The sequence below is a fragment of the Nocardiopsis deserti genome, from assembly GCF_008638355.1.
In the GTDB taxonomy this organism is placed as follows: Bacteria; Actinomycetota; Actinomycetes; order Streptosporangiales; family Streptosporangiaceae; genus Nocardiopsis; species Nocardiopsis alborubida.
Genome location: NZ_ML703350.1, coordinates 1 through 57,063 on the forward strand (window position 1 = coordinate 1; position 57,063 = coordinate 57,063).

The window sequence follows — 57,063 nt, forward strand, 5'->3', positions numbered from 1 at the left end:
CGCACCGTGATGCTCACCGGCGACAACGAGCGCACCGCCCGTGCCCTGGCGGCCCGGGTCGGCGTCGACGAGGTCCATGCCGACCTGCGCCCCGAGGACAAGTCGGCCCTGGTCACCGGTCTGCGTCGCCACGGGCCGGTGGCGATGGTCGGCGACGGTGTCAACGACGCCCCCGCCCTGGCCACCGCTGACACCGGGGTGGCCATGGGCGCCATGGGCACCGACGTCGCGATCGAGACCGCCGACGTCGCCCTCATGGGCGAGGACCTGCGGGCGCTGCCCCGGGCCCTGGCCCACGCCCGGCGGACTCGGCGGATCATGCTCCAGAGCCTGCTGCTGTCGGGGGCCATTCTGCTGGTCCTCATCCCGCTGTCCGCGTTCGGCGTGCTGGGCCTGGCGGCGGTCATCCTCACCCACGAGCTGGCCGAGGTCCTGGTCATCGCCAACGGGGTGCGCGCCGGCCGCCGCGCTCCGGCCACAGCGGCCACGTCCTCGCGGGGGTAGGCCGACAGGTCGGTGCCTCTGGTGAAGCCCGTCGTGCGGCCCTCCAGGGCTCGGCGGGGGTGACTTTCGTGGGGGGTGGGTTGGTCCTCGCGTCCGCTGTCATCGGCGGGACCGACGCCACCGAGGAGTACCCGTTCGTGACCGCCCTGTTCGACGACAGGGAACCCCGTCGCGCAGCACGGGCCCCGGACCCGACGGACGTTGCGCCACAATCGTCGGGTGACCAACGACCGCTTCATGCTGATCCACGACCCGGAGCTCCAGGCCAGGGGCGAACGTGTTCTGGGCCCGGAGTTCAAGGCGATGAGCGAGAGGGTGCTGCGGGCCACGGAGCTGACCTCCCGCCTCAACGTCCTCCCCTTCGACGACGAGGAGGGGAGGACGGCACTGTTCGAGCAGATCCTGGGCCGCCCCCTCCCGGCGGGGGTGACGATCTATCCGCCCTTCTACACCGACCACGGCCTTCGCCTGGACCTGGCCGAGCGCGTCTTCGTCAACCAGGGCTGCACGTTCCTCGACTACGCGGGCATCCGGCTGGGCGAGGGTGTGATGGTCGGCCCGAAGGCCACGTTCATCACGGTGGGCCACCCGGTGGACCCCGGCGAGCGGCGCCGGTTCCTCAGCGGTGCGCCCATCGACGTGGCGGAGAACGTGTGGATCGGTGCCGGTGCGACGATCCTGCCCGGCGTCAGCATCGGCCGCGACGCCGTCGTCGCGGCCGGGACGGTCGTGGCCGACGACGTTCCGGCCGCGAGCCTGGTGGCCGGGCCCAAGGGCACGGTGCGCCGACGCTGGTAGCGCAGGACCGCGCTGACACCGGTTCCGGAGGCCTCGGCGCCCTCAGCCCCGGAAACCGCCCCCGGCGGTGTCTTCGAGGGGCACGCCATGACCCCGCCGCCCCTCAGCCCGGACGCACGTTGCCCAGGAACCGCTCGACGGCGATCTCGATGACCACCCGGCCCGGGTTCTCCCGCGGCGCCTTGTACCGCTCGCCGTAGCGACGCACCGCCTCCGCCACCCGCTCGGGGTCGTCGGAGACCGTCGCGGAGCCCTCCAGCGTGCACCAGGAGCGCCCCTCCACCTGCGACACCGACACCCTGGCGCCGGGGTGCGCCGCGAGGTTGCGCGCCTTGTAGCTGCTGCCCGAGGAGATCACCCGCACCAGGCGCGCGTCGGCGTCGTAGGTCGCCCCCACGGGGACCTGGTGGATGGACCCGTCCGGGCGCGGTGAGGCCAGCATGCACAGTCGCCGCTGCGCCCAGAACCGTGTGAACTCGTCCTCGTCCATCCTGTCCCTCCTGGTCCGGTCGGCCCCAGCATCCCACCGCCCCGCCCCGGCCCTCCACCGGGGCGGGGCCACCGGTGTGACCTGAGCGGCGCTGACGGCCGGTTCCCGCCGGCCGAAGTCCGGGAAGCAGGGCGCTCCGGTCCCTATGATCGGTGGCATGACGATCCAGAGGATGGACCACGTCGGCGTCGTCGTCGACGACCTTGAGGCCGCCGTCGCGTTCTTCACCGAACTCGGCATGGAGGTGGAGGGCCGGGCGTCGGTCGAGGGAGGCGGGGTGGACCGTGTTGCCGGACTCCACGGCGTCCGGGCCGACATCGCGATGATGCGGACCCCTGACGGCCACGGCAGGCTTGAGCTGACCAGGTTCCACACGCCGACGGCGATCAGCCCCGAGCCGGGGAACGCGGTGGCGAACGCGCTGGGCCTGCGCAGCGTCATGTTCGCCGTCGACGACGTGGAGGACGTCCTCGCCCGCCTGCGCGCCCACGGCGCCGAACTCGTCGGCGAGCTGGAGCGGTACGAGGACGCCTATCTGCTCTGCTACGTGCGCGGCCCCGGGGGCGTCATCGTCGCCCTGGCCGAGCGGATCGGCTGAGGGCCGTCACGGGAGCCGTTTCCCCGACGCCTCATCCGGGCGCGTCGGCCGTCCCGGTTCCCGGCTGCTCCGCCGTCCGGTGCGGGGTGCCATGGGGGCTCCGTTCCTGTGCCGGGTACGGGGGAGAGGCTGAGGGGATTGAGGGGGCAGGAGGGGAGGGCGGAACCGGTGACTTCGCTGGCGGGACGTAGCAGGGCGGTGCACCCGCTCTCCGGGCCGATGCGGAGCCGGTGGCCGCGCGCCTCAGGCCTTGACCTCGCGGAACTGGGGGACGCCGGTGAGGAGCACGACCGCCTCCCACAGCCGCAGGGTCTCATCCGGGTCCGGCAGCTCGGCGACGACGGGGCCGAAGAGCGCCCGCGAAGCGCCGTCGGCGCCGGTCAGGGCCAGGATCGGCGTTCCGACCTCGCCGTGGACCCGGCGCACGGCGTCGTGGTGGGAGGCGCGCAGGAAGGGGTCGTGCTCCTCGGAGGAACCAGCGTCGGCCAGCTCCTCGGGCAGCCCCGACCGGCGCAGGGCGTCGGCGAGGCCGCTGATCCACTCGCCCTCCGCGGCCTCCTCCCCGGTCCACAGCGCCTCGTGGAACCGGCCGAGCGCCTCGTGCCCGTGGCCGCTCTGCACCGCCGCGCACACGCGGGCGGGGATCCACAGGTAGCCCTCCGTGTCGCCCTCGGGGTCCTCGTCCCTGCCCTCGTTGAGCACCGACAGGCTCATGATCCGCCACCGGATCGTGACCGGGCGCTCCTCGGCGACCCCGCGCAGCCAGCGCGCGGTGATCCAGCTGAGCGGGCAGGCCGGGTCGAACCAGAAGTCGACCGTCCAGGGGGCGTGGGTCACGGCGGGCTCCCGTCGTCGTCGTGTCACGGCCGCCCGAGCGTACTCTCCCTGGGCACGAGCGCGAACCCCGGGCGCACGCGGCGCGACTCGGACGCGCCCTCCGCGCCGTCCTCCAGCCGGGCCAGCAGCGCGTCCACCGCGGCCCGCGCGATGGCCTGCTTGTGCGGCGCGACGGTGGTGAGGGTCACCGTGCAGTAGCGGCCCTCCTCTATGTCGTCGAAGCCCACGACCGCGACGTCCTCGGGCACCCGCAGGCCGCGCTCGGTGAGCGTGCGCATGGCGCCGATCGCGATGAGGTCGTTGTAGCAGAAGACGGCGTCGGGCGCGGTCCCCGAGTCCAGGAGGCGGGCCATCGCCTGGGCGCCGTCCTGGCGCGTGTAGCCGTCGGTGGTGGCCACCAGGGCGTCGTCCGCCGCAGCCCCCGCGGCGGTGACCGTCTCGCGCCATCCGCGCAGGCGCAGGTGGGCGGGCTGGCGGGAGCGGCCGTGGCGGGCGCCGATGAAGGCGATGCGGCGGCGGCCCAGGTCGAGCAGGTGCTGGGTGGCGGTGCGGGCGGCGGCCACGTTGTCGATGGCGATGTGGTCGTAGGGCGCCTCGTACTCGCGCTCGCCCAGCAGCACCAGGGGGGCGTCGTGCCCGCGCGCGAGCAGGTCCTCGTTCTCCAGCTCGATCGGGCTCAGGATCAGCCCGTCGATCAGCCGCGCGCGGAAGCCCTGCGCGAACAGCACCTCCTGGTCCCTGCGGCCGTAGGTGTGGTCGAGCAGGACGATGCGGTCGAGCCCGGCGGCGTAGTTGATCACGGCGTCGGCGAGTTCGGCGAAGTAGGGGTTGCCCAGCTCGGGCAGGGCCAGCGCGATGATGCCGGTGCGGCCCTTGCGCAGGTGCCGCGCGGTCAGGTTGGGCCGGTAGCCGAGTTCGTCGATGACCTGCTGCACGCGCTGGCGGGTGGTGGGTGTGACGTGGCGGTAGCCGTTGACCACATTGGACACCGTCTTGACCGAGACGCCCGCGCGCTCCGCGACGTCCTTCAGGCTGATGACCACAGCGCCTCCTCCGCACATGGTGCACGCGTGCACGACCGTGTGCGTCCCGCCGACCCGCGGCCCGGTCGGCGGCGTTCCCGCGCCGTGCGGCCCGCGCCGCCCGTCGTCCTCCCACCGCCGCACCCGCCCCGCCGACCGTCCGCTTACGCGTGAACCCGTGCGTTTTCCGGCGATTTTTCTATCGTTATACAGCACTCGGCTACTCCCCGTGCAACGCTCCTGTCCAGGAGATCTCCCGTTCATGTGCTGGGGAGCCGTTCTGGCCAGGATTTTTCCGGACGTGCTTCCGGGCTCGGGCGGGCCGATGTGACTGTGCTCTCATCATGGGGAAGCTGATTTTCTCACGTTGTAAAAGACACGCCAACGATGCTCGCGGTCTCGGCCGAGGGCACGCGGACCTACCCGGTGCCCCACGGGCCGGCGCTGACCCCGCTCGCGGGTGGACGGATCGCCGGTGCCGGCTCCCCGGCGCTGCCGGTGGCCGAACCAAGGCCGCGGTCTACACGTTGTCGGGCCTGACCGCCGGGGCTACGGGTTCGCCTCCGGCTCGCTCGTGGGCGTGTTGCTGCTCGCCGTCATCCAGAACATCATCAACGCCCTCAGAGGCACCAGCGGGAGTGACCCGGGCCGCGCCCGCGGTCCAGTGCCGCGTCCGGGGCCGTCCAGCGGGACGTCCAGAGGCGTGTCGAGTCCGATCCCCCATCCTCACGGTGACGGCCGCATCCGTGCGGAATCTGCTGGGAGGGAGCTTCGGATGGGGAACTCGGAATGGGCCCGCGCCCCGATCGGGATGGACGCGGGGCGGTGGACCACCTGGGACGGGTGCCGCCGGGTGCTGGCCGTGGCGTGCACGGTCGCCGACGCGCAACGGCTGATGGACCCGGTGGCGACCGTGGCCTCCGACCCGCGCGTACAGGTGGTCTTCACGGTCGCGCCCGACCAGGTGTTCGGCACCGGGCTCGCCGCCTGGCTGGCGCGGGCCGGAGTGGTGGTGGTGCCCTGGCAGCAGGCGGTCAACACCCGCTTCGATCTCGCCCTGGCGGCCAGCACCAGCCGGGCCCTGGACCGGATCCACGCGCCCGTGGTGCTGTTCGCGCACGGCGTCGGGTTCAACAAGCTCACCCCCGCCCACCTCGGACGACAGGGCGCGCTCGTCCGCGCCACCTACGGTCTGGGGCGCGAGGGCCTGGTCCGGGACGGCCGCCTGGTCGCGGAGCGGATCGCGCTCGCCCACGACGACGAGGCCCTGCGCCTGGCCTCCGCGTGCCCCGAGGCGGTCGGCGGCGCCCGTGTCGTGGGGGACGCCGCCGCGGACCGGATCCTGGCCTCGTTGGAGCGGCGCCCGTGGTGCCGTTCCCAGCTCGGGCTGGGCCCCGGCGACGTGTGGGTGGTGGCGGCCTCCACGTGGGGGCGCTCGTCGCTGCTGGGGGCCGGGCGGCCCCTGCTCGAACGCCTGGTCGTGGAGGCGGTGTCCGTGTCCTGCCGGGTCGGTCTGCTGGTGCACCCGAACGTGTGGGCGGCCCACGGGGACTGGCAGGTGCACCAGTGGCTGGGCCCGCTCATCGCCCAGGGGCTGGAGGTGGTGCCGGTCGAGGCCGAATGGGCCAGCGCCCTGGCGGCCGCCGACGCGGTGGTGGGTGACCACGGTTCCACCACCGTCTACGCCACCCTGACCGGGCGCCCCGTGCTGGTGGCCGACGGCGGGCGGGCGGACGTGGACACGGCCTCGCCCATGGGTCAGGCCCTGCGCACCCTTCCGGCCGTGCGTGGGGACGCCCCGCTCATGGGCCGGGCCCTGCACTCGGTGGAAGCGGCCGAACGGAAGGCGCTGCGCGCCGTGGCCGCGCGGATCACCTCCCACCCCGGCCGCTTCGCCCAGCGCACGCGCACGGTGCTCTACGAGGTCCTGGAGCTGGACGAACCCGACCTCCTGCCCGCCGCGCGCCCGCTGCGTCCGCTGGGCTGGGACATGCGCGGGTGGGCGGCGTGACCGGGGCGGCCTTCTCCGCGCGGGTCCGGCACGCGGTGGCCGTCGCGCCAGTGGAGTACGCGTTCACCGCCGAGCCGTCCCGGGGACGTCTTCCCGCGGGGTCGGGCGCCCACGACCCGTCCCGGGGGTGCCTGTTCGCGGTGCCGGACACTCCCGGCCCGCTTGGGGAACGCCACCTCGCGGGACCGCACGCCGACGACCCGCACGGGGGATGCCTGCCCGCGGTTCCGGACATCCCACTCGCCGCCGACCCGTGCCGCCCGGCCGAGCGGCCCTGGGCGGGCGTCGCCGACATCCTCCTGTGCTGCTGCGGGCACGCGGCCCCCTCGCCGCGGGAGGCGGGGCGCGCACTGCTGCGCGCCTATCCGGGGTGCCTGGTGGCCGGGGTGCACGGCCCGGACGGCCGGAGCGTCCTGGTCAGCCCGAGGGGGCTCGTCCTCGTCACGCCGGTCACCTCCGCCGGACGCGCCGAGCGCGGCGCGCACCGGTGGGGGACGGTCGCCGCCGCGGTCCTCGTGTACGCGTGGCTGGTCGGCGGTCGCGACCTGACGACGCTGCCCGACACCGTGCTCAGGTCCGCGCGGAACCCGCCCGTCCTCCCACAGCCCGAGACCGGCGGAGACGGCGACCCCGCTCCCGAACGCGCCCCCGTCCCGGGACGGCCGCCCGTCCACGAGGTGTACGTGCGCGCCGAACCCCGGTGACGGGGTCATCCCAACGCCTCCAGGCGTTCCTCCACACGCCGTCTGGCCGGGTCCGTGGGCAGCAGCAGCTCCACCGCCCCCTCGTAGGCCTCGCGGGCCCGGCCCGGCTCCCCGCGGCGTTCGGCGAGTCCTCCGATCGCCTCCAGGGCCTTGCCCTGGCCGGAGGCCGAGCCGCGCTCGCGCATCACCTCCAGCGCCCGCTCCAGTTCCCCCGCGGCGGACGCGAACTCCTCCATGGCGGCGAGGACGGTGCCCAGGACGATCCGGGTCCGGGCCTGGTTGTAGGCGTCCCCGTCCAGGAGGGGGAGGGCGCGCTCCAGGGCCTGGCGGGCCGGACCGGGGTCGCCGAGGGCCTGACGGGCCCGGCCGAGCATGAACAGGCTGATGGCCAGGTTGTGGGTGACCCCGGTGCGCTCGTCCGTCGCCACCGCCCGGGCGAGGTGGTCGGCGGCCTGCCCGGGAAGGTGGTTCTGGAAGGCCACGATGCCGCGCCGCTGCTGGGTCTGGGCCAGGCGTTCCAGGTCCTGGCGGCGCCGCCAGACCCGTTCGGCGGCGTCCAGGTCGGCCATCGCCTCCCCCACACCGGCGAGGTGGCTGTGCACGAGCGCGCGGTTGTTCAGCAGCCGAGCGACCGTCGTCTCCTCCAGACCGGCCGAGTGCGCCCCGAGCGCGGGCGCCGCGGCACGCAGCCACAGCCGTGCCTGGCCGTGGTGCAGGAACAGCGACCACAGGCCGTCCAGCAGGCGCGGCGCGTGCTCGTGCGCTCCCAGCTCCGGCGCCAGCTCGGCCAGGGCGGCGAGGTTGCCGCGCTCCCGGTTGAGCCAGGCCGTGGCCTGCGCGGCGTCGGCGAAGGGGGAGCCCGGCACCGCCCGGTTGCCCGCGTAGGGCCGCAGCACGGCGTCGGCCGACACCGCCAGGTCGGCGTACCCGGACACCAGGCGCGTCAGCGACCGGCGGCGGGCACCGGGTTCCTCCACGGCCTCGGCCTTCTCCGCGGCGTGCAGGCGCAGCAGGTCGTGGAAGGAGAAGCGTTCGGCGCCGTGCTCGGTCAGCAGGTGGTGGCGGGCGAGGGCGGCCAGCCCAGCCTCGCACTCGGCCACCGGGCGGCCGGTGAGGCGGGCGGCCAGCTCACCGGTGACGTCGGGACCCGGGTGCCAGGCCAGACGCCGGTAGAGCAGGGCGGGAAAGTCCGGGAGGGAGGCGTAGGACAGGTCGAAGGCGTTGCGCACGGACACGTCCATACCCATTTCCCTGCTCGCGGTGTCCAGGTGGTCGAGCCGACGGGGAGCGGAGCGCAGGCGCCGTTCGGTGTCCCGCCAGGTCCGGCTGCGGGTGCCGTGGTCGACGGCGACCGTGCACACCGCCACCGGCAGCGCCGAACACAGGGAGACGACGCGGTGCATGGCCTCCCGGTCGGCCTCGCCGGTGGGGGATCGGCCGCTGAGTTCGGAGAGCAGGGCCACGCCCTCGGACCCCGTCATCGGCGGCAGGTCGACGAACTGTCCGCCGTCCAGGCGCAGCCCGGCCAGTCGCAGGCGCGTGGTGACCACGACCGTGCCGCGCTCGCCCCCGGGCAGCAGGGTGCGGACCTGGGCCGCGGAGAGGGCGTTGTCCAGCAGCAGCGCCACGGGTGCGTGCGCGGTGGCCGACCTCCACCAGGCCGCGCGTGTGGCGAGGTCCGCCGGTGCCGTCCCGATCTGCACGCCCACGGCGCGGAGCAGCACGTCCAGCACGTCGTGGGGGTCGGCGGGCGGCCCGGGGGAGAAGCCGTGCAGGTCCACGAACAGCTGCCCGCCGCCGCCCAGCTCCGGGTGCGCGCGCAGGAACTCCGCCGCCAGGGCGGACTTGCCCACCCCGGCGGAACCCGTGATCACCACCAGCGCGTGGCGGCCCCGGGCGTGCGCGCGCGACACGGCCGCCTCCAGCGCCCGCATCGGGCGGGGCCGGTCCACGAAGACGGCGGGCGCGGCGGGAAGTTGGCGGGGGACGCGGTCGGCCGCGGGTGCCAGGTGCAGGTTCACGTCCCCGTGGAGCGAGCCGACCTGGACGGCGGTTCCGCTGATGTCGCCGCGCACGGTGTTGGTCCGGGTGCTGGTGTCGGTGGTCGGGGAGGGGTGACCGGGGGAGTCCACGTGGTCTCCTAAGCACCTGTGACGAATGGTGCGTAAGGGGCGCCTGGTGAGCCGGGTTTCGGCCTTGTCCAACCAGTGTCGAATTCCTTTCTTCGAAGGGCAACTTGCTGGTCGCTCGGGGAAGTTCCGGTCGGGGTTTGTGTCTTGCATGTGCACGTGCTAATGCGTGCGCTTATGCAAGAATGCGAGGTCATGGCCAGTCAGGACACGGTTTGACGCAGTATGAAAGGCCCGCCGCTTTGAGCGGCGGGCCTCGTGTTTGCTGTGGCTAGGGGGTTAGGCAGGTGTCGCTGCGGGGATAAGGGGAGTGCTCCAAATCACCAGCCAGGCCCCTGCAAGCCAGACCGAAAATGCGAGTACAGTAAGAGACTTCATTGCATACTTCCTTTGTGGCTCTTGCTTCGTCCAGACAGCGCTGCTATGGGTCCATTGGTCATGCAGTGAAGGGCGGGACGTTCCAGTGGCGACTGGGCGTCCCGCCGCTTGCCGTGCTATAAGCACACAGAACGGTGAACAGCTACCGAGCTGGCGCCGAGCATGCTAAATCCTACCGATAACGGCAGTGGCGCGTGTTCGAAAAAGCCAGTCCGTTACCTGGCGGGCAGGGTGCCGAGCAAAGACCGGGTGATCTGGGCCTCCGGGGCCTGGAGCGCCTCGAATATCTCCGTCGCCTGGCGCAGGCATGTACGCGCTTCGCTCACCTCGCCTCGGACCCCGAGGTGCTGGCCCAGGGCGAGCAGAGCCGCTGCGTATTCCTTACGCAGACCGTGCTGCTGCGCCGTTGAGGAAGCCTGCCGCAGATAGGTTCCCGCATCGGTGTGCCGTCCGGCCTTTTCCTCGATCCGGGCAAGGCCGAGCAACGCCTCGGTCTTCACCGTGGGCGTGACGAACCCATGTGCTGCCAGGCTGCGGTGAAAGCAGAGGCTTGCCTGGTCCGTTTGGTCGGCTGCGGCGTGTGCCGCGCCCAGATTCGTGAGGATCGTGCTCTTGGCCCAGGGGTCTCCGAAGGGTTCGAAAGTCTCCAACGCTTCTCGAAGGCACGATGCGGCTCGCTCCGGCTGTCCCCGGTGCAGTGACACCTCGCCCATGTTTGTCAGGGCGACTGCGGCCCTGCGCCTGTCACCGCGTCGACGGGCGGTCACCAGGACCTTTTCGCACAGAGACCAGGACTGGTGGTGGTACCCCAGTTGTTGGAAGGCGCCCGCCAGGTTCAGTTGCATCTCCATGAGCAACTGCTGGTCCTGTGAACGTTCCAGCAAGGCCGCCGCGTCACTGAAGTCCGCTATAGCTTCGTGGGAAGCGCTCACCGCGAAGTGGCACAGCCCGCGCACACGCAGGCAGAACACTATGCCGGGGCGGTGCCCGCGCGCCTCGAAGGTCTCCAGTGCCCGTTCGGCGAGGGCCCGGCTGCCCGCGTAGTCGTTGGCGACGTAGGAGACCATCGCCCGCTGGGCCACGGCCCACGCCTGTCCCAGAGGGTCCCCGGCCTCGGACCACCGTTCATGGGCCGCGCGACTGTGCTCCCCGGCGCGGTCCAGTTCTCCCACGCGCAGGAGAGCACGCGCCAGGTCGAAGTGGGCCCTGGCCCGCTCACGGTCCTTCCCGTGATCGCGCGCCCACTCCACCATGGCGGTGTGCAGGGTGACCGCGTCGCTCCAGGGGCCGTGCGCGTCCATGTGGTCGCACACCACGCGCGCCAGTCGCAGGGCGGTACGGCCCGCGCCGTGCTGGTCCGCCTCCGCCATCACGGTGAGCACGGTCGCCAGCTCGCGCCGAAACCACGCCATGGCCCTCTCCTCCGACCACGGCTCCCCGGTCGGGGTCGGCTCGTGGCCGTCGCGCCCGGGCCGGTGCGGGTACAGGGCATGGTCGGCCCGGCCCGTCAGTGACAGGTAGGCCGCGTACATCCGCTGCTTCGCCGCGCGGACCCGTTCCGGGGACAGGCTGTCGTGGGCGCGGTGGCGGGCATGCGCACGGAGCAGGGAGTGCACCTCGAAGCGATCGGGCTCCGGCTCGTTCAGCAGGTGGGCGCTCACCAGGTCCACGAGGGCCTGCCGCGAGTCGTGCTCGTCGGGACCGGCCAGCGCCGCGGCCACCCGTCCGTCCATGCCGCGGGTGGGGTGCAGCCCCAACAGGAGGAAGGCCTCCCGGGCCTTCGGTCCCACGCCACGCAGGGACACGTCGAAGATGCGGGAGAGGTCCCGGCCGCCCACCCGAAAGGCGTTCAGCCCCGGGAAGGAGGGCGAGGGCAGTCGGTGCAGCAGGTCGCGCGGCGACCACGACGGATGGATCTGGGCCAGGTTCGCCATCAGCCCCACGGCTATCGGCAGCCTGTCGCACCGGTCGATGATCTCGGCGAGGGTGTCGGCCCCCTCCTCGCCCCACGGCCGGTCGAGGGCGGCGGTGAACATCTCGGCGCACTCGTCGTCGGAGGGAAGCCCGAGCGGCAGGTGGTCGGCGCCGTCGATCTCCGGCAGGTGGAAGCGGCTGGTGATCAGCACCGCGCACCGGGTCCCGCTGGGGAGCAGGGGAAGGACCTGTTCGGCGCTGGCGGCGTCTTCGAGGAGGAGCAGCAGGCGCATCGACCGCGTGTGCTCGCGCCACAGCGCGACGCGTTCGGCCAGGCTCAGCACGGTGGGCGGCACCGGCACGCGCAGCAGGCGCATGAGTTCGGTGAGGGCCTCCTCCGCGGTCAGGGGGGCGAGTCGCTCGTCGTGCCCGCGCAGTTCCACCGACAGCCGGGCGTCGGGGTAGAAATCCTTGATCCGGTGGGCCACGTGCAGGCTCAACTGGCTCTTGCCCACCCCCGCCATCCCGCAGACGACCCACAGGTGCGCGAAGCCGGACTCCGTCTCCCGCAGCCGCGAGCAGAGCAGTCGCGTCTGCGCGGTGCGTCCCCGGAAGCGCCGGGGCTCGCGCGCCAGGTTGTCGACGATCGGCCGGGGCTTCCCACCCGGGGGAGGTGCGGCCTCCTTCGGCTCACCGTCCCCATCCGGGCCAGCGGTCGCCCGCAGCAGCAGTTCGAACCGCCGCCGCAGCGCCGGTGAGGGGTCCACGCCCAGTTCCTCGGACAGCCGCTCCCGCAGCCGCTGGTAGGCCGCGAGGGCGTCGGCGGTCCGGCCCAGGGCGTGGAGTCCGTGCAGGAGGTGGCCGTGCAGGGGTTCGTTGACGGGGTAGGCGACCAGGGCCGAGCCCAGGACCTCCACCGCCTCCGCGTGGTCGCCCTCGGCGATGGCCAGCGAGGCCCACACCGCCAGTGCGTCCTGGTGGGAGCGTTCCATGGCCACACGCAGCTGCTCGACCCAGCGCCCGCCCACACCGGGCAGGGGAGGCCCCTTCCACAGGGCCAGCGCCTCCTCCAGTGCCGCGCGCGCCTCGGCGGACCGGCCCGCCTGGTGCAGGGCGCGGGCGCGTGAGCGCAGGCTCCGGAAGCGCTCCCAGTCCAGCGCCTGAGCGGGGAGGCGCAGCAGGTAGCCCTCGGCGGTGTGGGTCAGGATGCCGCGGTCCAGTCCCGCTGCCTCGATCTTGCCCCGCAGGCGCGTGACATAGGTGTGCAGCGTGCCGCGGTACCCCTCCGGGGGCGAGCCGTTCCAGAGCCGGTCGGCCAACTCCCGGAGGGGAAGCCGCGCCGGGCTGGTCAGTGCCAGCGAGGCAAGGAGCGCGCGTTCCTTGCCGGTGGTCAGGGTGACGTGGCGTCCGTCGCTGCTCAGATGGATGGAACCCAGAACGCAGAGTCTCACCGGCGGATCCTTGCTGGGAAGTGCCCCCGTTTATCGTTCTTGCATATATGTGTGCCCTGTTGGGATTGTTGAAACTTCCTTTTCCCTCTTTGTATTGGTGCTCGATATTCTGCACGTGCACTTTCTGGTGAAGGTGGCCCTGGGAAAACTGAAATGTTTCTTGGGGCGGCTTGTGTGGTTCTTGTTTGTTCGGATGGAAACGGGAGCTCCTGTCTCTTTTTCGGATGAACGTGCTGGTGGAGGTGTTCGCTGCGGGGTGTGGAATCACCTCGCGCAAACCCTTTTCTGGGCTTCGTGTGTGGCGGGGGCGCGGACTCGGGGCCGACCGGACACGCGCATCCGGCGCGTGTTCCGCCGAACCACTGACCACCCGTGAGGCTTTCCCTGCCCCACCCTCCCCGTGCGGCACGGTGACGTTCCTGATATTCCGGGGGACACGGGTTCCACGGCCGGACGTGTTCTCCGCTCTCCCCTCACCGGTGCCGTTTCCGTTCGGCGGGCAGGACGTCGGCGCGGTGAGGAGCCCACGGCGGTGTTCCGGCGGTCCGGTCCACCTCCGCGAGAGGCCGGTGTGGCAGTCCCCACTCCGGCCGGAGCGGGGGGCGTTCCGGGGCGGGTCCGGCGGCGGCTACGGTGCTGTTGGGCACAGGAAGAGCGCCGCGCCGCTCGCGTGTGGCCCTTTTCTTTGTCGGTAGCTTCTTGCGGCCCCGCTCCGGGGCATCCTCCGGGAGGAACTGGTGAACAGCGGCAACCCCCCTGCACGGGACATGCGCCTGATCGTGACCGGAGGAGGGACGGGCGGGCACACCTATCCGGCCCTCACCGCCGTCCGCGCGCTGCGTGACCGGCTGGCGGCGGCCGGGATCGCCCTGCACGTACTGTGGGTGGGCACGGCGGACAGCCTGGAGTCCCGGGTCGCGGCCGCCAACGGGATCGCCTTCGAGTCGGTCGCGACCGGCAAGATCCGGCGCTCGAAGAACCCCCTCAAGCTCGCCTCACGGGCCAACATCAAGGACATGAGCAACGTCCCCCGGGGCGTCGCGCAGGCCCGCGCGCTGGTCTCGGACTTCGCCCCCGACGTGGTGCTGGCCACCGGCGGCTACGTGGCGGTCCCCGTGGGCCTGGCCGCGAAGATGTGCCGCCGCCCCCTCGTGGTGCACGAACAGACGGTCCGGCTGGGCCTGGCCAACAAGGTCCTCGCCCGCGTCGCGGCCCGTGTGGCGGTGTCCTCCCCGTCCACGACCGAGCTGCTGCCCGACTCCGCGCGCGACAACGCGGTCATCACCGGCAACCCGGTGCGCCCCGAGGTGCTGACCGGGCAGGCCGACCGTGCGCCCAAGGAACTCGGATTCACCGGCTACGACTCCTCGCTGCCCACCGTCTACGTCACGGGCGGGGCGCAGGGGGCCGTGCAGATCAACGGCATGATCCGCGACATCCTGCCCTGGCTGCTCGCGCGCGCCAACATCGTGCACCAGTGCGGGCCGGCGAACCTGGAGGAGGCGCGCCGCAGCGCGGCGCAGCTCCCGCCCGGCCTCGCCGAGAGATACCACCTGACGGACTTCGTGGGCCCCGAACTCCCCGACGTGCTGGCGCTGGCCGACGTGGTGGTCTCCCGCAGCGGCGCGGGGACGATCGCGGAGCTGACCGCGCTGGGCAAGGCCGCCGTGTTCGTTCCGCTGGCCTCGTCCGCGGGCGACGAGCAGCGCCACAACGCCCGCCACCTCCAGGAGTCGGGCGCGGCGGTGGCCCTGCTGGACCAGGTCAGCGCCCAGGGGCTCCAGGCGGCGGTGGAACCACTGCTGGCCGACCCGCGGCGGCGCGCGCAGATCGCGGAACGGGCCCGCGAGCACGGGCGGCCGGACGCCGCAGACCGGCTGGTGGACGTCCTCCTGGCCGCGGCGCAGGAGTAGCGGGCGCGGGGCTGGTGGGCACGGGGTTGGCGGGCGCCGGGCGCCCGCCCCGCCGGAGCCCGGACGCGGTTTGCGGCGCCGCTGGTCGCGGTGGCCGAACCCTTTCCCCCGCCCCTGGGAAGGCCGCCGCGAACGGGACAGGCCCCGTTCAGATCCAGCCGTGTTCGGCGGCGACGCGTGCGGCCTCGTGGCGGTTGGCGGCGTCGAGCTTGGCGACGGCGGCCGCGAGGTAGTTGCGCACGGTCCCCCGGGAGAGCGAGACGCGCCGGGCGATCTCCTCCACGGACGCGCCGTCGCGGGCCAGGGCCAGCACGTCGGCCTCGCGCGGGCTGAGCGGGGAGTCGCCCGCGCTGATGGCCTCGGCCGCGAGTTCGGGATCGACGTAGCGGCCCCCGGCTGCGACCTTGCGCACGACCTCGGCGAAGGTGCGTGAGGACACGGTCTTGGGCAGGAAGCCGCTCACACCCGCCGCGAGCGCCGACTTCAGGTAGCCGGGGCGGCCGTGGGAGGTGACGATGACGCACCGGCATCCGGGCAGCTCGGTGGCGAGCCTGCGGGCGATCTCGATGCCGTCGGGGCCGGGCAGCTGCAGGTCGAGCAGGGCCACGTCGGGACGGAGTTTGAGGGCCATGGCCAGCGCCTCGTCTCCGGAGGCCGCCTGGGCGACGACCTCGAAGTCCTCCTCTAGGTCGAGCAGTCCGGCGATGGCGTCGCGGATGAGGTGTTCGTCGTCGGCGACGAGGATGCGTGTCATCTGGGGGCGTCCTTCGGAAGCGGGAGCGCGGCGTCGAGCAGGAACCAGTCTCCGTCACGGCGCGCCGTGACGCGTCCGCCGAGCGCGTGCAGGCGCTCGGACATCGCGTGCAGCCCCGTGCCCTCGCCGTCCTGCGCGGAGTACGGGGGGCCGGCCCCGTCGTTGGCGATGGTCAGGTGCACCTCCGCGTCCTCGTTCGCGGTCGCGATGGTGATCTGGGTGGCCGAGGCGTGGCGCAGCAGGTTGGTGACGCCCTCGCGCACGACCCAGGCGAGCGCTTCGGCGCACTGCTGGGGCACGGGGTCGCCGGTCACCGTGCAGCGGATGCCCGCGGACCTGAGCAGCGACCGGGCGCCCGAGAGCTCGTCGTCCCAGGTCGTGCGCAGCTCACCGCGCACGACGCGGCGGACCTCGGTGCCCGCCTCCTCGGCCAGCCTGCGGATCGCGGTGATCTCCGTCGCGGCCCGTTCGCCGTGGTCGCGCAGGACGAGTTCGGAGGCCAGTGAGCTCTTGACCGCGATCGTGGCCAGGGTGCGGCCGAACACGTCGTGCAGGTCGCGGGAGATGCGCAGGCGTTCGTTGGCCAGGGCGAGCGCGGCGCGGTCCTCGTGCGCGGCCTGGAGTTCGAGTAGCACCCGCAGCATCCACGCGCTCGACCAGCACAGCCACAGGACGGCGCTGATCATCATCGCCCCGGTCAGCAGGAGCACGATGTCCGCGAGGCCCACGAGCGCGGCGGTCAGCACCAGCGCCGCCGCGTGGAGCAGCAGCACCCGGCGGGCGTGGAGGACCGGCGCGAGGCTCGCGGCGGCCGAACCGATCGCCGCCGCGACCGTCATGCCCATCGCGGGGAGGGGAAGCATCAGGGCCACGGCGACGAAGACCGCCAGGACCAGCGCCCACGCGGCGACGGGGGTGACGGGGAACCGCCGCGCGCGCCCGACGACGGTGTCGATGCTCCACCTGGTGACGAAGACGTTCCCGACGACCAGGGCCAGGCACAGCGCGCCCGCCGCGACCAGGCCGGTCAGGGGCGCTCCGGTAAGCTGGTCGGCCTCCACCACGCTGCGGAGAAGGGTTCCGACCGGAGTCACGACGGCCAGGTAGGTGGACCAGCGCACATAGGTCTCGAACCTGCGCGCGCCGACCAGCGGCGGATTGCTCATGGACGTGATTCTCCCGTCACACCCGCGCCGGCCGCGGGCTGGAGGGGGTCAGGACCGGTCCCGTCCGGCGCGTGCGCCACCACACCACCGCCGCGACGGCCACGACGCTGACGCAGAGCACGACCAGGGCGGCGGACCCGGTACCCGCCGAACGGTCGAGCGCGGGGTTCGGATCAGCGTGCAGGACCGTGAGGACCAGGGCGGCGAGTGTGTTGTGCAGGGCGTGGATGACGACCGCGATCTCGATGCCGCCGGTGCGCCAGGTGATGACGGCCAGGCTGACGGAAAGCGTGAGGCACCAGAGGTTGAACCACGGGTCGGTCGAGAGGTGGACGACGGTGAACACCAGGCTGGAGACGAGGACTCCGAGGAACAGCGCCGTGCGCGGCCCGCGGCCCCAACTCCCGGCGACGCGGAACACGAGCCCGCGGAAACCGTACTCCTCGCCCGCCGCCTGGAGGGGTGTCAACAGGAGGTTGACGGCGAAGACCGTGAGGAGTGTGGCGGTGGACCAGTGGACCTCCCGCAGGGGCATGACGGCGGGGCCGATGAGTGAGAGGAACAGCCAGAGGGGGCCGATGTAGAGGAGCGCCCGGCCGAACAGGTCGAACCGGAAGCTCGACAGCACCGAGTGCAGCGAAGGGCCGCGCACGCCGTAGAGCCACCGTTGCAGGAGCATGCTCCACGGGATGAGCAGGGCGATCGACACGAGGTTCGCGGAGAGGAAGAGCGGTGTGTAGTCGGTGCCGCCGAAGGTCGGGTTGGTCCTGCCCGTCAGCGCGTCAACGGAGGCGGCGGCCACGGCGAGAACGATGTTGAAGGCGAACAGCCCGGCCACCAGGAGCGCGATCGCGAGGATCCCCCGTCCGATGCGGCGCTTGTCCCCGGCGAGTACCCGGTGGTACTCCACGCCCGGCGGGACCGGCCGCGGACCGCGGCGGCGCGGGTGCGGCGAGGCCGGGCCGGAGGGCGCGAAGGGCGTCCGCGTCCGACCCGCACCCGAGGTCGCGGAGAGGGGGGCCTCGGTCTGCGGGAGAGGTACCCGGGAGGAGGAGCCGTCGTTGCTGTGCATGGTTTGACGCTAGTACGGAGCGTGATCGCCGCAGGGTGCCGTGGGGCATGAGTTCCCTCTGCGTTCCGCACGGGCCGGGCATGACAGATGTCATGTCCGGCCCGTGCGGTCCGGCCCGTGCACCCTCGCGTGGTGAGGCGCTTCGGCGGGCCGGGCGGCCGAGGCCAGGCCGTCCCGCCGGATCAATCCGGTATCCCGGCGGCGCGACGCAGGCGCGCGAACTCCTCGATGAGCGGCCCCAGCTGCCAGTGCGCGTTGCGGCCGCTGGGGTTGGGCAGCAGCCACACCCGGGTGCCGCCGATCTCCATGTCCTGGGGGCCCACCGTCGCACGGCGGTCGGCGAAGGCCTCCCGGTAGGCGGTCACGCCCAGGACGGCCAGCCACCGGGGCCGCCACCGCAGGACCTTCTCCCGCAGCCTGCGGCCGCCCTCCACGACCTCCTCCCGGCTCAGCTCGTCCGCCTGGGCCGTGGTCCGCTCGACGACGTTGGTGATGCCCAGGCCCAGGGACAGGAGTTCGTCCTCCTCGTCCGGCCTGAGTTGGCGCGGGGTGAAGCCGGACCCGTGCAGGGAGGGCCAAAAGCGCGTTCCCGGCTTGGCGAAGTGGTGCCCGACGGCGCCCGAGGTCAGGCCGGGGTTGATCCCGCAGAAGAGCACGCGCAGGTCCTCAGCGACCACGTCCGGGACCAGCCTGTCCCGGGCCGCCTCCAGCTCCGCCCTGCTCGGGCCGGGCGTCCGCCCGGACGAGGCGCGTGCGCGCGGGCGCGGGGTCCCGGCCTTCGCCGCGCCCCCGGCTCGTCCGCTCGCGGAATCCATGTGCTGCCCTCCCGTGTGCGCTGTCGGTGACGCGGGCGACCGCGTCGCTGTCGGAGTCCCCTGCCCGGGAGTGCTCCGTCCCAAGCACTGCCTCTGGGAACGGCCCTAGGAGTCCACCGCGGGCAGCAGACGCAGCACCAGCGGGGCCGAGCGCGGCTCGGGCAGTTCGGCGCCGTCGAGGACGACCAGCCCGGCCGAGGGCGGCACGGGCACCTTCGTCCCCTCCCCGGGAGGGACCCGGCGGAACCGGAACTCGGGTTCGCCGGCCTCCTCGCGCATCGCCGCCTCGTCCTCGGGTCCGGGCTGCCGCGCGGTCGACCGGCTGGTCCGCCCCACCGCCTCCGAGGGACCCGGATCGGCGCTGGTCCCCCGCGGCCGGGGCGGCGGCGGTCCGGGCACCAGCCACAGCGTCTCGCCGGGCGTGCACAGCCCGGCGAGCAGGCCGGGCAGGGTGTCGCCGGGGCCGGTGAGCCGCAGCGACGCGCTGTGGCCGCCGACCAGCCGTTCCAGGGCGGCGGCCTGCCCGTCCGACAGCGCGACCGCCTCCAGCAGTTCCGCGGCCTCCTCGACCGGCGTCGCCGCGGAGGTGCCGCGCCGCAGCGGCCAGCGGGGGAAGACCGGCCGGGGCCAGACGTAGGGCAGGCCGCCGGGCGTGCCGGGGAACAGTGGTGCGTAGTGCGCCGGGTCCTTGTGCACCAGGACCGAGCGGTGCGAGAGGTGCAGTGCACCGTCCCCCAGCCACGGCGGGAGCATGTCGCGCTCCCACAGTTCCTCCTCCTCGGGGACGCGGCCCCCGGTGAAGGCCAGCAGCGAGGGCAGCACCGAGTCGGCGTATCCGCGGCGGCGCCACTCACGGCACACCGCCACCCCGTAACCCACCAGTGCGGGCACGAAGCCACGCCACATCGCCACGGCGGGGTGGCGCTTCCACCCGTACTCGGGCCACACCAGGGCCCGCAGCACCTGCATCGTCTCCACCCGCTGCTTGCCCAGCCTGCGGTCGTCCAGCGCCCGCGCGCACTCGGCGAACCCGGGATGGGGCAGGAAGGTCTGCATCGTCCCCCCGTCCGGCCCGCGGCGTTCTCGCCGGTCAGGCCCCGTTGTGGGGTCCGTTACCCCTCCGCCGCCGGTGTTATCCCTTCTGCCGGTTCGCTCCTCCCCGGACGGTGCCTCTCCACCGTGTGTCCAACCCCGGTGGTGTTCGTCCACCGCATGGTCTCCTCCATCCGCGACAGGTGGCGGTCGGTGAACGCCTCATGCCGATACTTCGTCGCGAAAAACGGGTGTGCGTGCATCGCGAGAGAACCGTCCTGCCAGGGGTTTCACGTCTGTGCGGGGTGATTCCCCAATGTCTGCTCCTGTCTCTTTCGTGTACTTGATCCGGTTTTCTGGTTCGTGTTTCGCTGGGAAATCCTCACTGTGCGACCCAGATCCGCACTCTGCGGAGGAAGTCCGGTTCCGGCCAATGACCGCCGCGGGCATGCGAAGCCGGATACCTTTGCCGCACGTGTGCCTTCGTGCGCGCGAAGACACCACCAGGAGGCTCGGGTCCCATGAGCAAGCATGAGCACAATAAACATTTCGCCGACCACAAGACCGGTTCTGCCTCCCGAGTTCCACGGCCGCCGAAAAGGCGGCCATCGCTCCTGGCGGGCCGGAGGATTTCGAACCGGTCAAGGCAGCGAAGGCGACCGTCGGCCCGCGCGCAGCCGCGGGCCGACCAACCGTCGGTCTTCTCCGTTGTCCAAGAACGCTACTTCCCTGAAGGCAGGGGTGCTTCGAGGAGCGTTCGCATACGAGCCTGGGCGATTTACGTCGTGCTGACTCTCCTCGCCGTTCTGGGTGGTTTCGCGGGAACCTATGCCTACGATCTGTGGTCCACCGAGTCCCGGCTCCGCGAGCAACGGGAGGCGGCGAGGGCCATCAATCAGGAAATCGCACCGTTCACCAGTTCCATCACCTACGACACCACGCCCGACAGTCTGTTCAGGATCGTCCTGGACCGCCCCCTGACAGCCGAAGAAGGCGAGAGGATCCAGACCGTGGCAGACTCGGAGTTCTTGGACTACCTTCTGTCACTGGGAGGGAGAATAATCCCCTATGCCACCGCGAATGTACCTGATCCTCCCTCTGGAGGGACCTGGGAGAACGGAACGGGAAGGAAAGGCAGTGCCGTGTTCACCATGAATCTCATGTCCACACGCACCTCCCCGGTGAGCATCGTAGACATGACCCCCGTGAATATCTCCTGCAAGGATCCAGCAGCTGTCACCGTCATCGACTTCCCTCCCCAGGGATTTAATTCCTATCCGGGTGTTGTCGTTGATCTCAACCACAACGAACCGGTGCTGTACAGCACCGACGAGGGGCCCCACAAGGGAAATCCGTTTTTCGAGAACGGGCGGATCGATCTCGGGGCCGGACTGGACCCAGGCGGCCTCCGGGTGGAGGCGCACGCGCAGGGCCAATCCTGCGAGTGGGAGATCCAGGCCCGGTACATCGATGCACAACAGGAAACAGGCGAAACCATCCTGCGCGATGGCGAGGAACCCTTCTTCGTTGAGGTTCCGCCCAGCCAACCTGAGCAGTATTGGATGGGGTACCCCATAGGCCCCAACCCGGGAATGCGTTTCGTGCCGTGTCATGATATGCCATCACATCCCAGCTGCTTGTAGAGCTCGCCTCATCTGGTCGGTCTGCGATGGCGAACCAGTGAGGTTTTCTCAGTGAGTTCTGTTTCCATGCGTTACGTTCGACTCGAAAGTGGTCTACCTCCGCTACCGGGTGGCGCGCTAGCCGACCCGTCCGCCGGGCCCCAGATGAGTAGTTCCACGGGGTCAGCCCAACGGCGGCGCGCCCGCGCGGGCAGGAGTTCGGTGAGAACTCACCGGCATCAGGAGACACCGCCGTACCGGTCGCCGGGAACGGTTGACGCACCGCGACGCGCGGTATACCGCTGGTACGCGTTCCGAGACCGGGAGGGTTGGTCGCATGGGTGGTGTCCACGGGTTTTCCGAAGGTCAGGTCCACCGAACCCGGCCGGGGGACCCGCCTCCGCCCGCTGCTGGGCCCAGACCCCCCGCATCCGAGGCCTGGCCTTGGCCGTACGCACCCGCTCCGGCCCGCCGCCCCCGGACGGGGGCCGCGTGATCGTCATCGGCCTGTCCTCGGGTACCTCGGCCGACGGCATCGACCTCGCCGCCGCCCGTTTCGTGCTGGACGGGGACCTCATCCGTCTGACGCCACTGGGACACCGCACCGTGCCCTACCCGCGCGACCTGCGGGAGATGATCCGCGGCGCCCTGCCCCCGGCCCGCACGACCATGGAGACCGTCTGCCAGCTCGACACCCGCATCGGCCGGGCGTTCGCCGACGCGGCGCTGCGCGCGGTCGGCGAACTCGCCGGGGGACGGGCCGACCTGGTGGCCTCGCACGGCCAGACCCTGTTCCACTGGGCTGACGGCGCCACGGTCCACGGCACCCTCCAACTGGGCCAGCCCGCCTGGATCGCCGAGGCCACCGGCCTGCCCGTGGTCTCGGACCTGCGCACGGCCGACGTGGCCGCGGGCGGGCAGGGTGCGCCGCTGGCCAGCGTGCTCGACGTCCTCCTGCTCGGCGCACGCCCCGAACCCACCGCCGCCCTCAACCTCGGCGGCATCGCCAACGTCACCGTCCTGCGGGGCGGAGAGCCGCCGCTGGCCTTCGACACCGGCCCCGGCAACGCCCTGCTCGACGCCGCCGCGCGCCGGGTGAGCGGCGGCCGCGCCGACTTCGACGCCGAGGGGGCCATCGCCCGCTCCGGCCGTCCCGACCCCGCCCTGCTCAAGCACCTGCTCGCCGAGCCGTACTACCGCCTGCCCCCGCCCAGGACCACCGGGCTGGAGCTGTTCGGTTCCGGCTACCTCGACGCGGCGCTGCGCGCCACCGGCACGCCCGACGATGGGGACCTGATGGCCACCCTGGTCGAGCTCACCGCCGCCACCGTCGCCGACGCGCTGCGCCCCCACGGGGTGGCCGAGGTGCTCGCCTCGGGCGGCGGCACCCGCAACCCGGTCCTCATGGAACGCCTCGCCGACCGCCTCCGTCCGGCGCGACTGGCCACGTCCGACGCCCTGGGGCTGGACAGCGACGCCAAGGAGGCCTACCTGTTCGCGCTGATCGGCTTCCTCACCTGGCACGGGCTCCCCGGTTCCGTGCCCTCCTGCACCGGTGCCCGCCGCGCGCCGGTGGCCGGACGCCTCACGCCGGGCGCCTCGCCGCTCCGGCTCCCCGAACCCGCGGCCACCGTCCCCGCGCGCCTGCGCGTCGAGGCACGGGACCGGTAAGCCCCCGCCCCCCACCACCCGGAGCAGCGCAGTGCAGACAACCGACCTCGTGGTCATCGCGGTGTACCTGCTGGGCTCGGCCTGGCTCGGCCTCAGGCTGTCCGGCCGACAGCGCGACGTCAAGGACTACTTCATCGGCAACCGGCGGCTGCCCTGGTGGGCGGTGTGCCTGTCGGTGGTGGCCACCGAGACCAGCGCCCTGACCGTGATCAGCATCCCCGGCGTGGCCTACCTGGGCAACGTCACGTTCCTCCAGGTGGCGGTCGGCTACCTGATCGGGCGGGTGGTCGTGGCCTTCGTGCTGCTGCCCCGCTACTACCGGGGCGAGATGACCACGGCCTACGCCTACCTCGGCATCCGCTTCGGCCGCGGCATGCAGGGCACGGCCTCGGTCGCGTTCCTGTTCACGCGGCTGCTCGCGGACGGGGTGCGGCTGTTCGCGGCGGCCATCCCCGTCAAGATCATCCTGGACTCCTACGGGATCGACCTGTCCTACTTCGTGATCATCGCGCTGCTCGGCGTGGTCACGGTCCTGTACACCCTCGTCGGCGGGATCCGGGCCGTGGTCTGGGTCGACGTCCTCCAGATGGCGGTGTACGCGGTCGGCGGCGTGGCCGCCCTGGTGGTCATCACGAGCAGCCTCGACGTGAACTTCCTGGCGGTGGCCGCCGACGCGGGCAAGACCCAGTTCCTCGACTTCACCTCGAACCCGGTCTCGGCCCCCTACGCGACGGTCACCGCGGTCCTCGGCGGCGCCCTGCTCTCCACCGCCTCCCACGGCGCCGACCAGATCATCGTGCAGCGGCTGCTGGGCTGCCGCAGCCTGCGCGACGCCCAGAAGGCGGTGATCGGCAGCGCCGTCGTGGTGTTCTTCCAGTTCGCCCTGTTCCTGACCGTGGGCCTGGCGCTGTACGCCTACTTCGAGGGCGCCTCGGTGGAGGAGATGGGCCTGGCCAACTCCGACGAGCTGTTCCCGACGTTCATCGTCGAGGGGCTGCCGGTCGGCCTGTCGGGCCTGCTGCTGGCGGGGATCCTGGCCGCGGCGATGAGCACCCTGTCGTCCTCGCTGTCGGCGCTGTCCTCCTCGACCATGGCCGACCTGTACGAGCGCTTCAGCAGGCGCACGCTCACCGACGCCCAGGGCCTGCGGCTGGGCAGGCTGTTCACCCTCGGCTGGGGGCTGGTGTTCATCGGGGCGGCGGCGATGTTCACCGGTACCGACAACCCGGTCGTGGAGCTGGGCCTGTCCGTGGCCAGCCTGACCTACGGCGGTCTGCTGGGCGCGTTCTTCCTGGGGCTGTGGGTGCGCGGGGCCCGCCAGCTCGACGCGACGGTCTCCTTCGCGGTCGCGGTGGCGACCATGGTCTGGCTGTTCCTCTTCCAGCCCGACCTGGTCGGGTTCACCTGGTACACGGCGATCGGCACGGCCATCGTGCTGGGTCTGGGCTACCTGTTGTCGCTGCGCCACCGCGATGCGGCGCCCCGCCCCGAGGAGGCACCCGGGGAGCCCTCCGACGCCGGAACCGGGGAGGCTCCCCGCGCAGGAGGGGACCCCTCACCGGCGGACGAGGGGGAGCGGACCTGACCCCGCCCGGTCCGGTGTGTGGACCAGCGGCTCAGGGACGGGGCGCCGGACGGCCGCCGAAGAAGTCGGCCAGGGCGCGGGCGACCCTGTCGGGCCGTCCGCCGTTGTCCGCGGCCAGGTGCCCCAGACCCCGCAGCTCCACCCGCCGGGCACGGGGGACCGCGTCCTCCAGCGCGTCCAACGCGTCCTTGAGGTAGCGGGCGCTCCGGCTGCCGCCGAGCAGGAGGAGGTCGGCGCGCACGGCGGCCGCGTCCCCGACCAGGCCGGTCGCCTCCCGGACCATCCGGGCGTCCGCGCCCACGGTGGGGACCAGGTCCCGCAGGGGGACCTCGTCGCCGCCCTGCCGCTCCTGGGCGCGCAGCGCCAGTCCCATGAGCGGAACCAGCAGCCACCGGGGCAGCACCTCCATGAGCGGGGAGTCCTGCGTCCCGCGGGCGACGGTCACCAGCGCGGCGGCCAGCCGGCTCCGGGCCATCTCGTGCTCGTAGCGCTCCAGCCAGGCCGTCGGCGAGGAGCCCCCGACCGGTAGGGGCGGCTCGTACAGGGCGACGCGGTACCCCTCGGGGCGGGTGAGGGCCCAGTGCAGGACGGGGACGGCGCCGGCGCTGAGCCCGAAGACGTCGCGCGCCCCGGCGTGCTCCACGAGCGCGCCCACGTCCTCGGCGGCGCGCTCCAGGGTGAAGCCGGGGCCGTGGGGGCCGCTGAGCCCGCGGCCCCTGCGGTCGGGCAGGTACACGGTGAAGTCGGCGCTGAGCGCGGCGCCCAGCCCCATGAAGTTGGCGGAGGACATCATCGACCCGTGCACGAGCACGACCGCCGGTCCGGCGCCCAGTCGCCGGTAGCCCAGGACGGTGCCGTCGCGGGAGGTCACCGAGCCGGTGGTGTACACGGGGGCGGGAGTGCGCATCGTCGTCTCACCCCTTTCCCAGGCGGGCGCGGACCGCGGCGCGGTCCGTCTCCAGCGCGTCCAGCAGTTCGGCCGCCGGGTCGGGCCTGGTGCGGGCCAGCAGGCCGAGCAGGACGTGTTCGGTGCCGATCCGCTCCCGCCCCGCCTCCTTGCGCAGTCCAGTGAAGACGGCCTTGGCCGCCGGGGTCAGCGCGAGGCGGTCGCCCTCGCGGCCGGGCAGAACCGGGCCGGGGGACTCCGCCTGGACGCCGACCGAGGCCAGTGCGTCCGCGTCCAGGCGTTCCAGCGCCCGCCGGGCGGCGGGCAGGTCCGCGCCCAGGGCCCGCGCGGCGGCCGAGTCGGGGTCGCCCAGCAGTGCCAGGAGCACGTGCTCGGTCCCCACCTTGCGGTCGCCCCGGTACAGGGCCTCCGTGTTGGCGTCCAGATACACCCGGCCCATGCCGAAGTCCCGTTGTGCGCTCATCGCGGCCCTCACTTTCCGTACTTGGCGTGGATGGACTGGCGGGTGACGCCCAGGGCGTCCCCGATCTGCTGCCAGGACCAGCCCGCCCGGCGGGCGGCGGCCACCTGGTTGGCCTCGACCCGCTCGGCGAGGCGGCGCAGCGCGAGCACCGCGCGCAGCCCCGTCGCGGGGTCGTCGGAGGCCAGGGCGGAAGACGAACGATCCGTGTCCATGTCGTCAGTTTGAACTGACACTCTCGGCTTGTCAAGCCAAACTGACACGCTGGATGTGGGGGCCGGACGCGACCGGAGGGAACCGGACCCCGGCGCCCGCCTCCACGCACACCGCGGGGGCCGGACCGGGACGACCCCCGGACCCCGGCCCCCGCGCACGCGACGCTCACCCCGCGTCGACGGTCTCCTCGCGCCGAGCCCCGCGCGAACGGGCACGGGCGCGCACCCGCAGGACGGCGACCAGGGCCACGGCGGCGACGAGGACCGCGTAGATCCCGATCGTGATCGGCCCCGCGAAGAGCACCCCCACGTCGCCCTGGCCGATGGCCAGGGCCCGGCGCAGCTCCGTCTCGGCCAGCGGCCCGAGGATGACCGCGATGAGCACCGGCGCCACCGGGATCTCGTACCGCCGCATCATGAACCCGAGCAGTCCCAGGGCGATCAGCAGTCACAGGTCGGTGACGGAGTAGGACGCGGCGTACACGCCCAGCCCCGCGAAACCGGTGATGCCCGCGTACAGGTAGCGCCGGGGGATCAGCAGCAGCTTGGCCCACAGCGGAGCGAAGGGCAGGTTGAGGACCAGCAGCATGACGCTGCCGACGAACAGGGTGGCCAGCAGCGCCCACACCAGGTCGGCGTTGCGCTCGAACAGCAGCGGACCCGGCTGCATGCCGTACTCGATCCTGGCGCGGGCCTCCGCCGCGCTCGTGTCGGACAGCGCGGCGTTCGTCGCGGCGGCGCCCACCAGGAGCGCGGTGGCCACGGCCCCCGACGCACGGAGGATCCGCTGTCTGTTCATCCTTTATTCCCTTTCGGCCCGCTGGGCCACCAGGTGGTTCAACGGGACCGTTTAGTGGTCTGGGAAATCATGCGAGCCCTCGTGATCACTGTCAATGGCGAACCGAAACCTTTTGTTAACGAGTGTGTTGCGACGCACAGTCCCGCTCGGACTCCACTTCCGCCCAGGCCAGTCCGGGTGTCGTAGGGGCGGGCGCTCTTCGGGGGAGGGCTGGCCGTGCGCCGAGGGGGTGCGCTACGCTGACGGCGCGATTCCACTTGATGGTCTTAACGAACCACCTGATGGACTAAACGGATGGGGGAGAGATGCCTGACGGCGACTCCGGCGGCACCGTGCGCAGCGTCGCGCGCGCCCTGGACCTGCTCGACCTGTTCGACGAGAGGAACCAGCGCTACTCCACACGGGAGCTGGTGGAGCGCACCGGCCTGGCCAAGACCACGGTCCTGCGGCTGGTCGCGACCCTGGAGCAGCGCGGACTGCTGTGGACGGCGCCCGACGGCCGGGTCGGGGTCGGCCCCAGCCTCCTGCGCTGGTCGCGCCTGGCGCACGCCGTCTGGCAGGTGCCCGAGGCCGTCCGGTCCGTCATGCGCGAACTCGTCGCCGACACCGCCGAGACCGTCAACCTCTACGTCCGCGCCGACGCCACCCGCGTGTGCGTGGCCAAGGAGGAGGGCCCCCAGCGGCTGCGCCACGTCGTCAACGTCGGTGACGAGATGGTCCTGTGGGGCGGGGGCGCCAGCAAGGTGCTGCTCATCGGGGCGGGGGAGTCCCTGCTGCTGCGCGTGGCCGCCGCCTCCCCCCACGGCCCCGGGCGCGTCAGCCGCCTGCGCGAGGAGGTGGAGCTGGCCCGCGTCCGGGGGTTCGCCGTCAGCCACGGCGAGCGCGAGCGGGGCGCCTCCGGCGTGGCCGCGCCCGTCTACGGCCCCGCCGGCGGGGTGCCGGTCGCCGCGCTGGCCGTGGGCGGCCCCACCGCCCGCTTCACCGACGCCGCCGTGGAGGGCTTCACCTCCGCGGTGGTCGACGCCGCCCGCCGCATCACCGACATCGGGCTCGACCCCTCGGGAGGGACCGCGGGGCCCGGAACGGGGGAGAGACGATGACCGGCAACGGCAACGACGCCGGGTCCGGGGCAGGGGAGAGGGACCTTCCGCTCGCGGGGGTGCGCATCCTGGACATGACCAACGTCCTGGCGGGACCCTACGCGGGGTACCAGCTGGCGCTCATGGGCGCCGACGTGGTCAAGGTCGAGGTCCCCGGCTCCGGGGACCTGGCGCGCCAGCTCGGCGCCTCCGCGGAGCTGAACGGCCGAGGCCTGGGCGCGTCGTTCCTGGCGCAGAACGGGGGCAAGCGCTCCCTGACCCTGGACCTGAAGACCCCCGGCGGCAGGGAGGCCATGACCCGCCTGGTGCGCCGGTCCGACGTGCTGCTGGAGAACTTCCGGCCGGGCGTGCTGGAGCGCCTGGGCTTCGGTTGGAAGGACCTGAGCGCGATCAACCCCGGCCTGGTCTACTGCGCGGTGTCCGGGTTCGGCTCCGATGGCCCGCTGAGCGGGCGCCCGGCCTACGACCAGATCATCCAGGGCCTGTCGGGGATGATGAGCACCACCGGCAACCCCGGCACCGGCCCGCTGCGCGCGGGCTTCCCCATCGCCGACGTCCTGGGCGGCCTCGCCGCCGCCTTCGCGATCAGTACCGCCCTGGTCAAAAGGGAGCGCACCGGCCAGGGGAGCAGCGTGGACGTGTCCATGCTGGAGACCGCGATCACCGCGATGGGCTGGGGGGTGTCCAACTACCTGTCCGCGGGTGTCGAGCCGGTCCCCATCGGCAACGAGAACGCCACGGCGGCCCCCTCGGGCACCTTCGCCACCGCCGACGGCGCGCTCAACATCGCCGCCAACAAGCAGGAGCAGTTCGAGGCGCTGTGCGCGGTCGTGGGCGCGCCCGAACTGGCCCGCGACCCCCGCTTCGCCCAGCGCGAGGACCGCAAGACCCACCGCGAGGCCCTCCGGGAGGCCCTGGAGGAACACCTGGGCGCCCGGTCCGCCCTGGAGTGGGAGCGCGAGCTGGCCCGGGTCGGGGTGCCCGCCGCCCGCGTGCTGACCGTGGCCCAGGCGCTGGAACTGGACCAGGTGGCCCACCGCGGGCTGGTGCACACGCTGCCCTTCCCCGGCGGGGAGGAGCGCGAGCTGCGCGTGCTCGGCAGCGGCGTCCGCGTGGACGGCGCGCCCCTGGGCCCCCGCACGGCGCCGCCCCTGTTGGGCGAGCACACCGAGCAGGTGCTGCGCGAGACGGGCTTCAGCGACCGGGAGATCGACGAACTGCGCGAGGAGGGGGCGGTATGAGCGCGTCGGAAGCGCCGTCCATGACCCATGAGGAGATCGGCCGCTGGTGGCAGACCGGGCTGATCCGGATCGCCCCCGGCGAGATCGAACCGGGCGGCTACCCGGTGCAGGAGCTGATCGGCCGGGTCTCGTTCGTGGACACGGTCTGGCTCATGCTGCGCGGCGAGCTGCCCGACCCGCGCCGCTCCCGCCTGCTGGAGGCCGCCCTGGTCTCGGCCGTGGACCACGGCCCGCAGGCGCCCTCCATCGCCGCCGCCCGGATGGCCGCCAGCTGCGGGCTGGGCCTCAACAACGCCGTCGCCACCGGAGTCAACCTGCTCGGGGACGTGCACGGCGGCGCTGGCCAGCAGTGCGTCGCCCTCCTGGAGGAGATGGCCGAGCGCGGCGCCGACGGGACCCCGGTGGCGCGGGTGGCCGAGGAGGTGGTCGCCGAGTACCGCGGGCGCGGCGCGTACGTGCCCGGTTTCGGCCACCGCTTCCACCCGCGCGACCCGCGCCGCGACCCGCTCCTGGGCCTGGTGCGCGAGGCGGTCGAGGACGGGCTCGTCCCCGCGGGCCCGCTGGAGGCCGCCCTGGCGCTGGAGGAGGCGCTGGCCAGGGGGCGCGGGCGCCCCGTGCCGATGAACATCGACGCCGCCACCGCGGTCGTCTACGCCTCGCTGGGCTTCCCCTCGGAGCTGGCCCGGGGGCTGTTCGTCCTCTCCCGCTCCGTGGGCATCCTCGCCCACGCCTGGGAGGAGCGCCAGAGCGGAGCGCGCATCAAGGGCCCCCTCCCGAGGGCGGTGCTGGCGGGCTACACCGGTCCGGCGACCCGCCACCTGGCCGCCGACGACCCGCGGCTCTCCCCGGACTCCGGCCGGGACTGACCGGCGGGTCTCCCCGAACGGCGGGCACCGGTACTTCCGTCCGGTCCGGTGCCCGCTCCCCCTCCCGGTGTTCGCTACCGCTGGTCGGCCTCGGCCCCGCGCCCCCACCGGTGGTACCGGGGAAGCGGTGCCGTCCGGGCGGGCCGCGGGTGCGCCCCGTGCGCGTCATCGGCGGAGCAGCTCCACGAGACCGGTCAGGGCGGTGATCTCGGCGTCTGCCCGCAACCCGGGTGGCAGGGGCCTGCCGGTGCGGTTGACGTGGACCGTGCGCATGCCCGCGCGGGCGGCGGCGGCGACGTCCTCCTCGGGGTGGTCCCCGACGTGGAGGACGGACGCGGTCGGCAGACCGAGGAGTTCGGCCGTGTGGGAGTAGATGCGCGGATCGGGTTTGCGCAGTCCGCATTCGGCCGCGACCACGCGGTGGGCGAAGCAGCCGCCGACACCCAGCCGTTCGGGGTCGCTGTTGCCGTTGGTGACCAGGACGCACGGGTAGCGGGTGCGCAGCTCCTCCAGCACTTCGGCGGTTTCGGCGTAGAGGGCCATCGCGCCGAACCGGGTGGCCATGTACCTGTCGTGGACCTGCGTGACGAGAGCGGGGTCGTCGCTGCCGCAGCGCCGCACGGCGCGGACGAAGGACTCGAGGCGGATCTCCTCCATGGTGGCGCGGGCGAACCCGGGTTCACGGGCGACCTCGTCGCGCAGCGCCGTCAGCCAGTCGGCCGACACACTCCCCGCCTCGTGCGACAGGCCCCTGCTGTCGAGGAGGGCGACGGCGTCATCGAGGGCCCGGCGCATGGCGGTGCGAAAGTCCCACAGCGTTTCGTCCCCGTCGAAGGAGATCGCGCGGATGGAGGAGAAGTCGGAGGTCACGCGGATCGGCTCCCTGCTGCGTCACTGTTCGTGGTGCGGTCGCGCTCATTCAGCCGCCTGGGCGATTATCGGCTGAGTGCGCGGGTGCCGGAAAGGGGGTGGGCCCGGACCGCTGTCGCGGCCCCGGCGGTGCGGACGCCCGCCGCACGCACGGCCGCGGGGCGGGCCCCTGGAGGCCCGCCCCGCGGTGTCATGCCGTGGTGTCCGAAACTGGTGTCTCCCGCGCCCGGGCGGCTGCCTCGCCGCGCCGGGTCCGCTGCCCGGGTCAGATGCGGGGCCTGCGCTTCCTGGTCAGGGAGTTCAGCCACCGCATGGCGGTCCCACCGGGGCTCTGTCGACCCGGAGGAGTCCGGCGCGCCGGACCCCGTAGCGGATTCGGGCCGCCGCGCCCGAGCGGGCTCCCACCGCGCGCCAGGGGGCCTCCGCCCCGGGACCGGCCCGCGGACCGGGCGAACCGCCGGGCCATCGCCAGGGGGTCGCTGCTGCGTCCACCGGTTCGCCCACCCGCACGCGGGTGCCTCCCCGGTGCCGGGCGGGCCAGACCCGTGCGCCGCATCAGCTGGTTCTTCGCCGTCCTCAGGGGGTTCCTCATGGCGTTCTCCTCCTCGTCTGTCGGTCCTGTGACCCGGTCGGCCATCCCACCGCCAGGCGGATGATGACGAACAGAGCACGTTCCTCGTTCCTGTCTGTTCCGCTACCCCGAAGTGTGATATTGATGCGTCTTTCCTCGATCGGGCTGCCGGGGTGACCCTGCCGGGGAAGGCCGTCGGCGTGTCCCCCGGAGGGCAAGCGCAGGTCAAAGGGTTTCTTGAACCTCTGGAGGGCTCACGCGCCCCCGGACGGATCCCGCCGTGCGTCCCGCGGCAGCACCGGTGTCAGGGTGGCCGCCAGGAGCTGCACGGCCGCGAGCAGGCCGAAGACCAGGCCGTACGCGTCGCCCTCGGGCGCGTACCCGGAGGCGGCCACGGTGACCAGCGTGGCCAGGCCCAGGGCGCCGCCCGTCTGCTTGGCCGCGTTCAGCAGGCCCGAGACGGCCCCCGCGTCCCCGGGCGCGGCGCCCGAGGTCACGACGGCGGTCAACGGAGTGGTGAACAGGCCGCCGCCCACGGACATGAGGACCGCGGGCCCCAGCACCGCAGCGGCGTAGGTCTGCTCCGGGACCGCCGCCGCCTGCCAGGCGAAGCCCGCCGCCGCGATGAGGCAGCCGAGTCCGATCAGCACCCGCGCCTGCACGAACCCCATCAGCCACGGGGTGAGCAGCCAGCCCGTGGCCATGGCGACCAGGGTGTGCGGCAGGAAGCCCAGACCGGTCAGCAGCGGGCCGAAACCCAGTTCGTCCTGCATGTAGAAGGTGAGGAAGTACCACATGGGCACCTGGAAGCAGGCCCCGGCCAGGAACACCATGGCGTTGCCCGTCCAGACCGCGCGGCGGCGCAGGAGTCGCGGCGGCAGCAGGGGCGCGGACGCGCGGGACTCCACCACGGCGAACAGCGCCAGGGCGAGGGCGCCCGCGGCCAGCACCGCCACGGTGACCGGGTCCCCCCAGCCGTGCTCCGCCGTCCGGGTGAGGCCGTAGGTGAGTGCGGCCGTCCCGCCGGTCGCAGCCACGGCCCCGGGCAGGTCGATCCGTCCGCCGTGGCCCTTTCTCGGGTTCCTGCCGTGCGGGTCCCGGTCCTGGCGCTCCCGATCCAGAAGGTAGGGGGCCATGACCAGCACGGCGAGGCCGACGGGCACGTTGACCAGCAGGACCGCCCGCCAGGACAGCGCCTCGGTCAGCGTGCCGCCGACGAGGTTGCCGACCGCTCCGCCCGCCACGCTCACCGCGGTCCAGGCGGCCAGCGCCCGCACGCGGGCCCGCCCCTCGGGGAAGGACGTGGTCAGGATGGTCAGGGTCGCGGGGGCCAGTACCGCCGCTCCCACCCCCTGGAGCGCGCGTGCGGCGACCAGCAGGCCGGGGGAGGGGGCCGCCCCTCCCAGCATGCTGGCCGCGCAGAACAGCGCGAGCCCGGCGGTGAACACCCGCCGGTGTCCGTACAGGTCGGCCAGCCGTCCGCCCAGCAGCAGGAGGCCGCCGAAGGCCAGGGTGTAGGCGTGCGCCACCCAGGGCAGCCCCGTCGCGGAGAACCCCAGGGAGGAACGGATCGGGGGCAGGGCGACGTTGACCACCGACACGTCGAGCACCACCATGAGCTGCGCGGCGCACACCAGGGCGAGCAGCGGGCGTGAAGTCCTCTCCCCGGTCCGGGTTCGGGGCACGCGACCACCTCGTTCCAGCAAAGCAATGTGGTTACATTGGTTTGTACGGTAGTGCCGGTGAGATCACAAAGCAATGTGTGCACATCGAGAAAGGGGTCGGGTGAACGCACCGACACGAGGACCGGGAACCGAGCACGAACAGCGCCGCCGCGAGATCGCCGACGCGGTCCTGGCCGTGGCTGCCGAACACGGCATGGCGGCCGTGTCCCAGACCAGCGTGGCGGCCCGCGCCGGGGTCTCGCCCGGTCGCGTCCAGCACTACTTCCCCGCCAAGCACCAGATGATCGAGGCCGCCTTCGACCGGGGCAACGCCCTGAGCTCCGCGCGCATCGCCGCCAAGGCGGGTCCGGACGGCAGCCCGCGCCGCCTCCTGACGACCGTGCTCACCGAGCTGATCCCCCACGACGACGCCACACGCGCCCACATGCGCGTCCGCCAGGCCTTCACCGCGCTCGCCCTGTCCGACGGGGCCATCGCCCGACGCATGCGCGAGGAGTACGCGCGCTTCCACGGCCAGGTCGCGGACCTGCTGCGCCGAGGGCAGGACGAGGGAGCGGTGCCCCGCACCCTGGACCCCGCCGAGCGTGCGGTCGCGCTCGTCGCCCTGGCCGAGGGGCTGGCCTACTACGTGCTCGTGGACGTCCACCCGGCCGAGGCGGCCCGGGAGCGGCTGCTCGCCGAGATCGCCGCCCTCCACGCGCCCGACCCCGGCATCCGGGATTGACCGTCCCGGGGCCACCGTTCACCGGCGGCGGGGAGCTGACGGGCTCCGTCACGGGCGGATCGGACCCGGACCAGCGACCCCGAGGAAAGCACCCGCATGACAACCAGTGCTCAGCAGCTGATCGAAACGGCACGTCTCGCACCGCTGTCCGGCCCGTTCGACTGGGAACGGGTCGGGCGCCGGCTCGGGACGTCCGTGCCGCAGGACTACCGCGAGCTTCTCGACGCAGGGGGCGGCGGACTCTGGCTGGACCACGTACGGCTCTACGTTCCAGCGCCCGGACCCGGTCTCAGGCACGTCGACCTCGAACGGTCGGGACTGGAGTCCGAACAGCTCCGGGACCTGTTCGAGGACGAGGTCGTGGGGCCGCCCGAGGATCTCACCCCTGATTCCAGGCTGCTGCCCTGGGCCTCGACCGGCACGGGGGCCACGCTCTATTGGCAGGCCTCACCCGAGGCGGCGGCCGATGCGTACCCGATCCGGGTCTCGGACCGGAACGGTGACGTGTGGGAGAGGTACGACCTGCTCACCACCGACCTTCTTCTGGGAATCGTCCGGGGCGAGGTGCGCAGTGGGCTGATCGGCGCGTCGTGGATGGAACGCGACGTGCTCTTCAGGCCCTACGCCGAGGAAGGGACGCAAGGCGGGTGACGCACCGCGTCACGAGGTCGGTGCCGGAACCCGGCGATGGGAGCGGCACGGGCACCACGGCGCCAGTGGGCGACGGACACGGAAACGGAACTGTCGGAGGCCTGGGCCATAATCCCGGCGTCCGCCCACCATCGCAGGGGCACGGCGAGAGCCTGTTCCGAGGAGAGTCCGATGACGTCACCGACATCCCGCCCGCGCCGGGGAGTCCGCCGATGAGCGGCCGCGCGGACCTGTGGCCGCTGATCCACCAGGAGCGGGCGGCGTTGGCCGACGAGCTGTCGGGGCTGACCGAGGAACAGTGGGCGACGCCGTCGCTGTGCGAGGGCCTGACCGTGCGCGAGGTACTCGCGCACCTGACGTCGTCGGCGAGCCTCAGCGGGCTTCGCTGGCTGGCCGGGGTCGTCCGCTGCCGGTTCGACTTCGACGCCCAGGTCGCGATGCGCCTGGCGGAGCAGATGGGGACCTCCGGCGCCGAGACCCTCGCGCGCTTCCGGGGGGTCGTGGAGAGCACGACCTCACCGCCCCTGCCCAAGCCCGCCATCCTGGGGGAGGTGATCGTGCACGGAGAGGACATCCGGCGGCCCCTGGGCATCGTCAGTGCCCGTCCGACCGCCACGCTGACCCGCGTGGCGGACTACTACCGGGGCTCGGACCAGGTCGTCGTCGCCAGGAGCCGGATCCAGGGATTGGGGCTCCAGGCCACCGACGGTCCGTTCGCCTGCGGCGCCGGGCCGCTCGTCCGCGGGAGCACGCTCGCCCTGATCATGGCGATGACCGGACGCTCCGCGCACCTGGACGAACTCACCGGCGACGGTGTGCAGATCCTGCGCGAACGCGCGGAGGGCTGACCCGCCCCGCCCTGCGGGCCGGACCGGCGATGAGGTGAGGACGGTCCCGGTGCCTGTTCCGCGGACGCCACCTCCGCGCAGACCGAGTCGGGACACGGCGCGCCCCGACTCGACAGGCAAGTAGAGACTTGCATATCCTGGTGGGCGTGGCCGACATCCTCTTCAAAGCCCTGGCCGACCCGACCCGTCGGACCATCCTCGACGAGCTGACGGAGAAGTCCGGCCAGACCCTGTTCGAGATCTGCTCGCGGCTGGCCATGAAGCACCAGCTCGGCATCTCGCGCCAGGCGGTCTCCCAGCACCTCGCCGTGCTGGAGGCCGCCGGGCTCGTCGAGACCAGGCGAGAGGGCCGCTACAAGTTCCACGACCTCAACACGGCCCCGCTGCGGCGGATCTCCGAACGCTGGCTCCCGCCAGACACGTCCGGACCGAAGGAGAGCGCACCATGAAGATCCATCTGACCAGTGTCTTCGTCGACGACCAGGCCAAGGCCGAGCACTTCTACACCGAGGTCCTCGGCTTCGTGAAGAAGCACGACGTCCCGGTGGGCGGGAGCGACCGGTGGCTGACCGTCGTCTCGCCCGACGACCCCGACGGCACCGAACTCCTCCTCGAACCCGCCGGCCACCCGGCCGTCGGTGCCTACCGCGACGCCCTCGTCAAGGACGGCATCCCGCTCGCCCAGTTCGCCGTCGACGACGTGCGGGCGGAGTACCAGCGCCTGCGCGGTCTCGGTGTCCGCTTCACCCAGGAGCCCCTGGAGATGGGTCCGGTCACCACCGCCGTCTTCGACGACACCTGCGGAAACCTGGTCCAGATCGCGACCGAGCCGCGGTAGGCGGTCAGCGGCTACCCAGGCGTGGGGCTCGGCCGCCCCGGCGACCGGGCCCCGGCCTCGCCCGGACGCCAGCGCGGGCGGATTCACCCCCCGGCGGCACGGGTAGGGGACCGGCGCACAACCGTTACTTCGTCCCGGGGGACACTCATGGCACACCTGACCGAACTGCACGGCACCGCGATGGGGGAGTTCGACCGTCGGGTCCGCGAGGTCAAGCTGACGGACTGGGCGCTGCCCACGCCGTGCGCCGACTGGGACGTGCACGACCTGGTCAACCACCTGACCACAGAGCAGCTGTGGACGCCGCTCCTGCTGGACGGCGCCCGGGTCGAGGAGGTCGGCGACCGCCTCGACGGCGACAACCTGGGAGAGGAGCCCATCACCACCTGGGAGGTCGCCTCCCGCGAGGCCCGCACCGCCTGGCTGGCGCCGTCCTCCCTGGAGAGCACGGTGCACCTGTCCTTCGGCGACGCGCCCGCCGAGCTCTACCTGTGGCAGATGACCTTCGACCTGACGGTGCACGCCTGGGACCTGGCGCGCGCCCTGGGCACCGACGAACGCCTCGACCCCGACCTGGTCAAGGAGGTCCACGCCTGGCTGAACGACCAGGACCTCGGCCCGGGGCCGATGTTCGGCGCGCCCGTCGAGGTCGGGCCCGACGCGAGCCCGCAGGACCGCCTGATCGCCCGCACCGGCAGGACCCCCTGACCCTCCGCGTGTCCCCGGCCTGGCCCCGCCCCCGGCCTGGCCCCGCCCCCGGCCTGGCCCCGCCCCCGGTCGGGTTCCGCACCTGACCGGGGCCGCTCCGCCGGGCTGAACCCGCTCGACCCGCCCGCACGCGCGGGCGCCGGGTGTTTAGCCGTTCCCCTCCGGGTTACGCGCCTGAGTGGCGGCTCCCCGGACGCCCGCTTCCCGGTCCTTCCGCGCCGTGTCGACTTCCGGGAGCCCCGCGACTGTCACAGACTGTGACGAGTCCCTGGCGCGGTGCGCCGGGCGGGCCGCGTGGACGGCGGCGCGCAGGACACCGACCCACACACGAGGAAGGGCACTGCCGGTGGAGGCCACGATCACACTGCACGTCGACGGAGAGAAACGCGAGCTCACCGTCGACACACGCACCACCCTGCTGGACGCGCTGCGCGACCGGCTGGGCGTCACCTCGCCCAAGAAGGGCTGCGACCACGGCCAGTGCGGGGCCTGCACGGTCCTGCTGGAGGGCCGCCGCGTCGTGTCCTGCCTGACCTTCGCGGTCGCGCACGACGGCGCCAGCGTCACCACCGCCGCCGGACTCGCCGGGGAGGGGCAGCTGCACCCCGTCGCCCGCGCCTTCGTCGACCACGACGGCTTCCAGTGCGGCTACTGCACGCCCGGCCAGGTCTGCTCGGCCGTGGGCATGCTGGAGGAGGCCGCCGCCGACTGGCCCAGCCACGTCACCGAGGACCTCGGCGCGCCGGTCAGCCTCGACGACGACGAGATCCGTGAGCGCATGAGCGGCAACCTGTGCCGCTGCGGCGCCTACGTCAACATCGTCGCCGCGATCCGGGAGGCCGCCCGGTGAAACCCTTCCACTACACCCGCCCCGCCGAGGCCGCCGCCGCCGTCACCGCCGTCGCGGGCGACCCCGAGGCCTCCTACATCGGCGGGGGCACCAACCTGGTCGACCACATGAAGCTCGGCATCGCCGAGCCCACCTCCCTCGTGGACGTGCGCGACCTGCTCAGCCACCGGATCGAGGAACTGCCCGACGGCGGCCTGCGCGTGGGCGCCGCCGTGCCCAACAGCGACCTGGCCGCCCACCCCGGGGTGCGCCGGAGCTATCCCGTCCTCTCCCAGGCCCTGCTGGCGGGCGCCTCCGGCCAGCTGCGCAACGCCGCCACCACGGGTGGCAACCTCCTCCAGCGCACCCGGTGCGTGTACTTCCAGAACACCGCCATGCCCTGCAACAAGCGCGAACCCGGCACGGGCTGCTCGGCGGTCGAGGGCTACGGCCGCTACAACGCCGTCCTGGGCACCTCCGAGCACTGCGTGGCCACCCACCCCTCCGACATGGCGGTCGCCCTGACCGCCCTGGGCGCCCGGGTGCACGTGCTGGGCCCCGACGGGGAGCGCACCGTGGACATGCCCGGCCTGCACCGCCTTCCTGGGGACCAGCCCCAGCGCGACACCGTCCTGGAACACGGCGACCTCATCACCGCCGTCGACCTGCCCCGCCTGCCCCTGGCCGCCCGCTCGGCCTACCGCAAGGTGCGCGACCGCGCCTCCTACGCCTTCGCCCTGGTGTCGGTGGCCGCGGCGCTGCGCGTGGTGGACGGAACCGTCGAGGACGTGCGCGTGGCCTTCGGCGGCCTGGCGCACGCGCCCTGGCGCGCCAGCCGAGCCGAGGAGGCGCTGCGCGGGGGACCGGCCACGGAGGAGGCCTTCCGCGAGGCCGCCCGGGCCGAACTCGCCGACGCCGCCACCGGCCCGGACAACGCCTTCAAGGTCCCCATGGCCGTCAACACCCTCGCCGCGACCCTGCGCGACCTGACCGCCGAGGAGGCACGATGACCGGGACGCTGGACCCGCGGGCCATGGGCCAGCCGCTGCCCCGCCTGGAGGGCGCCGACAAGGTCACCGGGCGGGCGCCCTACGCCTACGAGCACCCGCTCGCCGACCCCCTGTACCTGCACCCGGTGCTGTCCACCATCGCGCGCGGGCGCGTCACCGCGGTCGACGCCTCCGCAGCCCAGGCGCTGGCCGGGGTGCGCGCCGTCCTGACCCCGGACAACGCCGAACGCCTCGCCGACACCGAGGACCGCGAGTTCGCCGTCCTGCAGTCCCACGAGGTGTCCTTCCACGGCCAGTTCGTCGCCGCGGTCGTGGCCGACACCCCCGAGACCGCCCGCCAGGCGGCCGGGCTGGTGCGGGTGGACTACGAGCGCTCCGCGCACGACGTGGTGCTCACCGCCGACCACCGGGGCCTGTACCGGCCCGTGGGCGAGGAGGACGAGGGGCCCTCCTCCGACACCGAGCAGGGCGACCCCGACGCGGCCCTGGCCGCCGCCGAGGTCGTGGTCGACCAGACCTACAGCACGCCCACCGAGCACAACAACCCCATGGAGCCGCACACCACCACGGCCCTGTGGGAGGAGGCGACCGGCGACCTCACCCTCTACGACTCCACCCAGGGCGTGCACGTGGTCCGCGCGTCCGTGGCCGGGGTGTTCGGGCTCGACCCCGAACGGGTCCGGGTGGTCGCGCCCCACGTCGGCGGCGGCTTCGGCTCCAAGGGGGAGGCGCACGCGCACGACGTCCTGGCCGCGATGGCCGCCCGCGCCCTGCCCGGGAGGCCGGTCAAGCTCGCGCTGACCCGCCAGCAGATGTTCTGCCTGGTGGGCTACCGCACGCCCACCATCCAGCGGCTGCGCCTGGGCGCCGACCGCGACGGGCGCCTGACCGCGGTCGTCCACGACTCCGTGGAGCAGACCTCCACCGTCAAGGAGTTCACCGAGAACAGCGCGATGTGCTCGCGGTGGATGTACGCCGCGCCGAACCGCCGCACCACCCACCGGATCGCGCCCCTGGACGTGCCGGTCAACTTCTGGATGCGCGCCCCCGGTGAGGCGCCGGGGATGTACGCGGTCGAGGCCGCCATGGACGAGCTCGCCCAGGCCTGCGGCGTCGACCCGATCGAGCTGCGCGTGCGCAACGAGCCCGAGACCGACCCCGAGAGCGGCTCCCCGTGGTCGGACCGGCGCCTGGTCCGGTGCCTGCGCGAGGGCGCCGAGCGCTTCGGCTGGCACGGGCGCGACCCCCGGCCCGGGGTTCGCCGGGAGGGGGACTGGCTGGTGGGCACCGGCGTGGCCTCGGCGAGCTACCCGCACCTGTTCAACCCCGGGTCGGTGGCCCGCGTCCGCTACGGCGAGGACGGCCGTTACGAGGTGTCCATCGGCGCGGTGGACATCGGCACCGGGGCCTGGACCGCGCTCACCCAGATCGCGGCCGACGCGCTGGGACTGGACGCCTCCGACATCCGGCTGCGGATCGGCGACACCGACTTCCCCTCGGCCTCGGTCGCGGGCGGCTCCAGCGGGACCAGTTCCTGGGGGACGGCCGTCGTGGCCGCGGCCCGGGCCTTCCGCGACCGGCACGGGGACTCCCCGGCGCCGGGCGCGGAGGCCAGCGCCAGCGCGGCGGAGGGCACCGTCGACGAGTCGTACTCGGTCTACTCCTTCGGGGCGCACTTCGCCGAGGCGCGGGTGAACGTGGACACGGGCGAGGTACGGGTGCCGCGCATGTACGGCCTGTTCTCCATCGGCCGGGTGGTCAACCCGCGAACAGCGCGCTCGCAGTTCCTCGGCGGGATGGTCATGGGCCTGTCGATGGCGCTGCACGAGGAGAGCTTCCGGGACCCGCGGTACGGTCACATCGCCAACGGCGACTTCGCCGAGTACCACGTCCCCACCAACGCCGACGTGGGCGACCTGCGGGCGGAGTGGCTGGACGAGGAGGACCCCCGCGCCACCCCCATGGGGTCGCGGGGCGCGGGCGAGATCGGCATCGTCGGCACCGCCGCGGCGGTGGCCAACGCCGTCCACCACGCCACGGGGACCAGGGTGCGGGACCTGCCGGTCACGGCGGACAAGCTCCTGCGGTGACGGCCGAGGCGCGGTGGGTTCCTCCGACAGGTGGTGGGAAACGGAGCTCGTGGGGGCCGCCCGTCCGCCGCGGTGACCGCGCTAGAGGGAAGGGGACGGCCCCGCCGGTGCCGGCACACCGGCGAGACCGAGTATGAGGTCGCGGACCTCGGTGGCCGCGACGCGTTCGCGGGCGAAGCCCGGATCGGAGCACAGCACCAGGGGACCGTCGTCGGGGTCCGCGTGCGCGCGCCCGTGGGTGCCGCGCACACAGCCCGGGTCGAGCGGGACCACGTTCATGGCGTAGCGCAGGCCGACCTTCTTGCGCACGAGGTTGGCCGCCGCGCGCGCCCTGACGAACCGGTCCGCGGGATCCAGGAAGAGCTCGGCGGGGTCGTAGCCCGGCTTGCGGTGGATGTCCACGCCCCGCGCGAAGTCCGGCGCCGCCTCATCGCGCAGCCAGTAGTAGTAGGTGAACCAGGCGCCCGGGTCGGCCACGAGGACGAGTTCGCCGGAGCGCTCGTGGTCCAGCCCGTGCTCCGCCTGCCCGTCGCGGTCCAGGACCAGGTCCACCCCCTCCACCCCCGCGAGGAGGCGGGCGACCCCGGGCACGTCGCCGGGGTCGCGGACGTACACGTGGGCGCACTGGTGGTCGGCCACCGCGAAGGCGCGCGACTCCCACGGGTCCAGGTACTCCATCCCGTGCTGGGTGTACACCTCCAGCAGTCCGGCCTCGCGCAGCACCCGGTTGACGTGCACGGGCCTGTCGGCGGGGGTGATGCCGTACTCGCTGAGGACCATCACGGCGGTGCCCGAGCGCTCGGCGTCGTCCAGCAGGGGCGCCAGGGCCGCGTCCATGTCGACCACCGCCCGGCGGGCCTGCTCCGAGTCGGGGCCGTACCGTTGCAGGTCGTAGTCCAGGTGGGGGACGTAGCACAGGGTCAGGTCGGCCCGCGGCATCAGCCTGCGGGTCGCGGCCACGATCCACTCGGTGGAGCGGATCGAGGCGGTCGGTCCCCAGTAGTGGAAGAGCGGGAAGGGTCCCAGATCAGCGGTCAGCTCGTCGTGGAGCGCGGGCGGACGGGCGTAGCAGTCGGGGGACTTGCGCCCGTCGGCGTGGTAGACCGGCCTGGGCGTGACGGTCCAGTCGGTGGTGGCGCCCATGGCGTACCACCAGCACACGTTCGCGGTGCGAAAACCAGGCCGGCGGCGCCGGGCGGTCTCCCACACCTTCTCGCCCTGGACCAGGCGGTTGTGCTGGCGCCACAGGTACACCTCGCCCAGGTCCCGGAAGTACCAGCCGTTGCCGACGGCGCCGTGCCCCGCGGGGGTCCGGCCGGTCAGGAACGTGGACTGGACGGTGCAGGTGACGGCGGGCAGGACGGTCTCCAGCGGGGCCTGCCAGCCCTTCTCGGCCACGGCCCGGAGCCGGGGCGCGTGCCGTAGCAGCCGGGGCGTGAGCCCGACCGCGTCGACCACGAGCAGGCGCGGTTCCTCCGTCGGCATGGGGGTGTCCCTTCGGTTCGGGGGGTGTCAGAGGAGGGTCAGGCCGAGGTCGGTCAGGCGGTCGCGGGCCCAGGCCACCTCGGCGGCGATGCCCTCGGTGAGGCCCTTGCCGTCGGAGGGGCGCAGCTCCTCGGGCAGCACCGACCAGGTGTAGGTCTCCACCTCCACGTGGTCGGTGCGCGCGCCGCCGGGCCCCAGCAGGCGGCCCAGAGTTTCGGTGAGGTGGTCGGTGGTCCCGCGCAGCGGGGCGGTGGCGGGGGCGTGCAGGGGTACGTGGAAGTGGGTGCGCCAGGGCGCGCCATCGGGCAGGGGAGCGGTGCCGTCCAGGGCCTCGTGCAGGTCGTCGCGGCCCTCCCGCGCGCCGTCCTCACCACGTGCGCGCGTCTGGTGCAGGAAGCGGTCCTCGGTGAAGGCGGTGAGGGCCTCGCGCGCGGCCGGGTCGGCCGGGTCGGGGACCTCCACGGCCGCCGACGCCTGGGTCTTGACCACGGGCAGGCCCGCGGCGCGGAGCCGGTCCAGGGCTGCCCCCGGCTCCTCGAAGGCCGTCGCGAGGTGGCAGGTGTCCAGGCACACGCCCAGGTGAGGCGGCGGGTCCCGGAGCAGGCGGGCCGCGTCCCGGGTGGTCTCGACGACGCACCCGGGTTCGGGTTCCAGTCCCACCCGCACCGGCCGTCCCTGCCGTGCCAGTTCCTCCAGGGCTTCGGAGAGTTCGGCCAGGTGCGCGCGGGCGGTGGCCAGGCGGTCGGGGCCCCACGGTTCGCGCCAGGCCAGGGGGAGGGTGGAGACGCTGCCCCGCACGGCGTCGTCGGGGAGCAGCCGCGCCAGCACCCGGGCGCAGTCCACCGTGTAGTCCAGCCTGGCCCGGTCGGTCCAGTCGGGGTGGTAGACGGCCTGCTTGACCACGGGCGCGTGGAACCCGGTGTAGGGGAAGGCGTTGAGGGTCACCGTCTCCAGCCCCGCGGCCCCCAGTTCCGCGCGCAGCCGGTCGGTCAGGCGCGGGTCCGCCGCCAGCTCCCGGGCCAGCGGGGCGGGCAGCCACAGGCCCAGGCCGAGCCGGTCCGCGCCCAGGGCCTCGCGCACGCCGCCGCCGTGGACGCGGATCTGGCGCAGGACGCCGTCCAGGTCCTCGGCCGGGTGCACGTTGGTGCAGTAGGCGAGGTGGACGACCGTGCCGTCGGGGTGTCGCAGCCTCACGCGACACCTCCGCCCGCGCGCTCGCCGCGCAGCACCGAGTTCCCCGAGTAGGTCGCGGTGTGGTCGGCCCCGTGCACGTCGTCCAGCAGCAGGCGTCCGCTGCGGCCGTAGAACTCCACGGGGTTGTCCCACAGCACCCGTTCGACGTCGCGGTCGGTGAAGCCCGCGGCGAGCATGGCCTCGCCGGTGCGCAGGGTGGCCAGCGGATCGCTGCGGCCCCAGTCGGCGGCCGAGTTGACCACCATCCGCTCCGGGCCCCACTCCGACAGGACGCGGACCATGCGCTCCGGGCTCATCTTGGTGTCGGGGTAGATGGAGAAGCCCAGAGTGCACCCCGACTCGTGCACCATGGCCACGGTGGCCTCGTTGAGGTGGTCCACGAGCACCCGCTCGGGCGCAAGGCCCGACTCGGCGACCAGCTGGAGGGTACGGCGGGTCCCCTCCACCTTGTCGCGGTGCGGGGTGTGCACCAGGACGGGCAGCTCGAACTCCCTCGCAAGCTCCAGCTGGTGGCGGAAGGCCCTCTCCTCCTCGGCGGTGCCTGAGTCGAAGCCCACCTCGCCCACCGCCACCACGCCGTCCTTGGCCAGGTAGCGGGGAAGCAGGTCCAGCACCCCCGCCAGGCGGGGGTCGTTGGCCTCCTTCGGGTTGAGCGCGATCGTGCAGTGGTGGCGGATCCCGAACCGCTCGGCCCGGAACCGCTCCCAGCCCACGAGGCCGTCGAAGTAGTCGCGGAACGAGCTCACTCCGGTCCGGGGCTGGCCCAGCCAGAACGACGGCTCGACCAGCGCGCGCACCCCGGCGGCGTACATCGCCTCGTAGTCGTCGGTGGTGCGCGAGGTCATGTGGATGTGCGGGTCGAAGATACGCATCACGCCTCCGTTCGGTGGGTGTCCAGGCGGGCGGCCTGCCCGGGGAAGTGCCGCAGCACGAGGTGGACGTCGGCGGGGACCGGCCGCCCCGCCAGGACCCGCTCCTCGGCGTGGTCGGCGCACATGCGCGCCAGTTCCTCGTCGGCGCGGTCGGGCAGCCCGGCCGCCGACCCCAGCGGCACCCCGGTGAACAGGCACTTGAGGATTCCCTGGCGCCAGGAGTCCGCGTCGAGCAGGGCCGTCGCCGCGCTGGAGGCCGCCGCCGCGACCAGCCGGGTGTCGTTGGTGCGCATCGCGTCGGCCAGCAGCTCGCGCGCCGCACCGGCCAGCTCCTCCCGGCCGGCGCCGAGCACGTCGAGCACGTCCAGGCCCCGCAGGACGGCACGCCGCTCGCCCGCGTCACCGTGGTGGTAGAGCCCGCGGACCTCCCGGGCCAGCTCCGGCGGGGCCAGGGCCCCGGCCAGCGCGGTCAGCAGCTCCACGCGCGCCAGGTCCTCCAGGGTCGGCCCGGCCACCCCGTCGGGGTCGCCGGACGGACCGGCCCCCCGCGCCACGCTCCTGGCCGCCGCGGGGAAGAGCACGGCGATCCGTGCGGGACGCTCCCGCACCCGCCCGACCTGGGCGGCGAGGGCCTCGCGCGCCGCGGCCGTGTCCAGGAAGGCGTACTCCCCGCTCACGCGTCCGCCCTCCGCCCACGGGATTCGGCCAGCGCCCGGGTGAGCGCGCGGATCGACCGCTCGGCCACCACGGGGGCGGCGTGCCCGTGGCGGGGCAGTTCCACCGACGCCAGGCCCCGGTAGCCGACATCCTCCAGGGCGCCCAGGACTCCGGGCAGGTCGATCTCGCCGTCGCCGAACTCCAGGTGATCGTGCACGCCCGGCCGCATGTCGTCCAGCTGCACGTTGGCGATCAGGGCCCCGGCGCGCCGGACGGCGCCCTTGGGGCCGTCCGGCTCGTTGCACACGCCGTGCCCGACGTCGACCGTCACCCGCAGGCGCGGCGGGTCGCCGAGCCGGTCGCGCAGCTCCAGCGCGTCGGCCACCCGTTCGGCGAACATGCCGGGCTCGGGTTCGAACGCGCAGTCCACGCCGAGGTCGTCGGCGCTGGCCAGGACACGTTCCACACCGGAGGTCAACCGCGACCAGCCCCGCTCCCGGCTCACCCCCGCCGGGAGGATGCCCGACCAGAAGGAGACGGCCTCGGCCCCCAGGTCGTCGGCGATGCGCACCGCGCGGCGCAGCAGGTCCACCCGCAGGTCGGCGCCCTCGTCGGAGACCAGGGTGGGCTCGTGCTTGCGGCGCGGGTCCATCAGGTAGCGGGCGCCGGTCTCCACGACCACCGCCAGGCCCAGGTCGGACAGCCGCCGACCGATCCGGGCCGTGCGCGCGAAGGCGTCCGGCGCGAAGGGGTCCAGGTGCGAGTGGTCCAGCGTCAGCCCCACCCCCTCGTAGCCGAGGTCGGCGATCAGGGCCAGTGCGTCGTCCAGACGGTGGTCCCAGAAGCCGTTGGTGCCGTATCCGAACCTCATGTGAACGACACCGCCTTGGACGCCCGCGCCGCCACGGGCGCGCCGACGGCGAGCGCGCACGCGGCGTTCGGCGCGCCGTACCCGGCCAGCAGGGCCGCCTGGAGCGGGATCATCCCCCGGATGCCCACACCCGTGGCCGCACGAGCGTTGTGCGCCTCGGGTTCGACCAGCGCCCGGGCCTGGGCGGCTCCCACCCTCACCGCGAAGACCCCCGCGAGCGACCCCGCCAGGACCCTCTCCGCGGTGCCGCCCGCCGCACGTCCGCGGACGGGCCGGGCGGGCGCGGCGGCGAGCGCGGCGCTGGCCAGGGTGCACAGCAGCGCCCCCGCCGCGACGGAGGGCCGCGTCCCGTGCACCTCGCCCCGGCTCAGGGCGGTCACACCGAGCGTGTGGACGGCCAGCGCCAGCGCGGGCCGGGCCGCGTCGGCGGGGCGCGCGCCCGCGCCCAACAGCACGTCCAGCCCCCGGGCCGCCGCCATACCCAGCGGTGCCAGCGGGGTCCTCTTGAGGAGGAGGTCGTAGCCCCACACGGTGGCCGACAGGGCCGCGGCCACCCCCGCGGCACGGCGTCCGCCCGCCGCCGCGGCCAGGCCCACGCCCGTCACGGTCAGCCCCGAGGCGACGGCCAGGGCCTCGCCGGGACGGACCGCCCCCGAGGGGATGGGGCGTTCGGGGCGCTCGACCGCGTCCACCTCCCGGTCGGCGTAGTCGTTGAGGGCCATGCCCGCCCAGTACAGGCAGACCGACGCCGCGGGCAGCGCCCAGGCCCCGGGGCCGCGCAGGCCGCCCGCCGCCGCGGCACCGGCCAGGGTGTCGCCGGGAACGCTCAGCGCCGCGGGCAGGCGCACCAGCCTCGCCAGGTCGCGTGCTCTCATTCGTCCTCCTCCGCCGGTGCCGCGCACCAGGACGTCAGGGCCCGCCACTGTTCGGCGAGGCCGTGTTCGCGGGTGCCCACGGGGTCCTTGAAGAAGAACGCCAGCTCCGGCACGGGGCCGACCCGGCCCCGCCGGTGGGCGTGGGCGGTCAGCCGCGCCAGGTCCAGCACCAGGGGCGCGGCCAGCGCGGAGTCGTAGCCCGACCAGGTGAACTGGAGGGTCATCCGCGCCCCCAGGAACCCCTCGAAGGAGACGTGGTCCCAGGCGACCTTGGCGTCCCCCAGGTCGGGGACGTAGTCGATGTGCAGGGGCCCGTCCGGCCCGTGGCCGAGCATGTGCTCCAGCCCCCGTGCCTTGGACGCGAGCTTGCTCTCGGCGTTGGCCGGGTCGGCCAGGGTGGCGCCGTCGCCGCCGCCGAGCAGGTTGACCGAGGACCACGAGCGCACGTGCAGCGCCCGGGCGGCGAACATCGGCGCCAGCGCGCTCTTGACCAGGGTCTCCCCGGTCTTGCCGTCGGCCCCGGCCCACGGCACGCCCGAGCGCTCGGCGAGCGGCGCCAGGGCGGGTAGCCGGGGCCCGGTGTTGGGCGTGAACTCCACGAACGCGCAGCCCGCGCGCAGGGCCGCGTACGCGTACGCGGAGCTGGCCGGGACCCGCGCGGTCCCGGCGTCCAGGGCCGCCTCCAGCGCGTCGGCGTCGGTGTGCTCGGGCTGCGCGCTGGGCCTGGGCTCGGTGCTGGACAGGTCCACCACCACGACGCGTTCGAGCGCCTCCCGCTCGGCGAACTCGCGCAGGTCCGACTCCAGGCGGTCCACGTCCCGGCGCCCCACTCCGGCGGAGGCGGCGTCCAGGCCCCGGCGCAGGCCGCGCTCGGTCCGCTCCAGCTCGTCGGCGAAGGCCGGTGGCAGGTGCGCGGGCAGCACCCCCGCGCGGGCCAGCCGCTCGGCGCTCTCGCACAGGCGGACCTCGGAGACGTCGTGGCCGCCGAAGACCAGGTCGCCGATCCCGGGCAGGCGCGCCGGGGCGAACTCGGGGCGCTCGGTCACGCACCCCGTCCGCCCCGACGCGCCGGACCGCACCGCGAGGGCTCCCAGGACGGCGGTGGTCGCCACCGAGCCCCGTGCCCCGATCAGCCATACTCCGACTCGCGTCAACGCGTGCTCCCCTCTTCGTGCCTTCGGGCGTTCTGGGAACGGTGTGGTCACTGGTCGCCGCTGTCGGCGCCGCCCTCCACCGGCGCGCCGCTCCCACCGGCCTCCGCGCCGTCGGGGCCGAGGGCGCCGCTGCCGGGCGCCGCGGGCAGGTACAGGTGGACGTGGCCGTGGCCGGACTCGACACTGACCATGTCCAGCTGGGTGGCCGCCACCGACCAGCCGCGGACCGCCTGGGTGCGCAGGTCCCCGGCCAGCTCCAGCAGTTCCGCCCGCTGTTCGTCCTGGGCCCGCTCGGCGTTGGAGTAGGCCACGACCGCGGACCCCAGCAGGTCCACCGCGTTGGACAGGCCCGCGTGCGCGACGTTGTGGCCGGTGTTCCCGGAGGGGGCGTCCTCGAAGTGGGCGGCCGCCTCGTGGACGGTCGTCAGCCAGGAGTCGATCTCCCCGGCGTCGGGGGCGTCCCCGGCGGGGGTGGAGCCGTCGGGCGGCACGGCCGTGTCCAGGCTCTCCACCACGGGCACCAGCTGCTCGTGCGCGGCGGTGGTGCGCTCGACGAGCTGGTCGACCTGTGCGCGGTCGCGTTCGGACGCGGAGGCCTGGAGCTCGGCGACGCGCGCCGGGTCGGGGGCGGTGCGGTCGTCACGGGTGAAGGAGAGGACGAGGACGCCGACGAGGGCGGCGACCACCAGGACGGATCCGGCGGTCAGCCACCAGGTGAGCCTGGGCGGGGGAGCCTTCGTCGCCTCGCGGGACGGGTCGGGGGAGGAGGGGGCCTTCTTGGCGGACACCGTGACACCTTCTTCTCGTCGTACCTGGGCTTCTCGTCGTACCTGGGGGCCGAACGCCGCGACGTCGTGCTTCTTTCCGGTGGGCGCCACCGCGGGGCGGCGGGGCCGGCCGGAACCGGCCCCGCCGCGGTCGCGGGACCCCCGGCGGACGCTCGCCCCCGGGTGGGGTGGCGTCCGCCGGGGCGTCCCGTCACTCGTCGTCGATGAGGGGACGCAGCCTGTCGGCCAGCTCCACCAGCTCCTCTCTCGCGGCCTCGTCGGCGACCGCCTCGGCCACCTCGACGAACCGGTCCAGGGCGCGCGTGGCCTGCCCCGTACGGCCCACGTCCAGGTGGTGTTCGGCCAGCTCCAGCTGCGGGGTCAGCCGACGCGCCTCGGACATGGTCAGCGCGCCGTCGGCCTCCAGGGCGTCGACGCGCTCCTGGACCTCGGCGAACGTGACCGGTTCGACCGCGTCCAGCTGCTGGACCCGGACGTCGCGGAAGAGCACCCGGTCGGCGTCGCCGTGGTTCTGCAACCCGATGTGGCCCGAGGCCAGGTCGCGTGCCGGGTCGGTGCTCTCGAACTCGTTCACCAGCTCCCCGTTGATCCACACGCGGATCATCGGGTCGGCCACCTCGATCTCCATCTCGTTCCACTCGCCGGTCCGCGCGGGATGGGAGCCGGCCGCCTGGAAGTCGTAGACGGCACCGGTCTGGTGGATCGGGTCACCGTCGGGAGCCCCGTAGCCGTCGATCTGGATCTCGTAGCCCTCCTCGACGGCGACCCAGGGGTCGTCCCCGGGGTCGGGGAAGCCGACGAAGACACCGGAGTTGTCCGTCTCCTCGGAGGCGAGGAAGTCCAGCTTCAGCCGGTAGGACTCCAACTCCGTCCCGTGCCAGAGCAGCCCCATGCCGCCCTGGGTCTCCAGGGCACAGCCCTCGCCGTCGTCGACGACGCCGAAGCCGCCCGGGCCCGCCATGGTCCATCCGTCGAGCGTCTGGCCGTCCCACAGGGGGGTGTAGCCTTCCTCGGCCCCGGCCGGGGCGCACTCGGGAGGCTCGGTGCCGCCCGCCTCGACCGTGATGGTGGCGGTGCCGGAGGCGCCGGTGTTGCCGTCGCCGTCCGTGGCCACGGCGCTGACCTCGTACTCGCCCGCGGCGGCACCCTGCCAGGCCGCCGTGTAGGGGCCCTCGGTCACCGTGGCGACGACCTCGTCGCCGACGAGGAAGTCCACCTTCTCCACACCGGCCTCGGCGTGGTCGGTGACCTCGGCGGAGAGGGGGACGTCCTCGCCCTCCTCGAAGACCGCCCCGTCCTGCGGGCTGGTCAGCTCGGTCGCGGGACCGTGCTCCCCGTGGCCGTCCAGGACCGCCTCGAAGTAGTTGACGTTGAACAGGCCGTCCTCGACGGCGGGACCCTCACCGTCGAAGACCAGGTACAGCGTGAAGGTCTCCCCGGGGTCGGTGACGTCCATGGTCACGTCGGTCCACTCCTGCCAACCGCCGGTGGAGGGCACGTCGACGCTGCCGAGCAGTTCGCCGTCGGGGGCGTTCATGCGCGCCTCGATCGTTCCGCCCGCCCCCGCGGAGGCGACCCGGAACTCCATCTGCTCGACCCCGACCAGGTGGGTCGTGTCGTAGGCCGTCCAGTCGCCGTGGCCGATGTGGCTGACGTTGACCAGGCCGCCCTCGGCGTCCTCGGTGGGCTCGGTCCGGACCCCCTCGCTGTCGCTGAAGTACTGGGCCTGCGTCCGTGCGGGCTTGAGCGTGATCCCGTCGCTTCCGGTGAGGGCGGGCACCCCGTCCCCGCCGGAGTCGGTGTACTCGGCCTGCAACGCCCAGAAGATGTTCATGTCGTGCCCGTGGCCGCCGTCGACCTCGGTGAGGCTGACGTCCTCACAGCTGTCGTACTGGGTCCACGGGTGGGCGTGCCGGTCGTGGCCGAGCGAGGCCGTGACCGCGACGTCGCCGCAGTCGATGCCCGCGCCGACCGAGCCGTCCTCGGCGTCCTCCACGTCCACGGTGAAGGGGATCTCGTCACCCCAGTGGAAGAACTGGCCGTCCCGCGGGGTCTGGAAGGAGACGTCGGGCGCGGTGTTGCCCGCGGTGACCGTCGTGGTGGCCGTCCCCGTGCGTCCCTCGCCGTCGGTCACGGTGAGGACGACCGTGTACTCGCCCGCCTCCTCGAAGGTGTGGGTGGGCGAGACCTCGGTCGAGGTCTGGCCGTCGCCGAACGACCACGCGTACTCCATGGGCAGGCCGCCGGGGTGGTGGGACCCCTCCGCGGAGAACTCCACCTCCAGCGGGGCCGGTCCCGAGGTCGTGGAGGCGCTGATGTCGGCGACCGGGGTGGTCCCGCCGCCGGTGTAGTCGATGCGCGACAGCGCCGAGTCGTCGGCTCCGCCGAAGTAACCGGACCCGTACTCCAGCACGTACAGGGAGCCGTCCGGGCCGAACTCCATGTCCATGGGGTTGGCCAGGCTGATGTCGGGGACGGTCTCGGTGATGTCCAGGACGTCGCCGTCGTCGCCCAGGTGCACCTGTTTGATCCAGTCGCGGTCCCACTCGTAGAACAGCGGGATGCCGTCGTAGTACTCGGGCCACTTGGTGTCCGACTCCAGCTCTGGGTCAAACTGGTAGGCCGGACCGCCCATCGGGGCGCCGCCGCCCGTGCCCAGCTGCGGGAACTCCTCCGACTCCTCGTAGCTGTACCAGATCGAGGCGGGGGTGACCGGGGGCAGCTCCTCCAGGCCGGTGTTGCGCGGGGAGTCGTTCACCGGCGCGGCGCAGTCGAACTCCTCGCCGGAGGTCCCGGAGGTGAAGTCGTAGTCGACGAACGCGCTGTTGTTGCCGATGCAGTAGGGCCAGCCGATGTTGGCGGGTTCGGTGATGGCGTGCCAGGAGACCGTGTTCTGCGGTCCCCGGTCCGGGTCGGGCTCGTTGGCGTCGGGGCCGTAGTCGCCCAGGTAGACGGTGCCGTCCTCCTCGTCCACCGTGAACCGGAACGGGTTGCGCAGGCCCATGGCGTAGATCTCGGGCCGGGTCTGCTCGCCGCCGTACTCCTCCGGCGGGAAGAGGTTGCCCTCGGGGATCTCGTAACCGCCGTCGTCGGTGGGCGTGATCCGCAGCAGCTTGCCGCGCAGGTCGTTGGTGTTGGCCGAGCTGCGCTGGGCGTCGAAGGCGGGGTTGCGCGACTCGCGCTCGTCGATGGGCGTGTAGCCGTCCGACCCGAATGCGCTGGTGTCGTCGCCCGTGGCCAGGTAGAGGTTGCCCTCGGAGTCGAAGTCGATGTGGCCGCCGACGTGGCAGCACATGCCCCGGTCGGTCCCGACCTCCAGCACGACCTGCTCGCTGTCCAGGTCCAGGGCGGGGGAGCCCCCGTCCGTGAACTGGAAGCGGGAGAGGTTGTTGTGCCCCTCGTAGGGCTCGAAGTCCTCCGGTGAGCCGTCCGCGGGCGCCTCACCCGGCGGGATGCCCTCGATCACTGGCGCGTAGTACAGGTACACCCACCCGTTCTCCTCGAAGTCCGGATCCAGGGCGATGCCCTGTAGCCCGTCCTCGTCGTGGTTGTACACCGGGACCTGGGCGATCAGCTCGGTCGTGTAGGTGTCCGGGGACCACAGCCGCACGTCGCCGCCGCGGGTGATGTGCATGACGCGGCCGTCGGGCAGGACCGCCAGGCCCATGGGTTCGCCCACGGCGTCCTCGCCCTGCGCGAGGGTGACCTTCTCGAAGTTGTCCCACTGCGTGGCGCCGCAGTCGCCCTCGGCGGTCCCGGCCGCCCACCGCAGTCCGCCGAGCAGGTGCTGGGTGAACTCCGGCTCGGAGTAGGACTCGACGGTGTGGCCGCCGCCGGTGTACCAGGACCGGCCGCCGTCGTAGGCCTGACACCAGGCGATCGGGTGGTCCCACCCCATCTGGCCCCCGGGGTCGACCTGGTCGGCGTAGGAGTCCTCGTCGAGCCCGGCTAGGACGTGCACGTCACCGCGGGGGGACAGGTCGAAGTCGTACCACTCGTCGCGGCGTTCCCAGCTGGCCGGAAGGTGCTCGGTGGAGGGGTGGACCCTGTCGTTGACCACCACCTGGGCGTCCTGCGTGCCGGGCGGGTGGCTGGAGAAGTAGCCGCCGACGAGGTCGCCGTACCACTCCCAGTCGTAGTGGGTGTCGGAGGCGGAGTGGACGCCGACGAAGCCGCCGCCGCCCTGGACGTAGCGCTCGAAGGCGCCCTGCTCCTCCTCGTTGAGCACGTCGCCGGTGGTGGACAGCCAGATCACCGCGTCGTAGGCGGCCAGGTCCTCGTCGTTGAACACCGAGGAGTCCTCGGTGTGCGCGGTCTGGAAGCCGTGTTCCTCGCCGAGCGCCTCGATGAGCGCGACGCCGTGGGGGATCGAGTCGTGCCGGAAGCCGGTGGTCTTGGAGAAGATCAGCGTGTTGAACGCGTCCTCACCGGTCTCGTCGGCGTGGGCGACCGGTGCGGTCAGGGTGAGCGCCATGGCGACGCCCGACGCCAGCGCGCCCAGTCTCAGCAGGGGTCTCTTCTTCTTCATACGGAACCTCACCTGGGGGGTGGGAGCGAATCGATGAGTCCGTGCGGCGTGCCGGCGCCGACGGCAGGGCGGCCCGGTGGTCGTGGCCCGGTGGGGGCCGTGTGGCTGCGACCGGTGGGCTGACGGGGAGTTCCTGCTATCAGGTGCGGGAAGCGGGGGTGCCGCCTCATCGGTCTCAGCCCATACCGGCTCCTTTCCTCGCTGTCCCTGCCGGAGGCGGACGACGCGGTGGCCGGGGATCGGAGCCGCCCGGCTCGTCAACGCCCCGTCCACGTCTCGGAGGAGGAGGCCCGGCGGGTCGCCGCCGCCGGACTTCACCTGGTGCAGGCGGTGCAGCTCTTGGTAACCGGCGAAGGCCATGCTGGCGGTCCGGAGACGCCACATCGCCCAGCCTTGTGACCTGCCTCACCTGCTGCCTCGAACCGTACGTCGGGCTTATGTCGATCGTCAAGCAGAAGTTGTCAGTGGAGGTCGCAATAGGTGAAGTCCGGTCATTCAATAGACCCTGGTCCGCAGGGGGATGCGGTGCGTGCTTCCGGGGTCTGCGAGCGCGCCTGGTGTCACCGTCCGGGTTCACTGTGTGGCTCATGGTGTGCGAGTGGTGGCATGCGAAGGCGCCGGTGGAATCCTTCGTCGGCACCGACGGAGACCTCCACCGGCGCTACCTGTCCGGCGGGCGGGACCTCACTCCATGAGCTGCTTCTCCCCGCGTTCCGCCCCGGTGCCGTGGTATCTGCCCAGGGGCAGCATGAGGGGCCTTCCCGACGTGGGGTCGGTGATCACCTCGCTGCGCAGGCCGAACACGGCGTGCACCGTCTCAGGGGTGAGCACCCGCTCGGGCGTGCCCGCGGCGTGCAGCCGACCGGAGGCGAGCGCGATGAGGTGGTCGGCGTAGCGCGCAGCCAGGTTGAGGTCGTGCAGGACCAGCACGATCGTCGTCCCCAGCGAGCGGTTGAGGTCGGTGAGCAGGTCCAGCACCTCGACCTGGTGGCTGACGTCGAGGAACGTGGTCGGCTCGTCCAGCAGGAGCAGGTCCGTGCGCTGGGCCAGGGCCATCGCGATCCACACGCGCTGGCGCTGTCCGCCGGAGAGCTCGTCGACGGGCCTGTCGGCGAGGTCGACCGTCTGCGTCGCCTCCAGCGCCTCGGCCACGGCCTCGTCGTCCTCCCGGCTCCACCGCGAGAGCATCTTCTGGTGGGGGTGGCGGCCCCGCCCGACGAGGTCGCTCACGGTGATGCCCTCTGGGGCGATCGGCGACTGCGGCAGCAGTCCGAGCGTGCGCGCGAGCTCCTTGGACGGTAGGCGGTGCACCTCCTTGCCGTCCAGGAGCACGTGCCCGACCCGGGGCGCGAGCAGTCGCGACATCGAGCGCAGCAGGGTGGACTTGCCGCACGCGTTGGCGCCCACGATCGCGGTGATCCTCCCGGGCGGGATGGTCAGGTCCAGGGACTCGATGACGACGCGGTCCTTGTAGCCGAGCGTCAGGTCCTCGACGAGCAGCGAATGGGCCGTGGTCACAGGGAGCCTCCCACGCGGTTGGTGCGGACGATCAGGTAGACGAGGTAGGGGGCGCCGAGCACGCCGGTGACGACCCCGACCGGGTAGCGGGTCCCGAAGGCGAACTGCGCGCACAGGTCGGCGACCAGGATCAGCAGCGCCCCGACCAGCGCGGAGGGTACGAGCAGGGAGCCGTTCGGCCCGACCAGGCGTGCCGCGATCGGCCCCGACAGGAAGGACACGAAGGCCACCGGCCCCGCCGCTGCGGTCGCGAAGGCGATGAGCCCCACCGCCGCGACGATCGCGACGAGCCGGGTCAGGTCCACGCGCACGCCCAGGGCCGAGGCGGTGTCGTCGCCCAGCTGGAGCGCGGAGAGGTTGCCCGACTGGTGCAGGAGCACGGGGGAGAGCACGGCCAGCGCGACCAGCACCGGGACGGTCTGGTCCCAGCTGGCGCCGTTGAGGCTGCCGGTCAGCCACCGCATCGCCTCCTGGAGGTCCCACTGGGCGGCCTGGTCGAGGATGTAGTCGGTGACGCTGGTGAGCATGGCGGCGATGCCGATGCCGATCAGGATCAGGCGCGTCCCGGCCACCCCGTCCTTGAAGGACAGCCCGTACACAGCCAGCGCCACGAGCAGGCCCGCGACGATCGCGAAGGCCGAGACCCCGGCCTCCCCGAGCGAGAGCACCACGATCGCGAACACGGCCGCCGCGCTGGCCCCCGCGCTGATGCCGATGATGTCCGGGCTGGCCAGGGGGTTGCGCAGCATGGTCTGGAACGTGACGCCCGCGAGCCCGAAGCACAGCCCCGCCGCCACCGCGAGCACGGCCCGCGGCAGCCGGAGCCGCCCCACGGTGAACGAGGCGCCCGGCACGTCCTGGCCCAAGACCACCCGCACGACGTCGCCCAGCGGGTAGAAGGTCTGCCCGACCATCAGGGTCAGGACGAACACGAGGACGATCGAGACGGCCAGGGCGGCGATCACGACGCGCCGCCGGTACGCGCGGCGCACCCGGCCGCGGGTGACGGTCTCGACGGTGGAGGCGCTCACAGTGCACGAACCTTCTGACGGCGGACGATGTAGATGAAGAACGGGGCGCCGATCAGCGCGGTCACGATCCCCACGTCGATCTCCGCGGGGCGCGCCACGATGCGGCCGACCACGTCCGCCGCGGTCAGCAGGGCGGCGCCGGTGAGCGCTGAGAACGGGATCAGCCACCGGTGGTCCACGCCCACGAGCAGGCGGCACACGTGCGGGACGACCAGGCCGACGAAGCTGATCGGCCCGGTCACGGCGGTGCTCGCGCCGCACAGCACGACCGCGCCGACGAAGGCCGCGCCCCGCGCGAGGGCGACGCGTTCGCCCAGGCCCGCGGCGAGCTCGTCGCCCAGCGCGAGGAGGTTGAGCGCACGCGCCGACAGCAGGCACACGACGAACCCGGCCAGGAGGAAGGGCAGCACCTGCGTGACGCTGTCGAAGGTCCCGCCGCCCACGCCGCCGATCTGCCAGGACCGGGCCCCGTCGGCGATGTCGGCGCGCGGGAGCACGACGGCCCTGATGAAGGAGGCCAGGGCCGCGGTGGTCGCCGCCCCGGCGAGGGCGAGCTTGAGCGGTGTGGCCCCGCCCCGTCCCAGGGAGCCGATCGTGTAGACGAACACCGTGGTGACGCCCGCGCCGACGATCGCCACCCAGACGAAGCTGGTCGCGGAGGCCAGGCCGAAGTAGGCGATGCCCGCGACGACGGCGAGCGAGGCGCCCATGGTCACGCCCAGGATGCCCGGGTCGGCCAGCGGGTTGCGGGTCACTCCCTGCATGACCGCCCCCGCCACGCCCAGGGCGGCGCCGGCGAGCACGGCCAGCAGCGTGCGGGGGATGCGCTTGGCCACCGCCGCCTGGTCGAAGTTCTCGGTCGCGCCGCCGAACGCCGCCACGACGGCCGACCAGGGCACGTCGCGCGAGCCGACGACGACCGAGGCGAACATGAGCGCGGCCAGTGCGCACAGCACCACCAGCAGCCACAGGGTCTTGCCGCGCCTCGGGCGCCGCACGGCGGCGGCGCCCGAGGCGGCGGGTGCGACTCGCGTTGTCACTGCGCCCCGTCAGCTGCTTCGGCGAGGAGCGACAGGTAGTCGTCCAGGACCCACGAGATCGACAGCGGGGTCGGGTTCGCGGCCGTGCCCAGCGGGTCGTCACCGGGGAGGTTGACGACGGAGCCGTTCTCCACCGCGGGCATCTGCGACAGCAGCGGGTCGCCCTCCAGGG

At 73.2% G+C, this 57,063-nt stretch carries 51 protein-coding genes (1 of these 51 only partly in view); 21 read left to right on the plus strand and 30 right to left on the minus strand.

Annotated features, from left to right (window positions below):
- Positions 1–504 (plus strand): HAD-IC family P-type ATPase (locus tag FYW99_RS07350; RefSeq protein ID WP_150251227.1); only part of this gene is annotated, 504 nt, incomplete at its 5' end.
- Between the two features lie 219 nt (positions 505–723).
- Positions 724–1,302 (plus strand): DapH/DapD/GlmU-related protein, encoded by a 579-nt coding sequence (locus tag FYW99_RS07355; protein WP_223838844.1) that lies wholly within the window; start codon positions 724–726, stop codon positions 1,300–1,302.
- Positions 1,303–1,405: 103 nt separating this feature from the next.
- Here FYW99_RS07355 and FYW99_RS07360 read toward each other — a convergent pair whose 3' ends face one another.
- Positions 1,406–1,792: a pyridoxamine 5'-phosphate oxidase family protein gene (locus FYW99_RS07360; protein ID WP_150251228.1), complete on the minus strand. Its 387-nt coding sequence runs from the start codon at positions 1,790–1,792 to the stop codon at positions 1,406–1,408.
- Positions 1,793–1,964: 172 nt separating this feature from the next.
- Between FYW99_RS07360 and FYW99_RS07365 the strand changes: the two genes are divergently transcribed.
- Positions 1,965–2,390, plus strand: a complete 426-nt coding sequence (locus FYW99_RS07365; protein WP_223838900.1) for a VOC family protein — start codon at positions 1,965–1,967, stop codon at positions 2,388–2,390.
- A 243-nt stretch (positions 2,391–2,633) separates the two neighbouring features.
- On the opposite strand, the gene FYW99_RS07370 is transcribed toward FYW99_RS07365, so the two are convergent.
- Both FYW99_RS07370 and FYW99_RS07375 read right to left on the minus strand, forming a co-directional pair.
- Positions 2,634–3,227: a mycothiol-dependent nitroreductase Rv2466c family protein gene (locus FYW99_RS07370; RefSeq protein WP_150251667.1), complete on the minus strand. Its 594-nt coding sequence runs from the start codon at positions 3,225–3,227 to the stop codon at positions 2,634–2,636.
- A 23-nt stretch (positions 3,228–3,250) separates the two neighbouring features.
- Positions 3,251–4,270 (minus strand): LacI family DNA-binding transcriptional regulator, encoded by a 1,020-nt coding sequence (locus FYW99_RS07375; protein ID WP_150251230.1) that lies wholly within the window; start codon positions 4,268–4,270, stop codon positions 3,251–3,253.
- Positions 4,271–5,024: 754 nt separating this feature from the next.
- Here FYW99_RS07375 and FYW99_RS07380 point away from each other — a divergent pair.
- Both FYW99_RS07380 and FYW99_RS07385 read left to right on the plus strand, forming a co-directional pair.
- Positions 5,025–6,260, plus strand: coding sequence for a hypothetical protein (locus FYW99_RS07380; RefSeq protein WP_150251231.1), 1,236 nt, complete (start codon positions 5,025–5,027; stop codon positions 6,258–6,260).
- On the plus strand, positions 6,257–6,964 hold the full coding sequence (locus FYW99_RS07385) for a hypothetical protein (protein WP_223838845.1): 708 nt from the start codon (positions 6,257–6,259) through the stop codon (positions 6,962–6,964). Before FYW99_RS07380 ends, FYW99_RS07385 begins: the two co-directional genes overlap by 4 nt.
- A 5-nt stretch (positions 6,965–6,969) precedes the next feature.
- Here FYW99_RS07385 and FYW99_RS07390 read toward each other — a convergent pair whose 3' ends face one another.
- Both FYW99_RS07390 and FYW99_RS07395 read right to left on the minus strand, forming a co-directional pair.
- Positions 6,970–9,096: a tetratricopeptide repeat protein gene (locus tag FYW99_RS07390; protein ID WP_150251233.1), complete on the minus strand. Its 2,127-nt coding sequence runs from the start codon at positions 9,094–9,096 to the stop codon at positions 6,970–6,972.
- Between the two features lie 590 nt (positions 9,097–9,686).
- Positions 9,687–12,836, minus strand: coding sequence for an AfsR/SARP family transcriptional regulator (locus FYW99_RS07395; protein WP_150251234.1), 3,150 nt, complete (start codon positions 12,834–12,836; stop codon positions 9,687–9,689).
- Between the two features lie 767 nt (positions 12,837–13,603).
- Between FYW99_RS07395 and FYW99_RS07400 the strand changes: the two genes are divergently transcribed.
- A complete protein-coding gene (locus tag FYW99_RS07400) occupies positions 13,604–14,749 on the plus strand; it encodes a UDP-N-acetylglucosamine--N-acetylmuramyl-(pentapeptide) pyrophosphoryl-undecaprenol N-acetylglucosamine transferase (RefSeq protein WP_394350345.1) in 1,146 nt (381 codons plus the stop codon).
- A 148-nt stretch (positions 14,750–14,897) separates the two neighbouring features.
- Here the strand turns inward: FYW99_RS07400 and FYW99_RS07405 are convergent, their stop codons facing one another.
- The 5 genes from FYW99_RS07405 to FYW99_RS07425 form a co-directional block, all read right to left on the minus strand.
- Positions 14,898–15,503 carry a response regulator transcription factor gene (locus tag FYW99_RS07405; protein WP_150251236.1) on the minus strand — a complete coding sequence of 202 codons (606 nt, stop codon included), beginning with the start codon at positions 15,501–15,503 and terminating at the stop codon, positions 14,898–14,900.
- Positions 15,500–16,669, minus strand: coding sequence for a sensor histidine kinase (locus tag FYW99_RS07410; protein WP_150251237.1), 1,170 nt, complete (start codon positions 16,667–16,669; stop codon positions 15,500–15,502). The genes FYW99_RS07405 and FYW99_RS07410 overlap by 4 nt, the downstream gene beginning before the upstream one ends.
- Positions 16,670–16,685: 16 nt before the next feature.
- The gene (locus FYW99_RS07415) at positions 16,686–17,741 is read right to left on the minus strand and encodes a CPBP family intramembrane glutamic endopeptidase (protein ID WP_150251238.1); all 1,056 of its coding nucleotides are present in this window, start codon (positions 17,739–17,741) and stop codon (positions 16,686–16,688) included.
- 182 nt (positions 17,742–17,923) lie between these two features.
- The gene (gene mug / locus FYW99_RS07420; RefSeq protein WP_150251668.1) at positions 17,924–18,451 is read right to left on the minus strand and encodes a G/U mismatch-specific DNA glycosylase; all 528 of its coding nucleotides are present in this window, start codon (positions 18,449–18,451) and stop codon (positions 17,924–17,926) included.
- A 210-nt stretch (positions 18,452–18,661) separates the two neighbouring features.
- Positions 18,662–19,612, minus strand: a complete 951-nt coding sequence (locus tag FYW99_RS07425; RefSeq protein ID WP_150251239.1) for an MSMEG_6728 family protein — start codon at positions 19,610–19,612, stop codon at positions 18,662–18,664.
- Between the two features lie 761 nt (positions 19,613–20,373).
- Between FYW99_RS07425 and FYW99_RS07430 the strand changes: the two genes are divergently transcribed.
- The 3 genes from FYW99_RS07430 (at position 20,374) to FYW99_RS07440 (ending at position 24,466) form a co-directional block, all read left to right on the plus strand.
- Positions 20,374–21,231 carry a hypothetical protein gene (locus tag FYW99_RS07430; protein WP_150251240.1) on the plus strand — a complete coding sequence of 286 codons (858 nt, stop codon included), beginning with the start codon at positions 20,374–20,376 and terminating at the stop codon, positions 21,229–21,231.
- Between the two features lie 471 nt (positions 21,232–21,702).
- The gene (locus tag FYW99_RS07435) at positions 21,703–22,881 is read left to right on the plus strand and encodes an anhydro-N-acetylmuramic acid kinase (RefSeq protein ID WP_150251669.1); all 1,179 of its coding nucleotides are present in this window, start codon (positions 21,703–21,705) and stop codon (positions 22,879–22,881) included.
- Between the two features lie 31 nt (positions 22,882–22,912).
- The gene (locus FYW99_RS07440; RefSeq protein WP_150251241.1) at positions 22,913–24,466 is read left to right on the plus strand and encodes a sodium:solute symporter; all 1,554 of its coding nucleotides are present in this window, start codon (positions 22,913–22,915) and stop codon (positions 24,464–24,466) included.
- A gap of 31 nt (positions 24,467–24,497) precedes the next feature.
- Here the strand turns inward: FYW99_RS07440 and FYW99_RS07445 are convergent, their stop codons facing one another.
- The 5 genes from FYW99_RS07445 to FYW99_RS33055 all read right to left on the minus strand — a co-directional run bounded on the left by FYW99_RS07445 (position 24,498) and on the right by FYW99_RS33055 (position 26,847).
- On the minus strand, positions 24,498–25,373 hold the full coding sequence (locus tag FYW99_RS07445) for an alpha/beta fold hydrolase (RefSeq protein ID WP_150251242.1): 876 nt from the start codon (positions 25,371–25,373) through the stop codon (positions 24,498–24,500).
- Positions 25,374–25,380: 7 nt separating this feature from the next.
- Complete coding sequence (locus tag FYW99_RS07450) at positions 25,381–25,836, minus strand: Clp protease N-terminal domain-containing protein (RefSeq protein ID WP_223838849.1); 456 nt, start codon at positions 25,834–25,836, stop codon at positions 25,381–25,383.
- 8 nt (positions 25,837–25,844) lie between these two features.
- Positions 25,845–26,048: a hypothetical protein gene (locus FYW99_RS07455; RefSeq protein WP_150251243.1), complete on the minus strand. Its 204-nt coding sequence runs from the start codon at positions 26,046–26,048 to the stop codon at positions 25,845–25,847.
- A 166-nt stretch (positions 26,049–26,214) separates the two neighbouring features.
- On the minus strand, positions 26,215–26,466 hold the full coding sequence (locus tag FYW99_RS33050) for a hypothetical protein (protein ID WP_394350337.1): 252 nt from the start codon (positions 26,464–26,466) through the stop codon (positions 26,215–26,217).
- 30 nt (positions 26,467–26,496) lie between these two features.
- On the minus strand, positions 26,497–26,847 hold the full coding sequence (locus tag FYW99_RS33055) for a tripartite tricarboxylate transporter permease (RefSeq protein ID WP_394350338.1): 351 nt from the start codon (positions 26,845–26,847) through the stop codon (positions 26,497–26,499).
- A gap of 305 nt (positions 26,848–27,152) precedes the next feature.
- Here FYW99_RS33055 and FYW99_RS07465 point away from each other — a divergent pair, with 305 nt between their 5' ends.
- The 3 genes from FYW99_RS07465 to FYW99_RS07475 are packed head-to-tail and all read left to right on the plus strand — an operon-like array spanning position 27,153 to position 30,054.
- Positions 27,153–27,947 (plus strand): IclR family transcriptional regulator, encoded by a 795-nt coding sequence (locus tag FYW99_RS07465; protein ID WP_150251244.1) that lies wholly within the window; start codon positions 27,153–27,155, stop codon positions 27,945–27,947.
- Positions 27,944–29,188 carry a CaiB/BaiF CoA transferase family protein gene (locus FYW99_RS07470; RefSeq protein ID WP_150251245.1) on the plus strand — a complete coding sequence of 415 codons (1,245 nt, stop codon included), beginning with the start codon at positions 27,944–27,946 and terminating at the stop codon, positions 29,186–29,188. The genes FYW99_RS07465 and FYW99_RS07470 overlap by 4 nt, the downstream gene beginning before the upstream one ends.
- A complete protein-coding gene (locus tag FYW99_RS07475) occupies positions 29,185–30,054 on the plus strand; it encodes a citryl-CoA lyase (protein WP_150251246.1) in 870 nt (289 codons plus the stop codon). Before FYW99_RS07470 ends, FYW99_RS07475 begins: the two co-directional genes overlap by 4 nt.
- A gap of 165 nt (positions 30,055–30,219) precedes the next feature.
- On the opposite strand, the gene FYW99_RS07480 is transcribed toward FYW99_RS07475, so the two are convergent.
- Both FYW99_RS07480 and FYW99_RS07485 read right to left on the minus strand, forming a co-directional pair.
- On the minus strand, positions 30,220–30,924 hold the full coding sequence (locus tag FYW99_RS07480) for an HAD family hydrolase (RefSeq protein ID WP_190394579.1): 705 nt from the start codon (positions 30,922–30,924) through the stop codon (positions 30,220–30,222).
- A gap of 825 nt (positions 30,925–31,749) precedes the next feature.
- Positions 31,750–33,180, minus strand: a complete 1,431-nt coding sequence (locus FYW99_RS07485) for an MFS transporter (RefSeq protein ID WP_150251248.1) — start codon at positions 33,178–33,180, stop codon at positions 31,750–31,752.
- 100 nt (positions 33,181–33,280) lie between these two features.
- Here FYW99_RS07485 and FYW99_RS07490 point away from each other — a divergent pair, with 100 nt between their 5' ends.
- The 9 genes from FYW99_RS07490 to FYW99_RS07530 all read left to right on the plus strand — a co-directional run bounded on the left by FYW99_RS07490 (position 33,281) and on the right by FYW99_RS07530 (position 40,878).
- Complete coding sequence (locus tag FYW99_RS07490; RefSeq protein WP_223838851.1) at positions 33,281–33,904, plus strand: TetR/AcrR family transcriptional regulator; 624 nt, start codon at positions 33,281–33,283, stop codon at positions 33,902–33,904.
- Between the two features lie 96 nt (positions 33,905–34,000).
- Complete coding sequence (locus tag FYW99_RS07495) at positions 34,001–34,555, plus strand: SMI1/KNR4 family protein (RefSeq protein WP_150251250.1); 555 nt, start codon at positions 34,001–34,003, stop codon at positions 34,553–34,555.
- Between the two features lie 212 nt (positions 34,556–34,767).
- Positions 34,768–35,403 carry a maleylpyruvate isomerase family mycothiol-dependent enzyme gene (locus FYW99_RS07500; protein WP_150251251.1) on the plus strand — a complete coding sequence of 212 codons (636 nt, stop codon included), beginning with the start codon at positions 34,768–34,770 and terminating at the stop codon, positions 35,401–35,403.
- A 146-nt stretch (positions 35,404–35,549) separates the two neighbouring features.
- Complete coding sequence (locus FYW99_RS07505; RefSeq protein WP_150251252.1) at positions 35,550–35,852, plus strand: ArsR/SmtB family transcription factor; 303 nt, start codon at positions 35,550–35,552, stop codon at positions 35,850–35,852.
- Complete coding sequence (locus tag FYW99_RS07510; RefSeq protein WP_150251253.1) at positions 35,849–36,241, plus strand: VOC family protein; 393 nt, start codon at positions 35,849–35,851, stop codon at positions 36,239–36,241. Before FYW99_RS07505 ends, FYW99_RS07510 begins: the two co-directional genes overlap by 4 nt.
- 147 nt (positions 36,242–36,388) lie before the next feature.
- Positions 36,389–36,949: a TIGR03086 family metal-binding protein gene (locus FYW99_RS07515; protein ID WP_150251254.1), complete on the plus strand. Its 561-nt coding sequence runs from the start codon at positions 36,389–36,391 to the stop codon at positions 36,947–36,949.
- Positions 36,950–37,295: 346 nt separating this feature from the next.
- Complete coding sequence (locus FYW99_RS07520; protein WP_150251255.1) at positions 37,296–37,799, plus strand: 2Fe-2S iron-sulfur cluster-binding protein; 504 nt, start codon at positions 37,296–37,298, stop codon at positions 37,797–37,799.
- Entirely contained in the window at positions 37,796–38,788 is a 993-nt protein-coding gene (locus FYW99_RS07525) for an FAD binding domain-containing protein (RefSeq protein WP_150251256.1), read from the plus strand. Before FYW99_RS07520 ends, FYW99_RS07525 begins: the two co-directional genes overlap by 4 nt.
- Positions 38,785–40,878: a xanthine dehydrogenase family protein molybdopterin-binding subunit gene (locus FYW99_RS07530; protein WP_150251257.1), complete on the plus strand. Its 2,094-nt coding sequence runs from the start codon at positions 38,785–38,787 to the stop codon at positions 40,876–40,878. The genes FYW99_RS07525 and FYW99_RS07530 overlap by 4 nt, the downstream gene beginning before the upstream one ends.
- 81 nt (positions 40,879–40,959) lie before the next feature.
- On the opposite strand, the gene FYW99_RS07535 is transcribed toward FYW99_RS07530, so the two are convergent.
- The 13 genes from FYW99_RS07535 to FYW99_RS07595 all read right to left on the minus strand — a co-directional run.
- A complete protein-coding gene (locus FYW99_RS07535) occupies positions 40,960–42,363 on the minus strand; it encodes a nucleotide pyrophosphatase/phosphodiesterase family protein (RefSeq protein WP_150251258.1) in 1,404 nt (467 codons plus the stop codon).
- Between the two features lie 27 nt (positions 42,364–42,390).
- Complete coding sequence (gene eboE / locus FYW99_RS07540; protein WP_150251259.1) at positions 42,391–43,557, minus strand: metabolite traffic protein EboE; 1,167 nt, start codon at positions 43,555–43,557, stop codon at positions 42,391–42,393.
- Complete coding sequence (locus FYW99_RS07545; protein ID WP_150251260.1) at positions 43,554–44,429, minus strand: TatD family hydrolase; 876 nt, start codon at positions 44,427–44,429, stop codon at positions 43,554–43,556. The genes eboE and FYW99_RS07545 overlap by 4 nt, the downstream gene beginning before the upstream one ends.
- The gene (locus FYW99_RS07550) at positions 44,429–45,106 is read right to left on the minus strand and encodes an EboA domain-containing protein (RefSeq protein WP_150251261.1); all 678 of its coding nucleotides are present in this window, start codon (positions 45,104–45,106) and stop codon (positions 44,429–44,431) included. The genes FYW99_RS07545 and FYW99_RS07550 overlap by 1 nt, the downstream gene beginning before the upstream one ends.
- Positions 45,103–45,957, minus strand: a complete 855-nt coding sequence (locus FYW99_RS07555; protein ID WP_150251262.1) for a sugar phosphate isomerase/epimerase family protein — start codon at positions 45,955–45,957, stop codon at positions 45,103–45,105. The genes FYW99_RS07550 and FYW99_RS07555 overlap by 4 nt, the downstream gene beginning before the upstream one ends.
- On the minus strand, positions 45,954–46,832 hold the full coding sequence (locus FYW99_RS07560; protein WP_150251263.1) for an SCO3242 family prenyltransferase: 879 nt from the start codon (positions 46,830–46,832) through the stop codon (positions 45,954–45,956). Before FYW99_RS07560 ends, FYW99_RS07555 begins: the two co-directional genes overlap by 4 nt.
- Positions 46,829–47,986: an inositol-3-phosphate synthase gene (locus FYW99_RS07565; RefSeq protein ID WP_150251264.1), complete on the minus strand. Its 1,158-nt coding sequence runs from the start codon at positions 47,984–47,986 to the stop codon at positions 46,829–46,831. The genes FYW99_RS07560 and FYW99_RS07565 overlap by 4 nt, the downstream gene beginning before the upstream one ends.
- A gap of 47 nt (positions 47,987–48,033) precedes the next feature.
- On the minus strand, positions 48,034–48,774 hold the full coding sequence (locus FYW99_RS07570; RefSeq protein ID WP_150251265.1) for a hypothetical protein: 741 nt from the start codon (positions 48,772–48,774) through the stop codon (positions 48,034–48,036).
- A 190-nt stretch (positions 48,775–48,964) separates the two neighbouring features.
- A complete protein-coding gene (locus FYW99_RS07575; RefSeq protein ID WP_150251266.1) occupies positions 48,965–53,302 on the minus strand; it encodes a ThuA domain-containing protein in 4,338 nt (1,445 codons plus the stop codon).
- 684 nt (positions 53,303–53,986) lie between these two features.
- The gene (locus FYW99_RS07580; RefSeq protein WP_150251267.1) at positions 53,987–54,820 is read right to left on the minus strand and encodes an ABC transporter ATP-binding protein; all 834 of its coding nucleotides are present in this window, start codon (positions 54,818–54,820) and stop codon (positions 53,987–53,989) included.
- A complete protein-coding gene (locus tag FYW99_RS07585) occupies positions 54,817–55,851 on the minus strand; it encodes a FecCD family ABC transporter permease (RefSeq protein ID WP_150251268.1) in 1,035 nt (344 codons plus the stop codon). The genes FYW99_RS07580 and FYW99_RS07585 overlap by 4 nt, the downstream gene beginning before the upstream one ends.
- A complete protein-coding gene (locus FYW99_RS07590) occupies positions 55,848–56,891 on the minus strand; it encodes a FecCD family ABC transporter permease (protein ID WP_150251269.1) in 1,044 nt (347 codons plus the stop codon). Before FYW99_RS07590 ends, FYW99_RS07585 begins: the two co-directional genes overlap by 4 nt.
- On the minus strand, positions 56,888–57,063 hold the end of the coding sequence (locus FYW99_RS07595; RefSeq protein WP_150251270.1) for an iron-siderophore ABC transporter substrate-binding protein. Its footprint extends 865 nt past the window's final position; 176 of the gene's 1,041 nt are visible here — the last part of the coding sequence; its start codon lies off the right edge, out of view — the gene reads right to left on this strand; its stop codon occupies positions 56,888–56,890. Before FYW99_RS07595 ends, FYW99_RS07590 begins: the two co-directional genes overlap by 4 nt.

Excerpts from the sequence above, each read along its gene's own strand:
- FYW99_RS07465 (WP_150251244.1), top strand. The coding sequence starts at position 27,153 with ATGCCTGACGGCGACTCCGGCGGCACCGTGCGCAGCGTCGCGCGCGCC.
- FYW99_RS07475 (WP_150251246.1), top strand. The coding sequence starts at position 29,185 with ATGAGCGCGTCGGAAGCGCCGTCCATGACCCATGAGGAGATCGGCCGC.
- FYW99_RS33050 (WP_394350337.1), bottom strand. The coding sequence starts at position 26,466 with ATGATGCGGCGGTACGAGATCCCGGTGGCGCCGGTGCTCATCGCGGTC.
- FYW99_RS07415 (WP_150251238.1), bottom strand. The coding sequence starts at position 17,741 with ATGCACAGCAACGACGGCTCCTCCTCCCGGGTACCTCTCCCGCAGACC.
- FYW99_RS07535 (WP_150251258.1), bottom strand. The coding sequence starts at position 42,363 with ATGCCGACGGAGGAACCGCGCCTGCTCGTGGTCGACGCGGTCGGGCTC.
- FYW99_RS07495 (WP_150251250.1), top strand. The coding sequence starts at position 34,001 with ATGACAACCAGTGCTCAGCAGCTGATCGAAACGGCACGTCTCGCACCG.
- FYW99_RS07380 (WP_150251231.1), top strand. The coding sequence starts at position 5,025 with ATGGGGAACTCGGAATGGGCCCGCGCCCCGATCGGGATGGACGCGGGG.
- FYW99_RS07510 (WP_150251253.1), top strand. The coding sequence starts at position 35,849 with ATGAAGATCCATCTGACCAGTGTCTTCGTCGACGACCAGGCCAAGGCC.
- FYW99_RS07560 (WP_150251263.1), bottom strand. The coding sequence starts at position 46,832 with ATGAGAGCACGCGACCTGGCGAGGCTGGTGCGCCTGCCCGCGGCGCTG.
- FYW99_RS07450 (WP_223838849.1), bottom strand. The coding sequence starts at position 25,836 with ATGAGCGCACAACGGGACTTCGGCATGGGCCGGGTGTATCTGGACGCC.
- FYW99_RS07455 (WP_150251243.1), bottom strand. The coding sequence starts at position 26,048 with ATGGACACGGATCGTTCGTCTTCCGCCCTGGCCTCCGACGACCCCGCG.
- FYW99_RS07365 (WP_223838900.1), top strand. The coding sequence starts at position 1,965 with ATGGACCACGTCGGCGTCGTCGTCGACGACCTTGAGGCCGCCGTCGCG.
- FYW99_RS07400 (WP_394350345.1), top strand. The coding sequence starts at position 13,604 with ATGCGCCTGATCGTGACCGGAGGAGGGACGGGCGGGCACACCTATCCG.
- FYW99_RS07575 (WP_150251266.1), bottom strand. The coding sequence starts at position 53,302 with ATGAAGAAGAAGAGACCCCTGCTGAGACTGGGCGCGCTGGCGTCGGGC.
- FYW99_RS07545 (WP_150251260.1), bottom strand. The coding sequence starts at position 44,429 with ATGCGTATCTTCGACCCGCACATCCACATGACCTCGCGCACCACCGAC.
- FYW99_RS07405 (WP_150251236.1), bottom strand. The coding sequence starts at position 15,503 with ATGACACGCATCCTCGTCGCCGACGACGAACACCTCATCCGCGACGCC.
- FYW99_RS07515 (WP_150251254.1), top strand. The coding sequence starts at position 36,389 with ATGGCACACCTGACCGAACTGCACGGCACCGCGATGGGGGAGTTCGAC.
- FYW99_RS07410 (WP_150251237.1), bottom strand. The coding sequence starts at position 16,669 with ATGAGCAATCCGCCGCTGGTCGGCGCGCGCAGGTTCGAGACCTATGTG.
- FYW99_RS07425 (WP_150251239.1), bottom strand. The coding sequence starts at position 19,612 with ATGCAGACCTTCCTGCCCCATCCCGGGTTCGCCGAGTGCGCGCGGGCG.
- FYW99_RS07445 (WP_150251242.1), bottom strand. The coding sequence starts at position 25,373 with ATGCGCACTCCCGCCCCCGTGTACACCACCGGCTCGGTGACCTCCCGC.
- FYW99_RS07360 (WP_150251228.1), bottom strand. The coding sequence starts at position 1,792 with ATGGACGAGGACGAGTTCACACGGTTCTGGGCGCAGCGGCGACTGTGC.
- FYW99_RS07555 (WP_150251262.1), bottom strand. The coding sequence starts at position 45,957 with ATGAGGTTCGGATACGGCACCAACGGCTTCTGGGACCACCGTCTGGAC.
- FYW99_RS07470 (WP_150251245.1), top strand. The coding sequence starts at position 27,944 with ATGACCGGCAACGGCAACGACGCCGGGTCCGGGGCAGGGGAGAGGGAC.
- FYW99_RS33055 (WP_394350338.1), bottom strand. The coding sequence starts at position 26,847 with ATGAACAGACAGCGGATCCTCCGTGCGTCGGGGGCCGTGGCCACCGCG.
- FYW99_RS07500 (WP_150251251.1), top strand. The coding sequence starts at position 34,768 with ATGAGCGGCCGCGCGGACCTGTGGCCGCTGATCCACCAGGAGCGGGCG.
- FYW99_RS07530 (WP_150251257.1), top strand. The coding sequence starts at position 38,785 with ATGACCGGGACGCTGGACCCGCGGGCCATGGGCCAGCCGCTGCCCCGC.